The organism is Salinivibrio proteolyticus (assembly GCF_027286365.1).
In the GTDB taxonomy this organism is placed as follows: Bacteria; Pseudomonadota; Gammaproteobacteria; order Enterobacterales; family Vibrionaceae; genus Salinivibrio; species Salinivibrio proteolyticus.
This window is the reverse complement of the sequence record NZ_CP114585.1, coordinates 57672-115342: the sequence shown is the minus strand read 5'-3', so window position 1 is coordinate 115342 and position 57671 is coordinate 57672. Positions and strand designations below refer to the sequence as shown.

At 49.8% G+C, this 57671-nt stretch carries 51 protein-coding genes, 2 pseudogenes and 1 riboswitch (2 of these 54 cut by a window edge); of the genes and pseudogenes, 35 read left to right on the top strand and 18 right to left on the bottom strand.

The genetic code is table 11. The features are described from left to right. Window positions 1-1819, bottom strand: partial view of a bifunctional proline dehydrogenase/L-glutamate gamma-semialdehyde dehydrogenase PutA gene (putA, locus tag N7E60_RS14525; protein ID WP_269598874.1) — the 5' portion only. 1295 nt of this gene lie to the left of the window's left edge; 1819 of the gene's 3114 nt are visible here — the first part of the coding sequence; it begins with the start codon at window positions 1817-1819; its stop codon lies beyond the left edge, outside the window. Between the two features lie 232 nt (window positions 1820-2051). Beyond that, window positions 2052-2825, bottom strand: coding sequence for a helix-turn-helix transcriptional regulator (locus tag N7E60_RS14520; RefSeq protein WP_069586778.1), 774 nt, complete (start codon window positions 2823-2825; stop codon window positions 2052-2054). A gap of 540 nt (window positions 2826-3365) precedes the next feature. On the opposite strand from N7E60_RS14520, the gene N7E60_RS14515 reads away from it, so the two are divergent. Further along, window positions 3366-5210, top strand: a complete 1845-nt coding sequence (locus tag N7E60_RS14515) for an SUMF1/EgtB/PvdO family nonheme iron enzyme (RefSeq protein ID WP_269598873.1) — start codon at window positions 3366-3368, stop codon at window positions 5208-5210. Between the two features lie 576 nt (window positions 5211-5786). Then, a complete protein-coding gene (locus tag N7E60_RS14510; RefSeq protein WP_269599014.1) occupies window positions 5787-6494 on the top strand; it encodes a helix-turn-helix transcriptional regulator in 708 nt (235 codons plus the stop codon). A gap of 71 nt (window positions 6495-6565) precedes the next feature. On the opposite strand, the gene pdxH is transcribed toward N7E60_RS14510, so the two are convergent. After that, on the bottom strand, window positions 6566-7204 hold the full coding sequence (pdxH, locus tag N7E60_RS14505) for a pyridoxamine 5'-phosphate oxidase (RefSeq protein ID WP_269598872.1): 639 nt from the start codon (window positions 7202-7204) through the stop codon (window positions 6566-6568). A 115-nt stretch (window positions 7205-7319) separates the two neighbouring features. Here pdxH and N7E60_RS14500 point away from each other — a divergent pair, with 115 nt between their 5' ends. The 8 genes from N7E60_RS14500 (at window position 7320) to N7E60_RS14465 (ending at window position 18658) form a co-directional block, all read left to right on the top strand. Continuing rightward, entirely contained in the window at window positions 7320-9125 is a 1806-nt protein-coding gene (locus N7E60_RS14500) for a sensor histidine kinase (protein ID WP_269598871.1), read from the top strand. Next, window positions 9125-10456 (top strand): sigma-54-dependent transcriptional regulator, encoded by a 1332-nt coding sequence (locus N7E60_RS14495; RefSeq protein WP_269598870.1) that lies wholly within the window; start codon window positions 9125-9127, stop codon window positions 10454-10456. Before N7E60_RS14500 ends, N7E60_RS14495 begins: the two co-directional genes overlap by 1 nt. Before the next feature lie 121 nt (window positions 10457-10577). Beyond that, a complete protein-coding gene (locus N7E60_RS14490) occupies window positions 10578-11978 on the top strand; it encodes an HlyD family type I secretion periplasmic adaptor subunit (RefSeq protein ID WP_269598869.1) in 1401 nt (466 codons plus the stop codon). 16 nt (window positions 11979-11994) lie between these two features. Then, window positions 11995-13317, top strand: coding sequence for a TolC family outer membrane protein (locus tag N7E60_RS14485; RefSeq protein ID WP_408642357.1), 1323 nt, complete (start codon window positions 11995-11997; stop codon window positions 13315-13317). Beyond that, a complete protein-coding gene (locus N7E60_RS14480) occupies window positions 13314-13922 on the top strand; it encodes an OmpA family protein (RefSeq protein ID WP_077454846.1) in 609 nt (202 codons plus the stop codon). Before N7E60_RS14485 ends, N7E60_RS14480 begins: the two co-directional genes overlap by 4 nt. A 19-nt stretch (window positions 13923-13941) precedes the next feature. Further along, window positions 13942-14607 carry a transglutaminase-like cysteine peptidase gene (locus N7E60_RS14475; protein ID WP_069586770.1) on the top strand — a complete coding sequence of 222 codons (666 nt, stop codon included), beginning with the start codon at window positions 13942-13944 and terminating at the stop codon, window positions 14605-14607. A gap of 6 nt (window positions 14608-14613) precedes the next feature. Continuing rightward, complete coding sequence (locus N7E60_RS14470; RefSeq protein WP_269598868.1) at window positions 14614-16548, top strand: bifunctional diguanylate cyclase/phosphodiesterase; 1935 nt, start codon at window positions 14614-14616, stop codon at window positions 16546-16548. Then, the gene (locus N7E60_RS14465) at window positions 16541-18658 is read left to right on the top strand and encodes a type I secretion system permease/ATPase (RefSeq protein ID WP_269598867.1); all 2118 of its coding nucleotides are present in this window, start codon (window positions 16541-16543) and stop codon (window positions 18656-18658) included. Before N7E60_RS14470 ends, N7E60_RS14465 begins: the two co-directional genes overlap by 8 nt. 24 nt (window positions 18659-18682) lie before the next feature. On the opposite strand, the gene N7E60_RS14460 is transcribed toward N7E60_RS14465, so the two are convergent. From N7E60_RS14460 to N7E60_RS14445, 4 genes are all read right to left on the bottom strand, one after another. After that, window positions 18683-20344, bottom strand: a complete 1662-nt coding sequence (locus N7E60_RS14460; RefSeq protein WP_096631941.1) for a DUF342 domain-containing protein — start codon at window positions 20342-20344, stop codon at window positions 18683-18685. 423 nt (window positions 20345-20767) lie between these two features. Continuing rightward, window positions 20768-22792, bottom strand: a complete 2025-nt coding sequence (locus N7E60_RS14455) for a GNAT family N-acetyltransferase (protein ID WP_269598866.1) — start codon at window positions 22790-22792, stop codon at window positions 20768-20770. A gap of 98 nt (window positions 22793-22890) precedes the next feature. Then, a complete protein-coding gene (locus tag N7E60_RS14450) occupies window positions 22891-23865 on the bottom strand; it encodes a ParB/RepB/Spo0J family partition protein (RefSeq protein WP_269598865.1) in 975 nt (324 codons plus the stop codon). Window positions 23866-23874: 9 nt separating this feature from the next. Next, window positions 23875-25083 (bottom strand): ParA family protein, encoded by a 1209-nt coding sequence (locus N7E60_RS14445; protein ID WP_269598864.1) that lies wholly within the window; start codon window positions 25081-25083, stop codon window positions 23875-23877. A 1341-nt stretch (window positions 25084-26424) separates the two neighbouring features. Here N7E60_RS14445 and N7E60_RS14440 point away from each other — a divergent pair. From N7E60_RS14440 to N7E60_RS14430, 3 genes are all read left to right on the top strand, one after another. Continuing rightward, on the top strand, window positions 26425-28401 hold the full coding sequence (locus N7E60_RS14440) for a replication initiator protein RctB domain-containing protein (RefSeq protein ID WP_077454853.1): 1977 nt from the start codon (window positions 26425-26427) through the stop codon (window positions 28399-28401). Between the two features lie 286 nt (window positions 28402-28687). Beyond that, a complete protein-coding gene (locus tag N7E60_RS14435) occupies window positions 28688-29557 on the top strand; it encodes a DMT family transporter (RefSeq protein ID WP_269598863.1) in 870 nt (289 codons plus the stop codon). Between the two features lie 185 nt (window positions 29558-29742). Beyond that, window positions 29743-30387 (top strand): GNAT family N-acetyltransferase, encoded by a 645-nt coding sequence (locus N7E60_RS14430; RefSeq protein WP_269598862.1) that lies wholly within the window; start codon window positions 29743-29745, stop codon window positions 30385-30387. Here the strand turns inward: N7E60_RS14430 and N7E60_RS14425 are convergent. Next, window positions 30355-32652 carry a bifunctional diguanylate cyclase/phosphodiesterase gene (locus N7E60_RS14425; RefSeq protein ID WP_269598861.1) on the bottom strand — a complete coding sequence of 766 codons (2298 nt, stop codon included), beginning with the start codon at window positions 32650-32652 and terminating at the stop codon, window positions 30355-30357. The genes N7E60_RS14430 and N7E60_RS14425 overlap by 33 nt on opposite strands. A gap of 420 nt (window positions 32653-33072) precedes the next feature. Between N7E60_RS14425 and N7E60_RS14420 the strand changes: the two genes are divergently transcribed. From N7E60_RS14420 to N7E60_RS14405, 4 genes are all read left to right on the top strand, one after another. Beyond that, a complete protein-coding gene (locus N7E60_RS14420) occupies window positions 33073-33861 on the top strand; it encodes an HAD family hydrolase (protein WP_167315348.1) in 789 nt (262 codons plus the stop codon). A 17-nt stretch (window positions 33862-33878) separates the two neighbouring features. Continuing rightward, the gene (locus N7E60_RS14415; RefSeq protein WP_069586758.1) at window positions 33879-34145 is read left to right on the top strand and encodes a DUF3081 domain-containing protein; all 267 of its coding nucleotides are present in this window, start codon (window positions 33879-33881) and stop codon (window positions 34143-34145) included. A 62-nt stretch (window positions 34146-34207) separates the two neighbouring features. After that, window positions 34208-36103: a PAS domain-containing sensor histidine kinase gene (locus N7E60_RS14410; RefSeq protein WP_269598860.1), complete on the top strand. Its 1896-nt coding sequence runs from the start codon at window positions 34208-34210 to the stop codon at window positions 36101-36103. Further along, complete coding sequence (locus tag N7E60_RS14405) at window positions 36100-37860, top strand: putative bifunctional diguanylate cyclase/phosphodiesterase (protein ID WP_269598859.1); 1761 nt, start codon at window positions 36100-36102, stop codon at window positions 37858-37860. Before N7E60_RS14410 ends, N7E60_RS14405 begins: the two co-directional genes overlap by 4 nt. Before the next feature lie 35 nt (window positions 37861-37895). Here the strand turns inward: N7E60_RS14405 and N7E60_RS14400 are convergent, their stop codons facing one another. Beyond that, on the bottom strand, window positions 37896-38126 hold the full coding sequence (locus N7E60_RS14400; protein ID WP_269598858.1) for a hypothetical protein: 231 nt from the start codon (window positions 38124-38126) through the stop codon (window positions 37896-37898). A gap of 8 nt (window positions 38127-38134) precedes the next feature. Continuing rightward, window positions 38135-38235, top strand: a riboswitch (TPP riboswitch). Window positions 38236-38296: 61 nt separating this feature from the next. Here N7E60_RS14400 and thiD point away from each other — a divergent pair. After that, entirely contained in the window at window positions 38297-39154 is an 858-nt protein-coding gene (gene thiD, locus N7E60_RS14395; RefSeq protein WP_269598857.1) for a bifunctional hydroxymethylpyrimidine kinase/phosphomethylpyrimidine kinase, read from the top strand. 131 nt (window positions 39155-39285) lie between these two features. Here thiD and N7E60_RS14390 read toward each other — a convergent pair whose 3' ends face one another. After that, window positions 39286-40311: a potassium channel family protein gene (locus N7E60_RS14390; RefSeq protein ID WP_269598856.1), complete on the bottom strand. Its 1026-nt coding sequence runs from the start codon at window positions 40309-40311 to the stop codon at window positions 39286-39288. Between the two features lie 167 nt (window positions 40312-40478). Here N7E60_RS14390 and N7E60_RS17430 point away from each other — a divergent pair. From N7E60_RS17430 to N7E60_RS14380, 3 genes and pseudogenes are all read left to right on the top strand, one after another. After that, a pseudogene (locus tag N7E60_RS17430) lies at window positions 40479-41141 on the top strand (methyl-accepting chemotaxis protein); the annotation flags it as partial. An 18-nt stretch (window positions 41142-41159) separates the two neighbouring features. Continuing rightward, window positions 41160-41579: a CZB domain-containing protein gene (locus tag N7E60_RS17425; RefSeq protein ID WP_371414258.1), complete on the top strand. Its 420-nt coding sequence runs from the start codon at window positions 41160-41162 to the stop codon at window positions 41577-41579. An 81-nt stretch (window positions 41580-41660) separates the two neighbouring features. Then, the gene (locus tag N7E60_RS14380; RefSeq protein ID WP_269598854.1) at window positions 41661-42560 is read left to right on the top strand and encodes a homocysteine S-methyltransferase family protein; all 900 of its coding nucleotides are present in this window, start codon (window positions 41661-41663) and stop codon (window positions 42558-42560) included. Window positions 42561-42869: 309 nt separating this feature from the next. On the opposite strand, the gene N7E60_RS14375 is transcribed toward N7E60_RS14380, so the two are convergent. From N7E60_RS14375 to N7E60_RS14355, 5 genes and pseudogenes are all read right to left on the bottom strand, one after another. Beyond that, window positions 42870-43157, bottom strand: coding sequence for a hypothetical protein (locus tag N7E60_RS14375; protein WP_269598853.1), 288 nt, complete (start codon window positions 43155-43157; stop codon window positions 42870-42872). 95 nt (window positions 43158-43252) lie between these two features. Beyond that, the gene (locus tag N7E60_RS14370; protein WP_157893180.1) at window positions 43253-43642 is read right to left on the bottom strand and encodes a Mor transcription activator family protein; all 390 of its coding nucleotides are present in this window, start codon (window positions 43640-43642) and stop codon (window positions 43253-43255) included. Window positions 43643-43915: 273 nt separating this feature from the next. Continuing rightward, window positions 43916-44080, bottom strand: a pseudogene (locus tag N7E60_RS14365) (recombinase family protein); the annotation flags it as partial. Window positions 44081-44217: 137 nt separating this feature from the next. After that, window positions 44218-45318, bottom strand: a complete 1101-nt coding sequence (locus N7E60_RS14360; protein WP_269598852.1) for a hypothetical protein — start codon at window positions 45316-45318, stop codon at window positions 44218-44220. A gap of 157 nt (window positions 45319-45475) precedes the next feature. Further along, entirely contained in the window at window positions 45476-45883 is a 408-nt protein-coding gene (locus tag N7E60_RS14355) for a helix-turn-helix domain-containing protein (RefSeq protein WP_269598851.1), read from the bottom strand. A 137-nt stretch (window positions 45884-46020) separates the two neighbouring features. Here N7E60_RS14355 and N7E60_RS14350 point away from each other — a divergent pair, with 137 nt between their 5' ends. After that, the gene (locus N7E60_RS14350; protein WP_269598850.1) at window positions 46021-46398 is read left to right on the top strand and encodes a hypothetical protein; all 378 of its coding nucleotides are present in this window, start codon (window positions 46021-46023) and stop codon (window positions 46396-46398) included. Window positions 46399-46417: 19 nt separating this feature from the next. Here N7E60_RS14350 and N7E60_RS14345 read toward each other — a convergent pair whose 3' ends face one another. Together N7E60_RS14345 and N7E60_RS14340 are read right to left on the bottom strand one after the other, a co-directional pair. Beyond that, entirely contained in the window at window positions 46418-46774 is a 357-nt protein-coding gene (locus N7E60_RS14345) for a DUF805 domain-containing protein (RefSeq protein ID WP_269598849.1), read from the bottom strand. Between the two features lie 28 nt (window positions 46775-46802). Further along, window positions 46803-48245 carry an MltF family protein gene (locus tag N7E60_RS14340; protein WP_269598848.1) on the bottom strand — a complete coding sequence of 481 codons (1443 nt, stop codon included), beginning with the start codon at window positions 48243-48245 and terminating at the stop codon, window positions 46803-46805. A 148-nt stretch (window positions 48246-48393) separates the two neighbouring features. On the opposite strand from N7E60_RS14340, the gene N7E60_RS14335 reads away from it, so the two are divergent. The 6 genes from N7E60_RS14335 to N7E60_RS14310 all read left to right on the top strand — a co-directional run bounded on the left by N7E60_RS14335 (window position 48394) and on the right by N7E60_RS14310 (window position 50149). Beyond that, complete coding sequence (locus tag N7E60_RS14335) at window positions 48394-48699, top strand: hypothetical protein (RefSeq protein ID WP_269598847.1); 306 nt, start codon at window positions 48394-48396, stop codon at window positions 48697-48699. Window positions 48700-48798: 99 nt separating this feature from the next. Then, entirely contained in the window at window positions 48799-49056 is a 258-nt protein-coding gene (locus tag N7E60_RS14330) for a hypothetical protein (protein ID WP_077640915.1), read from the top strand. A 79-nt stretch (window positions 49057-49135) separates the two neighbouring features. After that, window positions 49136-49333: a hypothetical protein gene (locus N7E60_RS14325; protein WP_077640914.1), complete on the top strand. Its 198-nt coding sequence runs from the start codon at window positions 49136-49138 to the stop codon at window positions 49331-49333. A gap of 6 nt (window positions 49334-49339) precedes the next feature. Beyond that, window positions 49340-49591, top strand: a complete 252-nt coding sequence (locus tag N7E60_RS14320) for a hypothetical protein (RefSeq protein WP_269598846.1) — start codon at window positions 49340-49342, stop codon at window positions 49589-49591. A gap of 8 nt (window positions 49592-49599) precedes the next feature. Then, entirely contained in the window at window positions 49600-49830 is a 231-nt protein-coding gene (locus N7E60_RS14315) for a hypothetical protein (RefSeq protein ID WP_077640912.1), read from the top strand. Further along, window positions 49823-50149: a hypothetical protein gene (locus tag N7E60_RS14310; protein ID WP_269598845.1), complete on the top strand. Its 327-nt coding sequence runs from the start codon at window positions 49823-49825 to the stop codon at window positions 50147-50149. Before N7E60_RS14315 ends, N7E60_RS14310 begins: the two co-directional genes overlap by 8 nt. A 59-nt stretch (window positions 50150-50208) precedes the next feature. Here N7E60_RS14310 and N7E60_RS14305 read toward each other — a convergent pair whose 3' ends face one another. After that, window positions 50209-50991 carry an alpha/beta fold hydrolase gene (locus N7E60_RS14305; RefSeq protein ID WP_269598844.1) on the bottom strand — a complete coding sequence of 261 codons (783 nt, stop codon included), beginning with the start codon at window positions 50989-50991 and terminating at the stop codon, window positions 50209-50211. 234 nt (window positions 50992-51225) lie between these two features. Between N7E60_RS14305 and N7E60_RS14300 the strand changes: the two genes are divergently transcribed. The 7 genes from N7E60_RS14300 to N7E60_RS14270 form a co-directional block, all read left to right on the top strand. Beyond that, window positions 51226-52575, top strand: a complete 1350-nt coding sequence (locus tag N7E60_RS14300; RefSeq protein WP_269598843.1) for a metal-dependent hydrolase family protein — start codon at window positions 51226-51228, stop codon at window positions 52573-52575. A gap of 287 nt (window positions 52576-52862) precedes the next feature. After that, the gene (locus N7E60_RS14295; RefSeq protein ID WP_408642365.1) at window positions 52863-53645 is read left to right on the top strand and encodes a DUF3450 domain-containing protein; all 783 of its coding nucleotides are present in this window, start codon (window positions 52863-52865) and stop codon (window positions 53643-53645) included. After that, on the top strand, window positions 53642-54991 hold the full coding sequence (locus tag N7E60_RS14290; RefSeq protein ID WP_069586744.1) for a MotA/TolQ/ExbB proton channel family protein: 1350 nt from the start codon (window positions 53642-53644) through the stop codon (window positions 54989-54991). Before N7E60_RS14295 ends, N7E60_RS14290 begins: the two co-directional genes overlap by 4 nt. Continuing rightward, window positions 54991-55536, top strand: coding sequence for a MotA/TolQ/ExbB proton channel family protein (locus N7E60_RS14285; RefSeq protein WP_269599037.1), 546 nt, complete (start codon window positions 54991-54993; stop codon window positions 55534-55536). The genes N7E60_RS14290 and N7E60_RS14285 overlap by 1 nt, the downstream gene beginning before the upstream one ends. Further along, the gene (locus N7E60_RS14280) at window positions 55536-55940 is read left to right on the top strand and encodes an ExbD/TolR family protein (protein ID WP_069586742.1); all 405 of its coding nucleotides are present in this window, start codon (window positions 55536-55538) and stop codon (window positions 55938-55940) included. The genes N7E60_RS14285 and N7E60_RS14280 overlap by 1 nt, the downstream gene beginning before the upstream one ends. After that, entirely contained in the window at window positions 55940-56566 is a 627-nt protein-coding gene (locus tag N7E60_RS14275) for an energy transducer TonB (protein ID WP_077481514.1), read from the top strand. The genes N7E60_RS14280 and N7E60_RS14275 overlap by 1 nt, the downstream gene beginning before the upstream one ends. Next, window positions 56566-57671: the 5' portion of a tetratricopeptide repeat protein gene (locus tag N7E60_RS14270; protein ID WP_269598841.1), read on the top strand. Its footprint extends 67 nt past the window's final position; the window shows 1106 of its 1173 coding nt (coding positions 1-1106); the start codon lies at window positions 56566-56568; its stop codon lies off the right edge, out of view. Before N7E60_RS14275 ends, N7E60_RS14270 begins: the two co-directional genes overlap by 1 nt.

The window sequence follows — 57671 nt, the reverse complement described above, 5'->3', positions numbered from 1 at the left end:
CCGCATTATCCAGCGCTTGGTTAACCTGTTCAGCCGTAGCCCAATCCACACGCCCTACCACTTCGTTGCGATCATAAGGAGCATGCACAGCGTGGCTATCACCTGATGGTCGTTCGCCATTCACAATCGGACCGGCTTGCCATTGGTAATCTCCCATAAAGGGCGAAACGCTATCGATGAATGGTTGCCATTCAGACGCAATATCCGTCGCAACGCCTTGGGAGTTTTGACGGGTCGGTCCGAAAATCTCACTCGGCAGCGGAATGCGATCATTGTGCAATGTCGCATGCCCTCGCAAGATATCGACAGGGCTGGCAATCAGATCCTCGATAGGGCAACGGGCATCAACGAGACGGTGAACGAAAGAGCTGTTGGCACCGTTTTCTAGCAGACGGCGGACAAGATAGGGCAGCAAGTCTTTGTGGCTTCCCACTGGTGCATAAATGCGCACATCACTATTAAATAAGCCTTTGGCATGGTTATACAAGGCATCACCCATGCCATGCAGGCGTTGGAATTCAAAATCCTGATGGGTCGCCATCGCCGCGATCGCTGCGATAGTATGCGCATTATGACTGGCAAACTGGGGATAGATGAGGCCACGCACGTGATCGCTCAGCAAGAAACGCGCACACGCCAAATAGGACACATCGGTGGCTTCTTTACGGGTAAATACCGGATAGCCATGATGGCCGGTTTGCTGACAAAGTTTGATTTCACTGTCCCAATACGCACCTTTCACCAGTCGCATTGGGATCAAATCACCTTGTTCTTTAGCAAGCGCCGCTAGCCAAGTGATAACAGGTAACGCACGCTTAGAATAAGCTTGCACGACGAGACCAAACTTGCCCCACCCTTTAACGGCATCGTCACGATAAAGTTTTTCAAACAAAGCCAGAGACAGCTCGAGACGATCGGCTTCTTCTGCATCGATGGTGATGGCGACATCTTTTTCTCGTGCACGTTTAAGCAAGACCAATACCGTCTCAAACATTTCTGTCATCACACGATCTTGATTCGCAACTTCATAGCGTGGATGCAGCGCAGAAAGCTTAATAGAGACAGACGGCGACGGTCCTGAGTAGCTTGATTTTGCTGCGCCAACCGCATCAATGGCCTGTAAATAATCATTGAGATACTTGCGCGCATCGTCGGCCGTTAGGGCCGCTTCTCCCAACATATCAAAGGAATAGGTAAAGCCTTGGCTACGCGGCGTCTCACCGTTTTTTAACGCCTCGTCGATATCACGGCCCAACACAAATTGGTGACCCATGATTTTCATCGCTTGATGCATCGCTTGACGAATCACAGGCTCAGAGAGCTTATTCACTAAACGATTGATCACAGACGCAGGTTTTCCTTCGGTGCTCTCATCCAAAGTGACCACTTTGCCCGTTAACATCAGCCCCCACGTTGAGGCATTCACGAATAGCGAGTCAGAATGACGCAAGTGTGCTTTCCAATCGGCAACGCTAAGTTTGTCACGGATGAGTGCATCAGCGGTATGCGCGTCAGGAATGCGCATCAGTGCTTCTGCTAGACACATCAGCAAAATGCCCTCGCGTGTGTCCAAGCTGTATTCCAGCAACAACGCATCAATCATTTGCACGGCTTTCTTATCCGCACGGACTTGCTCAATGAGCTTGGTCGCCTGGCGGCGTGTTTGTTCACGCTCTGTCTCTGACGGCTCAGCAAGAGGGATCAATTGGGTTAGCCATTCACTTTCATCAACACAGTAAAGTGGCGATATTTCAGACCAAATCTGCGCTAGCGGACGCTCGATAAACGATGGCTGCATAGCATCGATGGCTTTAAACATAGTGGTATCCTCACTCACGTCCTTCCCAACTCGGGCAGGAAAATGTTACGTCATTGTTACTTGGCGATCGATTCTATGCGGGGTCTATCGTCAGGGTCTTACAAAAAGCTCCGGCATTATTGCAAAATCCTCCGGTAATTAACAAATAAAGCTGTCGATCGCCATGCCTCCATAACAAATAGGACGCATGGCGACGATAAAAATAGGCACGAGATCGCGTTGTGAACAAACGCTAAGGAGTCAACTTAAACTTTGCGGGCGAGACACCAAAATAGCGTGAAAACGCGTTGGTAAATCCGCTCTGACTAGAGAAACCGCAACTATCGGCGATTTGTGCCATCGTCAAATCACTTTCTTTAATCAGTTGCTTTGCCAACGCGAACCGCTTTTCCAACACATATTGGTGGGGAGTCATCCCGACCTGTTCTTTAAACAGTTGATGGAATTGGCTTTCTGCAAGAAAAACACTACCAGCCAGCTGGGCGACGGTAATCTTGCGACTCATATGTTGGTGAATATAGCGGTCGATGATATCCATGTTGAGCCGATGACCGTCTCGTCGTGGTGAAATGTGGTCACGAAAATGGCGGTGCAACACACACATCAGGGTGTCGGCACACGCTCGACTGAGCAATAAATCGGTTGGATTGGCTATCATTTCTGCCGTTAACGCTTTAATTAAGGTCTGAGCCTGAGTGTCGAGCTGAAAATACGCATCACGCTCAAAAAGGCGAGCGATATTGTCATGCATCGACGCATGCCCAACCCATTCTTGATACGGTAAGTTAATTACCAGTATTTCATTGCGTCCCACACCGGTAAAGGCGTGCTCTTCGGATTCGGTTACCAAGCACCCCTGTCCCGGGCCAACGAGGCTTCCTCGCCCACCGACATCAAATTCCGTTTGTCCTTGCAGCCCTATCACCACTTGTTTGTAATCATGGCTGTGGTGCAATTGCTGGCTGGGTAACGCTATCACTTCAGACACTTTCGGCGTCTTTGCCATTGACCGTCACTATCACCGTTAACCTATATCGCATTATTTTGTCACGATTATCAGTAGCACGCGATCATCATCTTTCGGAACTATGATCAAGAACCTCTATTTTTACGGCCGATGTCATTTGGACTAAAAAAATGCGGAAGATCCCTCATTTTTGATTAATAGATCAGCGTAGAAGAACAAAAAAGACAACAAAACAATGACAGTGTCAGCTGCTAAGCTACTGTCTATAAAGCGGTTAAAGGCGATGCGATGAAAAACCTCTTTGCTTGATCATCGTTTCGAGGCGATCAATGGCGATCTTGGCCTTGATCATGGTTCCGTCACACGCGTCGTCACACAATCTTATTTGAAGCGCGGCGGCGCTTAAGGTAATCTCGCGTGGATATTAAAAACAATGAACACAGTTGCACCGATCACGTCGCAGAATGCTGACTGCCGTCAAATAATTAACACGGTTTGCGTGGCAACACTGGTTTCCGTGATAGTCTACTTTTTGGACATAGGTATTATTATTGCGACACATGCGTAAGCAAGGGAACTATGACAACGAAATACATAAAGGCGCTATGTTTAGCGCTCCCTCCCCTACTGCTAACCGAGTTGGCGTTCGCTGAAAACGCGTCTTCCGCGGATAACATCGATCCGGTCAGTGAGTTGGTTGAGAAACTTCGCGCAAAAGAAGATGTGCTGGAGTCTCAAAACGATGAGCTGGCCCTGCAGCAGGCGAAGCTTGATGACCTTTTAGTTAAACGCGCCACGTTAGATGACGAGCTAAGTCAACTGCAACGCGAGCGCAGTGAGGCTAAAGCCCAGCTGGACGCCAAGTTTCAAGACTTGATTGCTGACCCAAGTACCGACATTGGTCCTTATCAGCAGGCGTACCAACAAGCCTGGCAAAAGGTTAATAACCATCAACAGGAACAAGCTGCGAACGAATCAGCGATTATCGAGCAGAAAAAGTTGCTCGCGCAGCAAGAACGCCAGCAGGCTTTATTAGCCACTACGTTGGAAAACCTGCACGAGGCCATGCGTGAAGCCCGCGCTGAACGCTTGCGTAAAGAGTTGACACAAAAAGACACCATTGAGGTTGTCCATAGTGTCACCTGTGCGCCCAATATGACGCTTGCCGCTTGTGCGAATCAAGGTAAGACCTTGACAATGCAACAAGCCATTCGCGAATTCCGTGGCCAAGTCACCGACTTTGTCACCGAATCGGCGGCAGTGAAGCAAAACATCGACAAAGTGGCTTTCAACATTCACGTCACTAACAGTGAAGTGGTTGATGCAGGCTTTACCGGTGGCACCGACTACACCACCCGCATTAAAGCGGAGCTTGTCAGTCGCCCGGGTAAAACAGCAGCCTGTCGCTTGTTAGATCTGGAAGATCGCTACTGTGTTGAAACCACACAAGCGCAGCAACAAGCCAAGCATAAGCAACAAGCAAAACGCTGGGTCAATGTCACTGTTCGCTCTAACCGTTATGACGACAGCGTTAAAATTAACGACGTGTCTTATGGCAGCACACCTGTTGAACTGATGCTTCCTGTTGGCACCCATGAACTGACGGTGAGCAAACCTGGATTTATGCCTTATAGCCGCGAGGTTTATCTTGGCAAAGATCAGGTCGTATGGGCCAAGCTCGAAGAGCAACCCAATCGTCCACCTAGCCCGGGAAAAAAGTTTACTGACCCTGTATCTAATAACCTTGAAGCCCCGCAAATGGTGGTTATTGGCGCAGGTGAATACAAAGTCGGTCCAGACGCGCGAGAAAACGTTGCGGTACGCCACTCGTTCGCGATTGGCTCGACGCCTGTCACCGTGGCGCAGTTTGATGCTTTTGTGAATGCGACCGGTTATGTCACCGCTGCAGAACAAGGTAATGGTTGTAATATGCTGGTTAGTGGTGAGATCAGCCAAAGCTTGGAGTCAGATTGGCGTCAGCCTGGTTTTGACCAAGCCGCAGATTCACCCGTTGTTTGTGTGAACAAGAAAGATGCCAATGCTTATACCAAATGGCTCAGCCAACAAACCGGCCATAACTACGCACTGCCGAACGATGTGCAGTGGGAAGTGGCGGCCCGTGGCGGCACAAACAGCGATTTCTGGTGGGGCAACGAAATTGGTGTCGGCAACGCCAACACAGGCTGGAGCGGTACCGTGTGGTCAAACACACGAACCTCACCGGTAAAAAGCTTTCCGCCTAACCCCTTTGGTGTCTATGACACGGCCGGTAATGTCTGGGAATGGGTAAGCAGTGAAGAGCCAATCGCCCGTGGTGGTGCTTGGAACTTTTCACCGCAACGTGCTCGCGCATCAGAACGCTTGGACGTCGGCGAAAACATGAGTGCTAATTATCTTGGTTTCCGCGTGATCAGAAAAATCTAGTCTGACAAGCGATAGTATCTAAGTCCTTTAAAGCCGCTTTCTCAAGCGGCTTTTTTCTGCTTACTTCATCGGCAAGCACCATCAGCACAGTGTTATCTACCGGCGTACCACGACTGTCTATCACCCTAGCGAATCAACAACAGAATAATACACTGGTTAAGAACGTGTTTATCAGTTACTTACACTTTGCAGCATAGATTGATCTTAGCCACAATCTTTAAGTAAAGTCACTTTATTTTGTGTCAATAGGGCAAATCCCCCCTACCCAACGTCTAGGCTTCTGGATATAGTCACAAACGTAAACAGTATTTGTCCCGATAAATGCTTTTACGTAAATCCTAACACTGTTAGGTGCAGTCAACGATAACTAGGGCGGTCAAAAACCCTCATGACTCGTTCGGTTATTTAGACAACCTCTTCTACACGTCGTACAGGATACAGCCCGAAAGGGCGACTCTTGTCTTTGCCGGCTTTATGCCGGCATTTTTTTGTGCTCAAATAAGCCTGCCTGTTTTTTTATGTTCAAACGGACAATGGCGTCCAATAATAATAACATTCGATCGTGTAGGCCTTATGATGCAACCAGTTTCCATGCTGCCTCCCTCTCTCTCAATGCTTGAACAACTGCCTGGGTGCTGGGGATGCAAAGATAAAAACTCCGTATTTGTTTACGCAAATAGTGAATACTGCCGACTCGTGGGACTCAAGCACCCTCAAGAGTGTATTGGTAAAACGGATCACGACATGCCCTGCCCAACCATCGCCTGTGCCGATCAATTCCAGGCGCAAGACAAACAAGTGATGGAAACAGGCAAACGTCTACGGGTATTAGATATTCATCCTTACGCAAACGGCCGATGGTACGCCCATCTTTTTACCAAAACGCCTTGGTACGATGAGGCGGGGAATATCTGTGGCGTCGTTTTTTGTGGCCAAGAGTTGAGTGACACGGCGATCTTGGAAGTCGGACACTGGATATGCCGCGCAGTGACACATCCAGAGGATCATCCGCTCGACGCACCATCACATCGTCCCGACATCCATTTAACCGCGCGAGAGTCTGAAGTGCTATTTCTGCATCTGTATGGCAAAAAGCCGCAATTAATTGCGCAAACTTTAGGGGTATCGGTAAAGACGATTGAAAACCACTTTGCACACCTGCGGGAAAAGTTTGGTGTAGAGTCCAAGGCAGCTTTAATTGAACGTGCATTAGCGTTGGGGTTCGGCTCTGCGATCCCAGAGCGGTTGCTCACTAAGCAATTGTCTGTGGTATTGCGAGATTAACGTACTGACAATAGAGAAAGTGCTACACAAAGCAGCACTTTTCATTGCTTACATTGGCTAAGAGATAGGGCTTAGGGCGCAAGGCGTTCAACACCCCATTGATCGTCATCGTTGCGCTGGTATAAAAAGCGGTCGTGCAGCCGATGCTCTCCGCCTTGCCAGAATTCAATGCTTTTTGGTTTCACACGATAGCCACCCCAGAATGTGGGCACTGGCACTTCACCTTTTGCGAATTGCTGTTTGAGCTCCATAAATTTACCTTCAAGGGCAGAGCGCGCCGTCAGACGCTCGCTTTGCTTACTCGCCCATGCAGCGATCTGGCTTTCCTTGGGACGGGAGGTAAAGTATTTAAACACCTCTTTTTTAGTCAATGGCTCAGCGTCGCCGGTTATATGTACTTGGCGCTCAATAAAGTGCCAAGGGAAATGTAGGCTAATTTGGCTATTGTTCTTTAAATGCAAGGCTTTACGACTGCCTAGATTGGTGTAAAACACGAACCCATCGTCACTGTAGTCTTTCAACAGCACAATACGTTGGAAAGGCTGACCGTTTTCATCCACAGTCGCGATCGTCATCGCGGTAGGGTCAGGAACTTTTGTTTCTATGGCCTGTTTGAGCCAATGTTCAAATAATTGTAGTGGGCTATCAGGCAAATCATTGCGGCGTAGACCGCCTCGCGTATATTCTCTTCGAATGTCAGACAGATCCATTGCATTCTCCAATTCATTCATTTTTCGTTATTTTGCGCAGGTTGCGCCAGATAGACAAGGATATTCTCGGGTACGGTATTAAACCGACTCCGATCAATGGCCAAGGAGCAAGACGGTGAAAAAGTCGCAATTTGTGTTGTCGGCGACCCTACTCGGCACGGTCTTATCCGTGATCGTTGGCATTGTCACCTTCAACGAAACCCAGTTTCAGTTAATTGCGCAAATGCGCGAGGATGTTCGACAACTCGAAGATAAGCTGTCTGCCGAGCTGGCTCGATACAGTGAGCTACCCGCCGTCCTCGCCACCGATCCACGCTTAGTCGCCTTATTAGCTGATTCGGCGCCCAAACAGCAAGTTGTAGAGATCAATCGTTTATTAGTTCGGTGGGCCTCGCGTCTTGAAGCCGACACCGTCTACCTGTTGAACAGACAAGGGACCACGATGGCGGCCAGTAATTGGCAGAGCCAAGCCTCTTTTGTGGGTCAAAACTATGCGTACAGACCCTATTACCAACAAGCGATAAAAGGGGGAAAAGGCGCTTATTATGCCTTGGGCAGTCGTTCAGGAAAGCGCGGTTACTATTTTTCCTATCCCGTCCGTGACTCAAATCAACAGGGTTTACTGGGAGTGCTCGTCATCAAGGTTGACCTGTCGATTATCGAACAAGTATGGAAATATCAAACCTTTGACTACCTATTGACCGACCCGCAAGGGGTTATTTTTTACAGCTCTAACCCAGACTGGGTGTACCAAACACTCACTACCTTGCCCACGCCTCAAAAGCAAAGCATTCAACGCTCGAGGCGTTATGGCGACACCCCGCTTATCCCGCTGAGCCAGTTTCAGCATCCTCGTCAGTTAGGAGATAACGCGGTGATTTCCCTCGGGCTAGACGCCTCTGCACGTCAGCCAATGCTGATGACCACACACACCATCAGCCAAGCAGATTGGCAGCTCTATGGGCTCACGCCGATCAGCACCCTTTACCCTTATGTTTTTCAGGCGGTCATACTATTCATCACGTTTTATTTCTTGGTCACTGTGATTGTCTTAGCATGGTGGCAGCGTCTTGCTGCTCAGCGCCAGCTTGCACGATTAAACCAGAATCTTGAACGCAAAGTCGCACGCCGTACACAATCTTTGCAAGCGTCCAACCTGCAATTGCGTGATACCCTTCATCAATACGAGCGCACGCAACAAGTGCTCAAACAAACACAATCAGAATTGGTACAAGCCGCCAAAATGGCGACCCTTGGAGAGATGTCTGCAGGGATCAACCATGAAATCAATCAACCACTTGCGGCCATGCGCACCTACACAGAAAACAGCCAGCGCTTACTGGCCAAAGCACGCTATCAAGACGTGGAAGCTAATTTGGCGAAAACGCTCGGATTGATTCAAATGATCAGCGACATTGTGGCGCGTTTTAAGATCTTCGCAAAAAAATCACAAACCCGAACAGGTACCCTCGATGTCGTGCCATTGCTTCATGCCGCAGTCTCGTTGACCAAAAGCCGCTGGCTTCGTCAAGGCATCACGGTACAGCTTCCCTCACACTCAAGCCCTCTTTATGTTATCGCTGATGCCATTTTGCTTGAGCAAGTATTAGTCAACTTGCTCACCAACGCGATTGATGCTGTATCGAGTACTCCCGACCCTTGCATTCGGTTTGAGACTCAACACGATGCAAGCCGCCTTGAACTGCGTGTGATAGACAATGGTAAAGGCATGGATAGTGAAACACTGGCACAGGTTTTTACGCCCTTTTTTACCACTAAAGAAACGGGACTCGGACTTGGGCTGACGATTTCTAAGCGCATCCTCGAGAGCCTACATGGTCAACTTATCGCTAACACCAACCCAACAGGCGGAACCATCATGATCATTCGTCTGCCCGTTCCGACTAAGGAGAGTGAATAATGGAGCCGACAGTGATTGTGGTCGATGATGAGCCTGCGGTCCGCGATGCGATGACGCAGACACTGCGCCTTGATGACTGGCAGGTCAACGCGTTTGCGACCGCACAAGAGGCATTAGCGGCCCTGACCACCGACTTCTCAGGCGTTATCATCGCCGATATTAATATGCCCGTCATGGACGGCATGCAGCTATTGCAAGCGATATTAGCGCTCGATGGTGAGATGCAAGTGATCATGCTTACCGGCCACGGTGATATTTCTACCGCGGTCGAAGCCATGCGGCTGGGAGCGTACGATTTTATCGAAAAACCTTTTTCAACCGATCATCTGTTGGACGTGTTAAAACGCGCGTATGACAAGCGTGCTTTGGTGCTCGAAAACCGCGAACTTCGCAAGGAGCTTGCAGCACAAAGTGGTCCCGGGCCGCGCATTTTAGGCAACCATCCGCAAGTGAAATCCGCCCGTCGTCAGCTGGGCTACTATCAGCAAACAGACGATGACGTGTTACTAGTCGGGGAAAAAGGCACCGGGAAAGAGCTGGCCGCTCGCTTTATTCACGACCATGGCAAATGGCAGAACACGCCCTTGATTACCCTCAAATGCCGCTTACTGCCTACCCATTTGCTGGAGCAAACGTTATTTGGCGGCGAGTTGCCTCACTGGGCTAACAAAGCTGGAAAATTGCATGCTGCAGACGGTGGCTGTTTGTTAATTGACGGCATCGAGGCGCTACCGATCCCTCTTCAGCAACGGTTATATCGCTATATTCAGTTACGTGATAATCCTGAGCATCCCCAAACCAGTCAGGTTCGCCTTATTGTCACATCACGGTTTGACTTGGCCAAGCGGGTACAACGTGAGCAATTCGATCCCGCATTATGTCAACATTTCCTGACTGGCCACGTTTTGATGCCGCCATTGCGTGACCGCTGTGATGACATTATCCCGCTATTTCAGAACTTTACTCGAACCATTGCGTCACGCTATGGCATCGAAGCCCCAACATTGTCTTCACCACAACAACAACGGTTATGCGCACACAGCTGGCCGGGCAATGTGCGAGAGCTTCGCGCTTACGCCGAGCGATTGGTCCTACTTGGCGAAGATAGGCTAGACAACGCAGCGCCTTCCGCGACCACAGAGTCTAAATTGCCCACACTGACGGACCGTGTCAGTCAATTCGAGTTTGAGATCCTTAGCGATGCATTGCGACGACATGGTGGTCGACTAAAAGACGTACAACAAGAATTGGGCCTCGCGAGAAAGACCCTTTACGACAAAATGCGCAAACACCAGTTAGATAAAGAAAACTTCAAACGTAACCAACATTAGCGGTTCCTTCGTATCATCGTCGCGCAGTGATACATAACTTCGCATAAAAACCAACAAATAAAGTAAAAAATCAGCAGCATAGACTAGACTTTTAAGAGCGGTTTCTAACATGGGGAGAGACATGGCTTGGCGCGATAAGTCTCATGCAGTATTGCCCAGAGACGAGCATCTCGATTACATCGATGATAAAACAGCGGCTTTGCTCTTAAACGCGCCAAAAAGTGCGCGTATCTTGTTGTGGACAATCGCTTTGTTTCTGATCGCAGCCGCCATCTGGGCTTCCCAAGCGCAACTCGATAAAGTGACGGTCGGGCAAGGAAAAGTGATCCCCTCCTCGCAACTGCAAGTGGTGCAAAACCTTGAAGGCGGGCTGGTTAAAGAGCTGTTGGTCAAGGAAGGCGATACGGTCGTCCGTGGCCAACGTTTAATCCTTATCGACGACACCCTGTTCCGGTCGGATTTTCGAGAGCGTGAGCAGGAACTCAATGGCTTGCGCGCCGATGAAATTCGCATTCGCGCATTGCTCGAGTCAGTACAAATTAATGACACCGCTGCACTGGAAGAGTGGCGCGACAGCATCATTCTCAATCGTCAACCTCTCCAAGTCCCCAGCGACTTGGCCGCAGCGCGTCCGGGGCTCGTGAACCAAGCACAAGCCAGTTATCAAGAGCAGCTATCGAACATTCAAAACCAGCTGTACGTGACGGCACAAAAAATTCGCCAAAAGGAGCAAGAACTGATCGAGCTCGAGTCACGTATCGACAGCCTCAAGCAAAGCTTGGCGTTCGCACAAGAAGAGCTCAACATTACTCGCCCTCTCGCCGAAGAAGGGGTGGTGCCTCAAATTGACTTAATTAAACTGCAGCGCCAACTCAACGAGACCCAACGTGAGCTATCCTCCGCGCAGTTATCGTTGCCTTCCGTGGTGTCATCAATGCGAGAAGCGGTATTCCAGCGTTTAGATGTCTCGTTAACGTTCAGAACAGAACAACAAGAAACCCTTAACCAAGTCGAACAGCAAATTGCTTCGATGACAGAGGGAAAAGTGAGCCTACAAGACAGGGTCGCGCGCACCGTGGTGACCTCCCCGGTTGATGGCACCGTGAAGAAGTTACATGTCAACACCGTCGGTGGCGTAATTCAGCCGGGGATGGACATTATTGAAATTGTTCCTTCGGAAGACAACCTGCTCATTGAGGCCAAAATCGCGCCACAAGACATTGCCTTTTTGCGCCCCGGGTTGGAAGCGGTGGTGAAGTTTAGCGCCTACGATTTTACCGTGTATGGTGGCCTGAACGGTCAGTTAGAAACCATCAGTGCAGACACCATTCAAGACGAGGAAGGCAACAGTTTTTATTTGGTTAAGGTACGCACCGAGAAAAACAATATCGGTGACGCAGAAACACTGCCGATTATTCCCGGGATGACCGCGTCTGTTGACATCATTACCGGGAAGCGAAGCGTCCTTGATTATCTGATTAATCCTATTGTTAGGGCACAAAACACGGCATTACGGGAATAGGGATGACTGAAATATGATGCCAGTTTGGACACGTATGAGTGCGGCTGTAATAGCGGTACTCAGTTTGCTCCCCGCCGCCCACAGCCAGTCGTTAGAACAGGCAGTGGTGCTCACTCTCGCCACCGATCCTGAATTGCGTGGCGGGTTTCACGAGCTGATGAGCTTGCATGAGCAAATGAAAAACAGTGAAGGCGACTACCTTCCCGACATCGATTTAGATGCAGGCATTGGCTATGAACGTATCGAAAACGACTCCACCCGTGCACAAGGTGATATCGACTTTGATCGCAAAGACGCAACACTAAGCCTGCGCCAGTTATTATGGGATGGGCAAACCTCACACAATGTGAGGCGCACACGTTATGAAGCCAACAGTCAGCGCTTTCAACTGCTCTCCGATGCGGAAGACAAGGCCCTGCAAGTCGCCGAGGTCTATCTGGATGTGCTTAAGGCAGAGCAAGTGTTAGATCTCTCTGAGGCCAATATGGCTGTGCATGAACAAATCCTCTCTGATATTCGTCGCCGCGCGGAGTCTGGAATTGGGTCAACGGCTGACTTATCTCAAGTCGAGGCACGTGTCGCGCGTGCCAACGCAAATTTACTCTCGGCACAAACCAACCTCGAAGACGCCTTTACTGCGTTTTTCCGTGTCGTGGGTGAGCCTGCTAACGAGCCAATTGAACCCGTTGTCGATGACCTTGCCTTACCGCCCTCCATTGATACAGCGTTAGAGCAAGCCGTCAGCCGCAGCCCATTGTTAAAACTGGCACGCTACGACATTGAGGCGGCGCGCGCTCAATACGAGCAGTTTAAAGGCAATCATCTACCTAATGTTAGTTTGGAAGTCAGTCAAACTTGGGCTGATCAAGTGAGTGGCGTGAACGATACCAGTGATGAATTTAGCGCGATGGTGCGCTTTCGGTATAACCTTTTTAATGGAGGGAGCGATCAGGCCACCATTCGCAGAGGCGCATACGAGCTGAATCGCGCACGAGACATCTTTGACAATGCCTATCGGCAATTGGAAGAAAGTACGCGTTTAGCATGGAGTGCCTACCAGCTGACCACCCAACAAAAAGTGTTTCTCCAACAACAAGTGGATGCAGCGTCAGACACAGTGCTGGCCTATGAAAAACAGTTTCGTATCGGCCGACGCACTTTATTGGACTTGCTCAACACAGAAAACGAGTTGTTCGAAGCACGTCGCGCTTACCTTGACGCGAACTTTGATCATCTCTTAGCGCAATACCGGCTATTGAATAACACCGGCAATCTATTAAATGCGTTGCGGGTGACGATACCTGCCGAATGGCAAGTTAACGCGGAGGACCACAAATGATGCGAGTCCTATTTTACGCTGTGTGTATCAGCCTCCTCAGTGGCTGCGGTTATGCCATTATGGCACCGCCGGTGGCCCTGCAAGAACACGACGTTGCCGATGCGGATAAGGATGGCGTGATCAATGCGCGTGATCGCTGTGAACAAACGCCAATCGGTGCCATAGTCGATAATCAAGGGTGTCCCAGTTATGTGGAGCCAGACTCCACCGTTCAAGCGTCAGAGACGCCAGCCACATCGTTGCGGGTGCTATTTGCCAATGATACCGCAAAAGTCAGCCCCGACTATGTCACTGATATAACAGCTATGGCAGACTTCCTTACCCAGTACCCCGGCGTGTCAGTACGTTTAACCGGTCATGCCAGTGCCATTGGCTCGCCCGAGTATAATTTACGCTTATCGCGAGAGCGGGCACGTGCGGTTAGGGCCGAGCTCGTCAGCGCCGGCATTGTTCCAAGCCGCATTGAGATTGATGCGCTGGGGGAAGCGAATGCCACGCACACCGATCCGAACGCGCCACAAGACCGGCGCGTGAGTGCAGAGCTGTTGAACTTTAAAGGAGATGTAGAGAAAGCGTGGACAATCTTCACTCGCCGGCCCCAGTAGTACAGCGAGCCGTATGTCTATGAAGCGATGGGGCGTCGCCATATTGGCCATTTTGCTGTCGATGAGTGTCGGCGGCTTGACCACCACTGAATCGCGTTGGATCCAGCAGGTTTCCGCGTTTTACGGTGAGCGTGCGGGCAAACGCGTATTGGCCTGGCGCAATATGGTCGCGAATACACAGAGTCTGTCGGAGCAAGAAAAGCTGCGCCAGGTAAATGATTTTTTTAACCAATTGTATTTTGTTGATGATATCGAGCTATGGGGAAAAAAAGACTATTGGGCGACGCCCCTTGAGTTTCTCGGCACCAGCGCAGGCGATTGTGAGGATTTTAGTATCGCCAAGTATTTCTCACTGCGAGAACTCGGTGTCGATGATAAGAAGCTACGGTTGGTGTATGTCAAAGCGATTCGGTTGGATCAGTTCCATATGGTTGTCGCTTACTATCCCACACCGTCATCGGAACCTGTGCTGCTCGATAACCTCGACCCAGAAATAAAGCGCGCTTCATTGCGGCGAGATTTGCTACCTATCTACAGCTTTAATGGTAGCCGATTGTGGCTGATGAAAGAGCGAGGCCAAGGGGAGCTGGCCGGTAACTCCTCACGACTCGGACTATGGAATGACTTACGTAACCGCGTCGACACGTTAAAAATGCAAAAACCCGTTAAACTTTTTGATAGGTAACGACCTATGACGTTATTCAACCAAATATTCACCTGGATGCTGGTCATTTTCTTCTTCTTGGTGTTGTCGGTGTTCGGTATCGAGCTCAACACCACGCGCAACTTTTTGCTCAACCAGCAAACCGCAGATGTGAACAATACCGTGAACTCGATGGGCTTGGCCCTCGCCCCTTACTTGGAATCAGACGATAAGGTGGCGGCCGAGTCTGTGATCAATGCGTTTTTTGACGGTGGCTTTTACCGTGAAGTCAACCTCACCCTGCTGTCCGATAACAGTGAAATCGTGCGCGAATATCCAGTTAAAATCCAAGGTGTTCCGCAATGGTTTATCAACCTCGATATTTTCCCAGTGATCACGGAAAAGCAAACCATTACCAGTGGCTGGATGCAATTGGCAGAAGTAGAGGTCGTGGCCCATCCCGGCTATGCCTACAAACAATTGTGGAAGTCGTTTGTACAATTGGGGTCGAGTATGGCGGTCATTTTTCTGATCGCATCGGTCGTGATCGGCTGGCAATTGCGCCGCTCTCTCAAGCCCTTAGCCCGTATCACCGCAAAAGCAGGCGAGATTGCTAAAAACCGATTTGGCGACCCTATTCCGCTTCCCCCGACCATTGAATTAAAAACCGTGGTCAGGGCCATCAATGTCATGACCGAACAGCTGAAAAGCTATTTTGAGCAACAAGCCAAAGAAGCCGACCGATTACGCAAAACCGCTTATCGCGATCCCGTTTCTGGGCTCGGCAACCGCAGCTTTTACGTCGGCCAACTTAAATCTTGGCTCACCGAATCGGGCGTTGGCGGGATGGCACTGATTAAGGTTGATCTGATCAGTGAAGCGTACAAAAAACAAGGGTTCGAAGCGGGTGATAACTTGGTGGAACGTTTTGCCAATAATCTCACCCACACCATTATTACCGATGACAGCATGACAGCGGCCCGTTTGAGCAAGGACGAGTTTGTGATCTTAGCTCCCAATACCGACGCTGATGATCTGCGACTACTCGGTGAAAGTGTGCTGGCAATGGTAGTCGATATGCAAGCCGATCCCATGGGGCTTACGCCGCCGAAAGTGGCTGTCGGTTTAGCCGTGAATGGTGGAGGGAATCGTGATGCCAGTATCTTGCTCTCGCAAGCCGATAATGCGCTTTCTCAAGCGCGGAATACTCCCGATCATCCAGTGGTGCTGATTGACCAGTCGATGGGCGATGCGGCGATGGGTAAACAGCAATGGAAAGCACTCCTTCATGAAGCGGTGGCGAAAGAGCTCTTTGTATTTAAGTTTCAGTCTGTCAGTGACAGCACCTCAAAACTGCTCCACCAAGAGGTCTTCTCGGCGATTGAAAAAGACGGTGAGTATTATGGCGCCGGCCACTTCTTAGGGGCAGTAGAGCAACTTCAGTTGGGTGAGACCTTAGATAAATATGTGATCACCCACATTATGAAAACCCTCGCTCAAGATAAGAGTGCCGGCCCACTCGCGGTGAACTTAACCCTAAGCAGTATCACGAATGCATCCTTTATCCGTTGGTTAGGCAGCGCCATGTACCAAAACAGAGGACTTGCCGGTCGTCTGTTGTTTGAAATCCCGGAAGTGGCGTTTGTCCGCCATGCCGACCACACCAGTCTGCTCGCGGATCAAATTCGCCAAGCAGGTTTCCAATTTGGGGTGGATAACTACGGGCGCAACTTCCAGTCACTTGATTACTTGCAACGCTTCAAACCTGATTACGTGAAAATCGATTTTGCCTATACCAATAATATCGATGACGATGCTCAGGGACATGTGTTGGCGTCGGTGTGTCGTACGGCCCACAACCTCAATATCACCACCATCGCAACACGGGTCGAAACCGAAGCTCAGCTTGCTCGCCTCTCGGAGTTATTCGTGAACGGCTTCCAAGGCTATATCTTTGAGAAATCTAAGGACAGCAATGGTTAAAGATCCGCTGCTACAATCTCTCATCTATGTGTCGCGTTATTTCGGTAACGCGAACTCTCCGGACGCACTGGTGTCAGGCCTACCCATTTCCGATGGTTATCTATCGCCCTTTCTCCTTCCGCGCGCCGCCGAGCGCGCTGGTATTGTTGCCAAAGAAGAAACCATGGCCATCAAAGAGGTCTCGCCGTTACTTTGCCCTGCCATTTTGTTGATGAAAGATAACGATGCGTGCGTCTTGCTAGGATTAGATTTAGCAGCTGGCCAAGCAGAAATTGTCCTGCCTCACGCGGATATGACGCCCCAGTGGGTCATGCTGGATGACCTTAATGACGCCTATGTCGGACGGCTTTTCTTACTTAAAAAGCAATTTCGATATGATGAGCGCTCTCCCAAAGCGCAAGTCAAAGATGAAGGCCATTGGTTTTGGGGCACACTTTGGCAATCTCGCCACATCTATCGCGATGTCTTGATTGCCTCATTATTTATCAATGTGTTTGCCATTAGTGTGCCGCTATTCTCGCGGTTGGTTTACGACAAGATAGTCCCAAACCTTGCGTTTGATTCCCTCTGGGTGCTGGCCAGTGGCATTTTCGTCATTTTCGTTTTTGACCTCTTGCTCAAACTCCTGCGCAGTTACTTTATCGATATTTCAGGTAAGAAAACTGACTTGCTGATCTCTTCACGTATCTACGCCAAAGTGATTGGAATCAAGATGGAAGCACGGCCGCCGTCCGTAGGCGCGTTTGCAAGGCATATGCAAGAATTTGAGTCTATCCGCGAATTCTTTACCTCTGCCTCCATTTCAACGCTCATTGACCTCCCCTTTGCGTTGATTTTTCTCTTCGTCATTTGGCTGGTCGCAGGTCCTCTGGTGATTGTGCCCCTGATTGCCGTCTCCTTGCTTATTATCCATGCCATGCTAATTCAAAAACCGCTACGGCGCACAATTGAAGAAGGCACGCGTTTATCGTCCCAAAAGAATGCCAACCTGATTGAAAGCCTCGTCGGTCTGGAAGCGATTAAGATTTTTGGTGCCGAAAGCCAGTTTCAATACCGCTGGGAAGAAGCCGTGGCGCATATGGCGAATTGGAGCATCAAAACTCGACGCTTGACCGATTCCGTCCACAACTCCGCGAGCTTTGTCCAACAGTTTGTCGTGGTCAGTATGATAGTGTTTGGTGTCTATCAAATCGCGGAAGGCGCCTTGACCATGGGCGGACTGATAGCGGCCAGCATGCTCAGCTCTCGCGCAGTTGGGCCCTTGGTTCAGCTTTCTTTACTCTCAACGCGCTATCACCAAGCCAAATCCGCGTTAGATATTATCGAACAGCTCATGGACTTGCCCACGGAGCAAGTGGAGGGCAAACGCTACATTCATCGTCCGATGATGCGCGGTAAAGTCGAGCTAGATAACGTTGACTTCCATTACCCCAATGCCACCTCTCAAGCACTGCGTCGTGTCTCGTTTACCATTTATCCCGGAGAGAAAGTCGCAATCATCGGCCGAGTAGGCTCAGGGAAAACGACCATTGCACGCTTGTTGGTAGGGCTTTATCAACCCACATCAGGATCCGTGGCTTTTGACGATACCGACATTTCCCAGCTCCATTACATTGATGTGCGTCGTAATGTCGGTTTTGTTCCTCAAGAACCAACCCTCTTTTTTGGTTCGATTCGTGACAATATTACCCTTGGTCAGCCGTTGGCGGATGATATCGATATTATGGATGCAGCGACCCGTGCCGGTGTCCTCGCGTTCACCCAATACGATTCAGCCGGTTTAGAGCGTCAAGTGGGTGAAGGTGGCGTTTTGTTGTCAGGGGGTCAGCGACAAGCTGTCGCGCTCGCTCGCGCTTTATTAGGACGTCCGCCCGTGATCATTTTAGATGAACCCACCAGTCAGATGGATAACCGTACTGAACAGTTCATTAAGACTCAGCTCAAAGACCTTCGCCGAGAGGAGACGCTAATTCTGAATACCCATAAAACCGGTATGCTCGATGTGGTCGATCGTGTCATTGTGATGGAACAAGGCAGTGTGGTTGCGGATGGGCCGAAAAAAGCGGTGTTACAAGCATTAAAAGAAGGGAAAATAAGGAAAGTCAGTTAATCAGTTTACAGTGTAAACTCGCGATTAAGCTTTCGCTTGATAGGGTTTAAGCTGAATTTTTGCATTCTCATACATCAAAATGGACGGACCGTGCTCAGAGTCGACCGAATGCTTTTCTTCCCCGATGGTGCAATGCACTCGGCTCAAAAGAGACTTGGTCGCGACAATCGTCGATTCCCGGTAGCCCGCGGCAATTTGTGCATCCGTTACTTCAATCTCGTGTTCAATGTTGTCTATCTCTTCAAAAAGATGATCGCGCGTGGTGGTAATACGCTCTACCATCGCTGCATCACGCTTTTGAGCCGGTAAGGCTTCAAGCTTCGCTTCTGCGGCTTTGATGCGGTTGAGTTGCGCTTTTTTCTCTTCCCATTGTTTATTGAGATCGACCACTTCACGTTTCAACAACGCCAAGCGTGAGAAGCAATGAATATATGTGTGTGCCCCTGCACTCGCACCGATGATCACCGCCTCCACTTTTTCACCTACTTCGTGTTTACCCCCCGCCAGTGTCCCTTTCCGTTTCGTGGCATCGGCAATCATCAGTGATTTACCCACATGGGTTTGACAGTGCATCGCATGCAACGTGAGCTCGAGGTTGTTGTTAGCACACAAGGTGGCATACTGCGCAAACTTAGCAACGATGTTGCCTTCCGCCACCAAGGTACAATTGATCTCGGAGTCAGAGGCTACTTGGCGGCCGATAATACCATTTTGTATGATAATGTCTCCGCCTGCCGTGATGGTGCATGACTCAACGACACCGCCGACAGTAACTGTGCCGGTCGCGGTCACTTTCATCCCGACTTCGACGTCGCCTTTAATCACCACACTCCCTTCAAAATTAACGTGCCCTGTCCCCACATCGACCGCGTCCAAACTCAAGGCATCATCTACCGCGACACCGTCATCCAATAAACGCGGAATACCCGCCATGGTTGCCACCAAGATATTAGGGTCTTTATTACTGAATTCACTGCCATCATGTGCATTCAGCGCCATGGGTTTACCTGGTGTGGTCGGTAATACCGACCCAGTCACAGTGAAGCCTTCGTAACCGGCAGTTTCAGGCACCAGCTTAGCGAGTGGCTGGCCATTTTTCACCATCACCATCTCACCGAGATCACGCATATCGACTCGCCCGTCATCACGCTCTCTCGGTCGGCGAACGCGGTCGGCGGGATCTTCGATCAAATAAACGATATGGGCGTCTTCACCCGGCACTGGCTGGCGACCAAACGCAACCGGGACATCCAAATATTCGCCCGGTTTTAAGCGCCCAGAAGCAGAGAGGAGTTTTTGTAAGGTTGGCTTTTTGATGCCACGCACAATGTTGGCTTCACGCAAGGTCGAGAGAATATCATTGGCTTTAAGGCCACTGCCACCACAGGCACCATTCACGACTAAGTAGGCTGTCATCTTGTCGTCAGCAATACGTGCTTCGACTGTTGCATCACGGCTTTCGGCAATGATGATTTCTTCGGACTCATCATGTTCGGCACTGTCATTCAGCTTGGCGAGCGCAGATTGAATCGTATCATCAAAGCAAAAGAAACTACCGACCTTGTTGGCAACCAACCAGTCTTTAATCTGATGTTTATCAACCGGCTCATCGCCTTGATGATGTCCGCCGATTGATAGATATACTCGTTGTCCATCCTGCGATATACGTAGGATTTCGTCTAGCATCTTGGTCCCTGCCTATTCGGTCCTTTTGAAAACCATATCGTCAACGCGAAACAGTCCTCGTCATGAGTTTAAACCTTTATCGAGGCGAAATCTTTTGGGTAGTTTCTTATAAATTAGCTGACATTAAACGCAACCGCGCGCAATTGTCTCATTAATAATAAATTATAGGGGTTTTGGCACACATGGAAGTGAGGTCACGTCTAAAAGCGTGAGGTAGTAAGCGTTTATCATAAAAAAGTGTGAGGATGCGGTGAGAAGCGTACATCTTATTGCATAGCACGCATTCCGGTTAGAATGCGTGCTATCTAACACGATTATATCTTCGTCACCGTTAAAGCTGAGCGTAGGCATTGCGTTTTGGCAATAATTTACAGTGTAAATAGGGGCAGCGATAGGACGTCAAATTTACACTGTAAATAGAGGCTAATTATCCAATCGAAAAGCCACGTAATCACGCAGGGCTTTCTCTGCCGCCTTCTTACCTGACAGATTAAACCGAGCACAGACAGTTTGCCAACAAAGGCCTTGTAGGACTTTACTGGTTAATAGCGCCTCGCGCCAATCCCACTCGACAGGCGACGTTGACTGAAATGTCCACCGAGTCCAGGCTTGCAAACTCCCAATCGCCGCTTCAGTGCCAACACCGCCGGCCGCATACCCCTGCACTTGACGAGTCTCCGCGTTGGTTAGCGGACAAGCGGGCATGAATGCGACCAGTGTCGCCGCAATATCCGGCTCCAAATTCTGGTGTGCGCTCATCAATAAAAGGGGCAAGCTTTGCTGAAAAAGCGTCACGGCTTCTTTCATCCATGTCATCGTCTCTACCGGCCTAATTAACTGCAATGAGTAACATCCGCTAGCCTGGTCGCGCTTCATGCCAAGTTTAACCGGATCAAAACCCTGCTTCTGCCAAAAGTGAATAAGGTCTTTTGTCGCCCCAAAACTGGTGCCTATACAGGCTATATTTTCTTTCGCGGCTTGCTGTTGAAGATGCGTCAGTAGTCCACTTGCTACACCGTGCCGACGCCATTCAGGAGCGACCGCAATGCGCTGAATACGCCATAGCTTGTTCTCTAACACCGTTGCGTATCCAAGGTGAGTCGCCAATGATTGTGCCAGTAAGTGCCCGCGAATACGGCGAGTGCCTGCAATCACTGCCTCACTTAACGGAGTTGAAAAGCCTCCCTCTTCCGCCACCACCACAACGCCAATCGTGAGTTCACCTTGCCTGGCAACGACGATATGCAAACTATCATCATCAAGCAACAAGGCTAAATCATTGGGCGATGTTTGATAATGGGCCGTCATCAATAAAGAAAATAGCGTGACCAACTCTTGTTCATGATGGAATAGATGTTCAGCGCTGAGCGTTTTAAACTGCAAAACGCTATCCGCAGACGGCTCCACCTTTGGTGGTATCACATCGTGAGCTACATTGAGTAGGAAAAGCTGATTCAGACAGGTCTCTACCGGATCGCCTTCGGCCCAACGCATGGGTTCGGTTAGGGTGAGAGAGCGCCACTGTGGCTGTTCTTCTTCGAGGAGCGCGCGTAATCTAAGCGTAAAGGCGCGACCCGTTCCTTCATAACCATGCTCGGTACTAGCAATGGCGACACGGCTATACTGACGAAGGATCTGACTAAGCATCGGTAGTGGAATGGCTGCCGCCTCATCAACGAGAAGAAGATCGGCGTCGGGGCATTCTCGCAGCAACGCATCTGGCGCGACAAAGCGAATACGACTACCTTCAACACCAACATCAAGCCCATTCACATCCGTTGTGCCCAGCTGCTGTTTGGCATGGGCAAACAAGGTAGTGACATTGGCGGGAGTTGGCGACGTCACCACAATTTGTCGCGGCGCTTGTAAGGCTAACTGCGCTGCCGCTATTCCCATCGCCGCGGATTTGCCACGCCCACGATCCGCGGTCAGCAATAAGGGTCGACGGCGATGCCCAGTCACTACCTTTATTAATCCGTTAATTGCATCCTGTTGTGAAACGAGATGAGATACGTCGGATAAAGGCGGAAGGGTGGGCGCTCGCCAACCTTGATGTGAAATCCAAGCCACACTGTCCGTATTTTGCAAAAGCCGAAGCATTCTTCTGACCGATAACGGTAAGGTCGCCACATCGGCCGCCACCTGCAAGATGAGCAGAGAGCCGGCTCGACAGCAACCACTGATCGCACAGAAGGCTTCGCTATTGAATGCTCCATCAACGTCCACTAACAGATGGCCACACTCTTGCCCCAACCATTGTTTGGTTTGCCGCCAGCTGATGACATCCGGTGCATCTTGGCTTGCTACGCGACGCACTGGCGCTTCTCCTAACGCTACGAGGATGTCAGTCACCGACCGCTCAGAGACCACCAGTTGACGATGAGAGCGGGCTTGGGCTGTTTCAATGAGTTGAGAGAGAAACAGGGACAACAGAGACGTGGCAGACATGAAGCGCCTAATCGAGTAGCAAACAATAGGCTGATCATAACTGAAAGCAAAAAAAACGGCACGCAATGCGTGCCGATATTCAATCACGAGGTCGAGGCTTACACGTTATCGAGCTGCTCTTTAATCAATGCGAGTATACGTTCGGCTTGCTGATCATCAATCTTTTTAAGGTTGATGCTTAAACTACTGCCTTTGCGTCGATACGCCGCACGGCCTTCCACTAAGGTCGTTGATTGCTCTTTTTGCTTCGCTGTTGGCGTAACTAACTCATCCTTAAATTGCTCGATACGCAAGGTCACTTCTCGGGTAATACGCGTCACGCCCTGTGCATCCACTTGTTGCCACAACGGAGTATTTCCCAGTTTATCCAATAGTGCCTGCTGCTGACTGTCGTCTAAGCCAAAGAACAAGCGATGTAACTTCACTATGGTCGGACGGCCAAGTTCGGCGACACTCGGATACGCTTGCAGTAGTGGCAAGGGTAGGGCAGCAGCTTTCAACGCACCACTGACCAGTGCTTCACTGCACTGGCAGACGGTTGCCAACGCCTTTTGATCAGCCACTTCGCCACTATCCAACATGGCTTGCATCTCTTTGCCTCGCTCATACAACGACAAAGGTTTATGCGCATTAGCGACATCGGAGAGAAATTTTGCATGACGCGTACTGATATCTTTCGCGACATAAACGAGGAAGTCTTGCTCTGCAATCAAGCACGACATGCGACGGCGGCTACCGTCCAATACCTCAATGCGTCCATCATCTAACCAACGTCCCACCGCGGGGTATTGCTGACCGCGGTCTTTGAGCGTGGTGAGAATATCTGATAACGCGAGCTCATTAAGAAACGACTGCTCTCGGGCGTTTTTATCAAATACCGTGGTTTTCTCGGCGATATCTGCCGCCGGTACTTTAATTAGCTCAAATTCAACAGTGTGTTCGCCGGCTACGGCCAGCTCAATCACCGCCGCTTTTTCGCTGGCCGCTTTTTGCGCTTCTTGCATGGTGGTGGCGCGACGCTTGTCGGCTTTGGCAAACAAGCGTGCATTCAAATCGGAAGTTTTAATCGCCATTCTTCTTTATCACTCCTGATTGAGCAATGCCCAGTGACTATGTAGCACACGCTCAAGCTCAAGCCCAACACGGTGCACCGCTTCTTGCGCAGTTGATAGCGTCTTCTTACCTCCCTCAAAGTCTTGCGAGGTCAAATCAAAGACGGTGCTATACGTATCTGCACAGGTCTCAAACGCGCGGCTTCGAGGAATCGTCGCCATCATCACTTGGTCACCCAAAAGGTAGTTCATTTCAGTCAACACTGAAATTTGCTTTTTATTATCATCTTCAAACATAGTGGGCATCAAGCGCACAAACTCGAGACCATGCCAATCTTCAGGGAACATTTCATACACTTGAGGTAAGTGCTGGAAAAAGTTCACCGTTGATGCCCAATCCAAACGCTTGGCGGCACACGGAATCACCAACGCATTTGACGCATACATAGCATTCCAAACGAGGGGATCGATGTGCGGACCCGTATCAATCATGATCACGTCGAACTCATCACTGATAGGATCAATAACCTTCTCTTTGAGTAATTCGACGACATCGAGCGACTGACTGCTTGCCAATGATTGCCATGCTTCTGCGTTGAACATGGCATCCTCAGGAAAGGCAGCCATGGTTTTTAAGTTTGGATATTGCGTCGGCAGCAAGACATTACGCATCATAAAGTCTTTATCTGCCGCTTGGGGGGTATTATCCAGCATGACGTCGACCGCCGAATAAATCCCTTCCTGTTCCGTCAGGCTGATTTGTGGATTGAGGAATAGACGCAACGACCCTTGAGGATCAAGGTCAATTAAACAAATGCGATAGCGCTTCTCCAAGTTTAATGCCATACAGGCCGCGAGGTGCACCGCACTCATTGATTTACCCGTTCCGCCTTTCTGGTTCTGGATGTTAATCACCCAAGGCTTATGGGCTTTTCCCTTACGCTCATGAAAAGAGGGGACATTGGCCGCGTCCATGATTTTATGAGCTTCATCTAAGGTAATCGAGTAGTGGTTTGCATTGTTCTTGGTGAACTGATGCCCTTGCTGCTCCATACGAGAAATTGCTTCATCTAGCTTACGACGGGTTAAGCCAGATCGGGTTTCCATCAACGCTTTTGACATTGGTGGAAACAACTGATCATGTCGCTCTTCCATCACAATTTCGACGCGATCAGACTGAACTTGTTTCGTCTGCGCAGCGATATTGCGAAGGTTTTCAATCGTCTTTTCCCTATCCATCTTCTTTTCGCCATCATGAGGAATAATTGGCGATTGTACAGCACTAATAAGTAAATACAATAAAAAGCTGAACAGATAGCAATCAAATAAAGATCCTGCTCACAATTGTTATTCCAGCGAATATAAGGGCAGTTTTGCCGCCATAATCTTGCGATTGATTGTAGGACAAACGCCAAACATTTAAAATGTCACAGTGTCACTTATTTACAATGTAAACGGAAACACTTCACGGAAGCCTATTTCATGATGGACAAATTACGGATAGTGTCATTTCAATCTTAATTGTCTGTCTGACGATACTCCACGAGTTACCTTTCTACCAAGCTTGATGCCATCAATAGCCTTTAACATGGCTTTTGATCATTTTTCCCGAAAACATGATCAAGGCAGATGCGATGTAAATCGCAGTAACCTTGATCATGCTTACGCTATCGGTATCCCTGTTGAGGAACGATGATCAAGTAATATATCCGTTGAATTTATCAGCAAATGGACGCTCACTGACACCGGTGAATACGGAAAAATGATCAAGTGAACCGCAACAAGCGGACTCTTCCCCATTCTGGCCGGAACGATGATACCAGTTGGCTAAAATACGGTGAATGTCCGATGTAGCAAGGGATCGCAAAGGATCGTATCACCATTCCGCTGCTACAGTAGGCTCACAGTTATCGCTACGCATACGATCCAACAGCACGATCGCTATCATGATCATTGTTCCGTAAGTCGGACACATATCTCGGCTTCGCTAATCTACTGTGAATGTCATTTCAATTTTAAGCCCAAGCGCTCCCTTTCCCTCCTCGCCTGGTGACAATCACACCAATATTGACCGGAAAAGCTGAAAATGACGCTAGCTTGATCATAGTTCCATACCATAAACAGCCGATATCCAGCAGATTTTGGCTAGGATAACCACACAAGGTAATACTTGCCTGTGGATAAAGTGTGTGTGAGCCATGATCATCGTTTCAATTGATTGATGATCATCGCTTCGAGCCATTGATGATCATTGATACAGGCATTACATGATCATCGTTGGAGGCATATGTTGATCATGCCTCCGACCTTGCGTTGATCATGCTTTCGTAGGCGTAAAAAAATAAAACCCTAATAAACAAACACTTAAAGGAAATTCGCTTCATGGATCAATAGATCAGATCATCAAATTAGATCAGTTAAATCATAAAGATCAGTTAAAAGCGCCAATAAAAAAGATCTTTCTTTTATGATTTTTTTTTATTAGGATTTATCTGGAAGTATGGTCAATTTACGGTCTTTGCTTATTTGACTATTCTCGCTCTCTAATGAGCAAGCTATCGGGAAAGGAACGAACTGCACATGAGCAGCACCAAACCAGAAAAAATACTGATTAAAGCCCCACGATCGCACAAAGATGGGCATCTTTTTGAAGTGCATGCTCAACTTGTGGACTGGCTTGCTCAATATGAACATTTTAAAGGGGTAACCAAAAGTATTCTTGAATTACTGAACCTGATTTCAGTCCGTGGTTTCTCCTCTCAAGATGGCTATGTGTCAACCACAGAATTAGTCGATGCCACTGAAGGCCAACTCACCCGTGCCGCGATTCAGCAACGACTGCGAGCAGCTGTCAGCCTAGGATTATTCATCCAACAACCGGTGCGGTTCGAGGAAGGCTTAGCAGGCAAAACCATGCTTCATCGCTTCGTCAATCCTAGCCGTTTAATCTCTACCCTCGGTAGTGCGGGATTAATGACAGAGAAAAGCCGTGATGTGGTCAAACAAAAACGCTCGAAAGCATTGGCACAAAATCAAGTGAATCGCCAACTGCTCAGTGAGCATGGGCTAGGCACGCCTCCTACCATGCCGGATGAGAAAGATCAGATCTTGGTATCGCCGACCAGTTGGGCTGGGATCATTGACCAAGCATTGGCACCGCCGCGAACGAAAAAAAGCTACCAAAAGTCGATGGTGGCGATCAGTGGCACCAAGGCGATCATTGAGACACGCTCAGCGAAGTCTATCATGACGGTGGACGATCTGATGACCTTGTTCGCGCTATTTACACTGACAGTGCAATACCATGATCATCATCTGCCCAGTTATGAACTGCAGACCCAAACCATTGGCAATAAGACGCCAATTTATATTACGGACATCCTGCAGCTGCGCGGTAAGAAAGACAGTGGCCCAGCGCGAGATGCTATCCGTGAAAGTATCGATCGGATTGAATTCACCGACTTTCAGTTGCACGAGCTGACGGGACGTTGGTTGAGCGAAAACATGCCGGAAGGGTTTAAAAGTGACCGATTCCGGTTCTTGGCTCGCACCATCACAGCGTCAGAAGAAGCCCCAAAAGAAGGGGAGGATGGTGAAGTAAAAATCAAACCGAACCTGTATATTTTGGTGTGGGAACCGTCGTTCTTCGAAGAGTTGATGACAAGAGACTATTTCTTCTTGTTCCCCCCCGAGATCTTGCGTCAGCATACCTTGGTCTTCCAGCTGTATTCGCTCTTCAGAAGCCGTCTGTCGCGTCGTTTAGAAGATTCTTTGTTGTTGAGCGAACTAAACCAGAAAATGGCGAGAAACATCGAATGGCGCCGTTTTTCGAGCGATCTCATTCGAGAGCTTAAAAAACTGGCTGATGGAAAGGTGACGGATGATGTGTTTGCAGTCAATCTGTGGGGGTATCACCTGACCCTCACTCGCGAGGATGATAAAAAATATCCTGACTATCGGATGGATATTAAGTGCAATGTGGATGAAGTGATCCGCTACTCACGGGCCAAGATGTATAACGAAGGTAAACGATCGCTAGCACCAACCATGCCGAACCCACTGCGCAATGAGATTTTACCCAAACAAGACCTTGATCAGCTTTCCGGGATCATTGACGGGGAGTTTGAACCCATTCAGCGCAAAGAAAAGTCCAGCGGTCGATTAGGGCGGCGTGTGAAGTTACGCAAGCACTTGGTTGAGGTGAACGCGGATGAGCTCACGATCGTGTTGTCGAAATATACCTCGGAAGAAGCCCTACAACGCAGTATCACGGCGTTATCAGCAATGACGGGGCATCCAGCGTCTGTGATCACGGAAGAATGCCAAGGCTATTTAGAGAAGCTGGATTGGCTGATGGTGGGTGAGAATGTGGTGCCGTACGAGACGCTAAGCCGTACCATCGAGTTTTATAACCAACAGCAGCAAGAGCGTCATCTTTCCATCGAGCGACTGATCTCTGGCTTAGCCGTGCGTCGTAAAGTCTGTCAGCGCGTGTATGAAGGCCATTTAGATGGGCAAGTATTAAGCGTGCTTGATGAGATCGCCTCAGGGCGTTGACCTTACCATTTATTATGTCAATAAGGATTGGCAGTAAGTTAACCAAGCGCTGACAATTGCTAAAGTAGGGACGATATACTCAATCTCGATAGATACCTTTGTCCTATTTGATGTCCTCGTCGACATCCTTTGGCACTTATCTCGCCAGCGGGCTCTTTGCCCGCTTTTTCTTTGCCTGAATACCCCCTCTCGCCGTCAACGTCCAGCAAATTAGGCGTTTCATTGGTGAGTTTACAGTGTAAACTGCCTGCTTTTGCTTAATTGATTTTTGCTGTTTGGGAGATCTATGCCTGTTTTCTTGCCCTTTGCGGCAGTGTCCATTTGGGCGATGAATACCATCGTCAACAAGATGGCGGTGGTTGTGATTGCTACTGGAGCCATGGCTTTCTATCGATGGTTCTTTGCGATTTTAGTGCTTACTCCCTTTTGTCTGCCGACTTTATGGCGACAGCGGCGTGCGGTGTTTAAATTAGCCCCTCGTCTTGCGGTGTTGGCGTCTCTGGGTATGGTGATCAACCAATCGGTCGCCTATTTTGCTGCACAAACGACAACCGCCACTAATATGGCGTTAATTATGTCGTTGGTCCCAATACTCAGTTTGCTATTTAGCGTGTGGTTTCTGCACCAACCGCTAACACGTATCGCCATCGCTGGCGCGATATTGTCCTTTTCTGGACTTGGGTATATGCTCACTCAAGGTCAGCCTATGACGCAGCTTGAAAGCGGTGTCACTGCCGGTGATGGACTCATGTTGATTTGCGCATCTGCTTATGCCTTGTATTGTGTATTACTCAAACGCTGGCCGATGTCGGTGTCTAATTGGGTTTCTGTGTATGTACAAGCATTGTTTGCGGTATTGATGCTCTTACCTGTGCTTTATGCCGCGCCCAGTGCTGATATTGTGCCCGACGCGTATCCCTTGGTGGGCTTTGCGGCCGTCGGCGCGTCGGTATTAGCGCCTGCATTGTGGCTTAATGCGATCGCGCTCAATGGCGCTAGCCGTACCGCGATGTACATGAATTTATTACCCGTACTCACCGCAGGCATTGCCATGATATGGCTTGATGAAGTATTAACGCACTATCACCTCATCGGTGGTAGTTTAGTGCTTCTCGGCGTTGGATTATCGCAACGATCTACCCATCCAACACGCTGACAACCGTCTACACTTGATAAATGAGCGTAGTATCAACCTAGGGTGTTGATAGGAGGTGAGCGATGTGGTGGTTAATTGAGTTAGATTGGATGCCGTTATGGGTGACGCCTGCGCAAGGTCGCGTGAAGTCATCGGCCTCATCACCGATTATTTGGTAGTGAACCCAAGGAGAAATCGTTACGAACATGGAAGTGAAGGAAATGGAGATGCCGCGGGTAACGATTCGACCTGCATTTCGTCGTGAAGCTGCCTATTTCTGGCGTCAGATTTACCACTCTCGCGCGTGGAAGCAGTTTGACGCGCCTTATATTCCCCTCGAACCTGTCTCATTTTGGTCCTTTCGGTTTGGCCTGTTCCGACGTTTCATTGTTGGAGACAGTGCCAAAGTCATTTGTGTGGATGAACGTCCTGTGGGCTATGTGACCTTCTACTGGGAAGACAAACGCACACGCTGGCTTGAAGTGGGGATCACTATTTTTGACCCCGCCGATTGGGGGAGGGGAATCGGCCGCCGCGCGTTGACCTTGTGGGTGGATGAGTTATTTCGCTGCCAAACACTCAACCGAATTGGATTGACTACTTGGTCAGGGAATCCGGGCATGATGCGCTGCGCGAAGGCGTTAGGCATGAAAGAAGAAGGCCGGTTGCGTTCGGTGCGCTTCTTTCAAGGTGAGTACTATGATGCGTTACGTTTCGGTGTGCTTCGCGAAGAGTGGTATGGGTTACATCACGCCTCTACCCAGCTTGGTATCAACAATGTCTCTATAGACGCCCAACCCGCTCCGCTTGCTGCAGCATCAACCATGCACAAGCATCATACGCTGGTATGATGCTGGCATCACTTGTTTGTCGATGGCGTGACTCTCAAGCGGGCGTGATAACACATAGCCTTGCAAGTAATCGCATTGATGAGTACGCAGCCAAGCAAGTTGTTGCCGTGTTTCGACCCCTTCTGCGACGACACGCAAATCAAGCGCATGGGCCATGGCAATAATCCCACGACACAAAGGGGCTGCTTTGCCGGTCGGCTGATCGATATCCATGATAAAGCTGCGGTCCATCTTCACCACACTGAACGGATATTGGCGCAATAACGATAACGACGAGTAACCCGTACCAAAATCATCCAGATAGAGCTTCACGCCCAATTGATGGAGACGATGGAGGTTTGTCGCGACACATTCGGAGTGCTCCAGTAAGGCGGTTTCTGTCATTTCTAAAGCTAAGCACTGAGGTGCAAATTGATGGCGTGCGAGCAAGTCCGCAATGTCATCCGCAAAGGAGCGTGCTTGGCATTGCTTAGCGGAAACATTAACCGTAATCGTTGGGCACTGGCCGGTAGGCAAGCGCTCACTCCAATTATCTAGTTTACGCGCGACTTGCTCCAATACCCATTCGCCCAATTCGATGATGTAGCCGGTTTCCTCTGCGATAGGAATAAACTCAGCGGGCGAGATGGTCCCGAGGGTTGGGTGGTGCCAGCGCAGTAGCGCTTCGGCATGGCTAAGCGTTTCATTTTGTTCATCGAAAATAGGTTGATAAGCGAGCGTGAACTGATGTTCGGCGAGGGCCTTTTTAAGATCTTGCTCGACAATAAAGCGGTGTTGCACTTTGGCTAGCATGGCGGGTTGAAATATCGCGAGCCGCTCTCGCGTAAGCTTGGCGTGATACATGGCAATATCGGCTTGCTGAATAATATCAAGCAACGAGGCATTGGCGTTATTCACTGTCGCGATGCCGATACTGGCACTGATGTTGAGAACATGCTCGTCAACGGAATAAGGCTGACTCAATGCGCGAAGCAACTGTTTGGCTTTGGTTTGTGCCAATGCCAATGCACAATCTTGCTCGAGCAAGACAATAAACTCGTCGCCACCAAAGCGAAAGATACGCTCATCGGGGATGTAACGGGTTAATCGCGACGCGACACGTCTAAGTAAGGTATCGCCGACCACATGCCCGAGGGAGTCGTTAACGGCCTTAAAACGATCGAGATCGATAAACAACAACGTAAAGCTTGTCGCGCGTTGGGCTTTCAACATCGCCAGCATACGTTCCAGCATACTATCGAGCGCCGCACGATTGGACAGCCCAGTTAAACTATCGTGCCGAGCTTGATGATACAGCTGGCGTGTTTGATTGGTTACCAGTGCCTGTGCCAGCGTGAGTCGGTTCGCATAGGACCAGAAACTCGCCAAAATAGATAGCCCCAACGCAAGCACTAAAATGCCGACTAAAATGGCATAGCGACTTGCAGCACTTCGAGATTGAATATCAAAGAACTGAACCACCAGCCCCTCTTCGCTACCGGGAATGGCAATAAGATCGGTATCTGTGCGTTGATTTTGCCAAGGATGCAGACGCTCGGGTGAATGGGTGGAAAAAAGCTGCTGATGCCCAAATGCTTCCTTGGCTGTCATTGCCAGTGCGGGAGCTGGGGTGTCGCCTTGCCAAAGTGCTGGGAAAAAGGTGTCGAAATACAATGTCGTCGCAAGATAGCCCCGCAACTGACCATCAGGTTTGGTAATTGCGGCAAACCAGCGCACACCGTGCCCTTGCTGATCACTGATGAGCATAGCCTCTGGTTGGCGCTTGAAATAGGCACGCTCCATGGTCACTGTGTTGTCACATTGCGCATCGGCACGCCAACCCAGATAGCCATTTTCTTTTGCTTTAGGCGATACATATAGTGCGGGAAAGGTGTCGTTACGCATCACCCATTGGCACGCTTTGCGGCTTAATGGCGGATAAGGCTGAACCGGATGACGCTGAGCAAAAACATCACTAAGCTCAGCGCGGTTCACGCGAGGCAACCACATCACACTATCAATTCCGGTATTGTCATGGGTATGGGTATCAATGAAGCGGTGAAACGCTGCTTGGGAGGGGCCGGCTTCTTGCTGTAAAAAGAGTTGCGCAGAAAGTTGTCGCTGATAAATATGTGAAAAGGCTTTGCTGAGCACATGACGCTGTTTTTCAACTTGTACTGAGAACAAACCGTGTTGACGCTGTATGTCTAGCGTGTAAACCAGCCAGCTGGATAAACCCGCCAGCGCAATAACTACGCCGAATCGCCAAATAGGCTGTGATCGCAAAAAGCGCATAATCAAAAAGACAATGTGTGACAACCAATGAGGCGATAAGGGTAAGGTGCCTCGATGACAGTTTTGATGGGATTTTGTGTCATTTCCGTGAACACTGGGTGCTGACGGTGATCGGCGTCGTCAAAAATATGACGTATTTTTTATACAGTCATCAGGTCGGTATCACTGGACGCAACAACGCAAAAATGTGATGTGAATCACTCGTTGGTTAGTGGCTTGATTAGGAAACGAACTTTTGAAAAGGGTGGTTGATTATTCATTCTTCTCGCTCAGATTCGATACATTATGCCTGATCTTTCGATAGGGGATCACGACCTTCTCTGCTAACTTCTAGTGAGTCGATGGATGACACACTCTCGACAATACCTCTGTTCCTGCCGAGTAATAACACATTGATTGTGGGGGAGTTCCATGAAAAAGTTGGAGAATGTCTCTGCGGTATGTTTCGATCTAGATGGGACCTTGGCGGACCCATTTGACGACCTTGTTGACGCGATATCGGGCATGTTGAAAGGGCTCGATCTACCACCTGAAGATCCGAATACGATCAAAGACTGGATCGGTGATGGCGCAGATTTGTTGATCCACCGGGTGTTAACACGCCAGATCAATGGCCGCGTGTCAGATGCGGTCTTGAATCAGGCGCGCACGCTTTTCTTGTCCTCTTATCTGGGCAAAAAACCGCCAAAAACACGACTCTATCCGGGCGTTCTCGAGTGCTTGAAAGGACTGGCACGTAGACAGCTGCCCATGATCTGTACCACGCACATGCAAACCGTTCACGCCAATAGTTTGTTAAAAGCACTCGGCGTGAGTCACTTTTTCACGCGGATTGTAGGCGCTGACGCGATTGCTGCCTTACAATCTGGCCCCGATGCCATCTATGAAGCCGCGGCGATTTTACGCGTTGCGCCTACAGAGCTATTGGTTGTTGGGGATGCCGTGAATGACGTTCAGGCCGCACGGTCGGTCGGATCCCCTGTTGTTTGCGTGACTTACGGCTATAATTACGGTACAGAGATAGAGAAAGCGCGTCCCGATCTGACCCTTGATACACTCGCGACGCTGCCCAATATCATAGAAAAGCCGATGCATTCACGCGAACAGGGACCAGCAACTACTGTTCCATCGCATCCGGTCATCGCGTCGCCTTTGCCGTCTCACACCTTGCGCCGGGGAGGTGATGCGCCATTCCGATAAACGGTCAGGAGGGAAGCGTGAAAAACGAACTAGATCCTGCATATCTACTTCGCGCCTACGAGATAGTGACTCAGTTTGGAGAAAAAACCGAACAAGGACACCGCCTAGATGGCATTGAAGCCTTCTCAGATTATGACGGCTACACCATTTATTTAGCCGGAAATGGCGTACAGTTACGGGTGGGGTTTCACAATACATATCACCTGGATTATGAGCACGAAAACCTTAAAACGCAGTTCTTGAATAAGGTCGATGCCTTGGTGAAAAACTATCGACAGTCGTGACCAAACATTCGATAAACGCCCCGTCATGGGGCGTTTTTTTTGGCCGATGATCAGGATTTGTTATGGATAATCAAATCGTTAAGAAAAGCCGTACCGACAAGCAGTGCGCAGTGACAGGCACGGATGCTCACTATCAAGCACTCGTGGCGAGTGCAGCCGCTGCCATTTTGGTGATTGATGAATCAGGTGTGATTATCGATGCCAATCCCTACACCCGCACATTGCTGGGCTATGACCATCGGCAACTGGTGGGCAACAATGTGGAATGCTTGATGCCGCCAGAGCATGAAGGTAAGCATCAGCATTATCTGATGCAATACCTTACCGGTGGCGAAGCAAAAGTGATTGGAACTGGGCGGCGAGTTAAGGCCCGTCATGTCGATGGGCACCTCGTCCCGGTACACCTTGCGGTCAGTGAAGTACAGATAGACAGTCGGCGTGAGTTTATCGGCATCATGTCCGATCTTAGCGCGCTCACGCAGGCGCAAGCGAGCGTAAAACACGAGCGCAACCAGCTAAAAACCATCATCAATGCGATTGCCAATCCAGTGTTTGTCCGCGAGTTAGGCGGGCGATATACCATGGCCAATCATGCGTGTGTGCAGGCCGTTGGGGTCGATAGTGTGGAGGCGTTAGCTGATGCCTTTGCCCAGTTATTGCCCAAAGGAGGACGAGAGACACTCAACGCGCTGGATCATCAACTGACCATGAATGGCGAGCCGGTGCATACCGATGTCACTCTGAACGATGGCCGCACCTTTAAACTGGCGAAAACCCTCATCCATTACCTCGAAGGTGAGCCATATGCCATTGTTACCGTCGCGTACGATGCCACCCCACTTCTTAATGCCATGAAAGACGCGGAGCGAGCGAACCAAGCGAAAAGTGACTTTCTTTCTGCAATGAGTCATGAATTACGCACACCGCTTAACTGTGTGCTTGGCTATGCACAATTATTAATGAATGCGACCTCGCCAGCGTTAGAGGCCACTCAGCAACAATACGTGGCACAAATACACCAAAGTGGCCGTCATTTACTCGCCCTGATTAATGATGTGCTGGATCTTGCCAAAATCGAGGCGGGAAAAATTTCCCTCAACCCGAGCTGGGCACCTTTGCGTCCGATGATTTGCGAGGCTATCGATTCGCTGTTGCCTCTTGCCCGTCGCCAGACGGTGAGTTTGCGCCATACTCTACCGGACACACTCAACGGTGATATTTACGTCGATGCGACCCGTTTTAAGCAAGTGCTGATCAACCTCATTAGCAATGCAATTAAATATAACCATGCGGGTGGACGTGTCACGGTATCGACCCGTCAGCAAGCCGAAACGATAACGATCGCGGTGACGGACACAGGCATTGGCATTGAACAGGATAAGCTGAGCGCGTTATTTGAGCCTTTTAATCGCTTAGCGGCCGAGCAAACCCATATTGAAGGGGCAGGTGTGGGGCTTGCGGTCACACAGCAATTGATCGCGCAAATGCAAGGTGAGATCACCGTGAGCAGCGAAGTCGGAAAAGGGAGCTGTTTTGCCGTCACCTTTCCCTATCGTGGCCAGTCGTTGACCGAGATAGCGTCTTCATCCACACCATTCACCCTTACCCAGCCGCATCGAGTGCTTTTTATTGAACCAGACGTTGCACAGCAACGCTTAATGGCCGATTGGTTCGAAGATTGGCCGTTACTGACCTTGACCTGTGTCCATGATTTATCGTTAGCAGCCGCGATGGCGCATACCACACCGCCCTCGCTATTCATGGTCAGTCATGCGGTGCTTGATGACACGGCAGATCAGGTTCAGTCGCGACTCGGTGAACGGCCCATGATCGTGGTTAACGTGCCGGACACCGAATCTATGCAATCGCACAGCGATAGCATTGTGACGTTGGCGTCACCGGTATCGGGTGCGGCGTTGGGCCGAGCGATGCAAACACTTTTGGAGGACAGGGCATGACACGAGAAAAATCCCAAGCGCAGATCCTGATCATTGATGATCGACCGGAAAATGTCGACTTGTTGACTGCCATGTTGCTGCAATCTGGCTATCAACACATCACAGGCCTTAACGATCCACGCCTTGTGGCCGATTACCTCTCACCGATCCCCGATTTAGTGTTGCTTGATATGCGTATGCCTCAACGCTCGGGGCTAGATGTTCTCGATTTGCTGAACAATACGCTCGGCGAGCACTGTCCCCCCGTGATGGTGCTTACTGCCGATAGTGACAACAATCTGCGCAATCAAGCCTTATGCCGTGGGGCCATTGATTATCTCACCAAGCCGTTTGATCACCATGAAGTGCTCCAGCGCATCCATAATATTCTCCATTTTCAATTCAAAACCCTGAAAGAGCGAGATCAAGCGGCGCGTTTGCAGATGTTAGTGAATAAGCAAACCGCGGCATTACGTACCCTGTCTTTAACCGATCCCCTAACCAATCTACCCAATCGACGTGCGCTGGTGGATGCGGCTGAACGTCAACTCGCAAAGGGGATGGTGACCGTGTTTATGATCGCGTTGGATGGGATGGAGGCGGTCACACAGCATCAAGGCCACTTAATGACAGAAGCGCTGTATAAGCACCTAGCGGGGCTCTTAGCCAGTAGCTCGGTCGCAAGAGGGCAGCGTATTGGTGTGTGGGACAACACACGTTTGGTGATGTTAGTGGAAGGAGATATCACCGCCATTGACGCACTTGCTAAGCGGATTTGTCGATTATTGAGTGGTCATCACACCCTTGATGGCCGTTTGATGTCGATGCACTGCCATGTGGGAATAGCCCAAGCGGAAGGTGAGCATCATGATGTGGAGCAACTCTTTCGCCAAGCGATTCTAGCTATCCCGACCGATGACACTGAAGTGGGTCATTATCGCCAAGAGTTGGATGCGCAATCGCAACGTGAGCATATGATCCGCAATGGACTTAGCCCGGCCCTTGAACAAGGAGGGTTGTCTTTGGTTTTTCAGCCCAAATGGGATCTCAATACCGGCAGTATGGTAGGTGCTGAGGCGTTATTGCGTTGGCGTCATCCGCAACTGGGAGCGATCAGCCCGGCCGAGTTTATTCCTATTGCCGAGCGAAGTGCTGATATGATCCAACTCGGCGATGCAGTTTTTTCTATGGCGTTGCGCGCGCTGGTCCGTTGGCGAGAGCAATACACCTTGCCTGAGGCGTTTCACTTAGCCATCAATGTCTCTTCCCAGCAACTTCGCCACGGTTTTGCCGATAGCATTCTTGCCCGCTGCCAAGCGCTGGAAGTACCCACGCAAATCATTCAGCTTGAGGTTACTGAATCGGCGTTAATTCGACATATGTCGGTGGCGCTCAAAGAGTTACAACAGCTCCGTGATGCGGGGATGCACATTGCGCTTGATGATTTTGGCACAGGCTACAGTTCATTGAGCTATTTGAAACAGCTTCCTGTGGATTGGGTGAAGCTTGATCGTAGCTTTATTCAAGATCTTGCATCCAACGCCGGTGACAAACATCTTGTTGGTAGCGTGATCGACCTAGCGCATGGGTTTGGCCACGGTGTGGTGGCTGAAGGCGTGGAAGAAGTTGGCCAGCAACAGATTTTGCAGCGTATTGGCTGCGATCAAGCGCAAGGCTTCTTGTATGCCAAACCGCTGGGAACCGAACAGTTTGAACAGCTTCTGCAAACCGGATGTGAGTGCCCAGCGACGGCTATCAGTGCGCCCGTGTCTGGATAGCCGTGGTCATCATCGGATTAGAGATGAGTCATGCGTTAGAGATGGCTGATAATGGTATCGAGGCGCTGATTAAACTCGGTGTCGGTCACCAAGCCTGACGTGGGGTCAAAATGCTGGTGAAAACGCGGTAGCGATAAGGTCCCTTTAACCTCAGCAGCAAAATAGGGAGCAGAGTGCTGGGTTGAGGTCAATACTGGGTGGAAATCAACGAGAAATGCGTGACGGCACGGTATGCGTAAGGCTTGCGCTTTATCCGTAGGATGCATATCCTAAACACAGTTAGTCGGGGAGCAAGTAATTGCTGAGACTGCGAAAGCAGGACCCGTAGAACCTGATCCAGTTAGCACTGGCGGAGGGAACTGACACGATCAGCGCACAAAGTGACGCATACTGCCTCATTTTGTCTCCTTCCGCCCCTGATGATTAAGGGGCCAATATGAACCTATCTCCACCTGTTATTCTTACCATTGCCGGCTCAGACAGCGGTGGTGGTGCGGGCATTCAAGCCGACATTAAAGCGATTTCAGCGACCGGCGGCTATGCTTGCTCGGTGATCACCGCGCTGACCGCGCAAAATACTTGCGGTGTCGAGGCCGTCTCGGCGGTTGAACCCGATTTTGTGCGCGCCCAATTAGATGCGGTGTTATACGACATGCCGGTGCGTGCGGTGAAAATCGGCATGCTGGCCAATCAAGCGATTATTCGTGAAGTCGCTGCCGTGCTGGCACGGTCGCCACACTTGCCGGTGATTTTAGATCCCGTAATGGTCGCGACCAGCGGCGATCCTTTGCTCGACGAGCAGGCCATGACGGCGTTGATTGACGATCTTATCCCACGCGCAACCGTGCTCACTCCCAACTTGCCAGAGGCCGCCTGTTTAACTGGCCAGCCTGTTCCTACCTCTATCGAGCAAATGCATGAGCTGGTGCCGGCACTTCGCCATCTAGGCTGTCCTTACGTGATGCTCAAAGGGGGCCATCTACACCAGACGCCCGAGAGTGTCGATATGTGGATTAGCCGAGACACCTGTCAAACTTTGCGCGCACGCCGCGTTGAAACCACCAACACTCATGGCACCGGTTGTTCACTGTCTGCTGCGATCGCCTCGTTTTATGCTCAAGGGATGACGCCTATCGAGGCCGGGCGAGCGGCTAAGCAGTATTTGACGGAGGCCTTAGCGCATAGTCATCAGCTAACGATCGGAAGAGGGGCTGGACCGGTGCATCACTTTTACGCTTACCCTGATAATTTGTGTCTGTTGCCAGCAGAGCATGCTGTCGCGGAATTGCCCTGAGACGAGCGCGCGCTGTGAGGGGGAGACCAGAAAGGACTAACACGAAAGGATAAGAGGGAAACGATCCGCTGCAACCTAAGTGGGGCAGCGGTATCGAAAAGACAACAGCATAGATGAGTTGAATGCGCCCGTTAGGCGGCAGACCAATGTGGTAAACGCTCGGCGGCGATATAAAAGACGCGATCGCCCGGTGCCACTTCGGTGTGTAGGCGAGGGTTCAGGGTGATCCCATCGCCTTTGTCGAGACCAATTAAGGTTGCATTGTGCTCATGCTTTAGTTGATTAAACAAGGTGCCGACATCCGTTGCACTTGCATCGGTGGGGTAGCGGGCACAGTATTGGGTCATCCCTTGAGCCGTGCTCAATAGCTCGTGATGTAATTGACTTGAACCGGGATCAACGGCCGCTTTTGCCAGCATTTCCACCGACACAGACGGCACACATTCAGCGTGCGGATAGTGCTGCTTCAATATTTGTCTGAGTGCATCATCTTGAAAATACGCGAGTAAATGAGCGGAAGGGTTTTTGTGGGCGCAGAACAGAGCCGCAGAAAGCGTAATATCGTCTTCTGGGTTATCGATAATGATGCTAGAGGCGCTGTCGATGCCGGCGCGCGCTATGCCCTCTGCATCGGTAAAGCTGGTCACGCGCACAAACTCTACCTCGCCAGGCAGCGGATTTTCCATTTCAGGACGCACACAAAGCACGATCGGGCGCTCGCCATGAATACCGCTTTGCAACAAACGGATTAACTGAATGGTACGCTGGCCGTTCCACCCCAAAACTAAAATATGATTTTTCACAGTAAGACTCCGTTTTCCTTGTAATCCACGTCGCCAATAATCCACTAAGGCACTGGTCACATGCCCAATCACCACCGCAAACAGACCGAGCCCACCGGGAATGATCCAAAAGGCGGTAATCCACTGTCCTGCCTCGGTCGCGGGCGAGTAATCGCCATAGCCCACGGTAGAGGCGGTGACCACTAAATAATAGATGTAGCGACTGAGTGACTGAGTCATCTCAGTTTCACCCGCCGATTGTAAAAGCAGCCAGCCAATAACGCCGTAGGCGAGTACGACCAATCCGAGAATACGCCCGTTTAAATGGGCGAAGTGGCTGATAATCCAACGTTTAAAAAGCAACCAAAAGGTCATAGTGTCTCGCTCATTCACTATAGAAACGCCAGTATGAAGGGATTTTTTATGGGTTTACAGTGTAAATCAATTCATTGGCGTTGAGAGGATCACAGTTTAATCGATTACAAGCGCATACATATGCATAAGGCGTACAATGCAGGTATTACCGACTAGGAGGAATTCGCGTGTTTACATCTCGTCGTCAACTCGAAAAAGAGCAACAAAAACGTACTGAATTGCAACTGAAACTGGAGCAAGTCAATGCCCAGATAGACGCGCTACACAGCGAAAAAGCGGCGTTAGAATCGGAGCTGGCCGTGGTACAGAAAAAACGGCAAACCGGTAAAGCGATCGACGCTAACCTGTGCCATTTTGGTGATTCAATTACCGCGACCCAATCTTCGCTGGCGACCCTAGCAGAAACCATTAATGGTGAAAAAGAGCGTGTGACGGAGGTGAGCCATCAGGCGGCGTCATGTGCCGAACAAGTCAATGATCTCGCTCGCCATGTGCAGTCATTATCCGCGCAATGTCAGCAATCGTCGGAAGCAATTCGTGCTCTCGATCAGCACGCACAAGAGGTGAGTGGCATTGTCAATTTGATTCGTGATGTGGCTGACCAAACCAATCTGTTGGCCCTGAATGCGGCGATTGAAGCGGCACGCGCCGGTGAGCAGGGCCGAGGGTTTGCGGTGGTCGCTGATGAAGTACGCAACCTTGCCGAGCGCACGTCCACTGCCACCCAAGATATTACCCAGCTGGTGGAAAAAATTCGTGCGGGCAGCAGCCATGCGTGCACGCTCACCGATACCCTTGCCACTGAAGCCATTCAATACAGCGAACAAGGCCAACAGGTGGCTGATGCGATGGCGACGCAAAGTGAGCAAGCGCAGCATAGTCGAACCACCATTAAAGCCTCGGCATTGCGTGCCTTTTGTGAACTGGCGAAACTCGACCATATCAGTTTTAAGTTTGCGATTTATCGTGTGGTGCTCGGTGAAGATAGCATGAGTGCCAACGACGTGACTGATCATACCCAGTGCCGCTTAGGACAGTGGTACGACCGCGGCGAAGGACGACAGTACTTCGCCCAGTTACAAAACTTTAAAGCCATCGCCGCCCCTCATGAGCAAGTGCACACCCACGCGAAAGCGGCGGTGGCCGCGTTTCATGCACAGCAACCCGAGCAGATGGTCGCGGCGCTAACAGGGATGGAAAATGCCAGTATGACGGTGATTGATAAGCTTGAACATCTGGCGATTGAAGGCAGCGAAGAAGTTGCGTAACGCGATGGGTGTGAAATAGCGACACAAATGGTAATCTCATCCTAAATCAAGGATAAAAAGCCGAAGGAGGCTGAAGTTACCATGACGTCGATTGCATTACTCGATGGTGGCCTAGGGCAAGAAATTTATCAGCGAGCGCCACAAGTGAGCTCACGGCTTTGGTCGGTGGCGGTAATGTTAGAGCATCCGGATATTGTTAAAGGCGTACATAAAGACTTTATCCGGGCAGGCGCCAAAACGCATACTCTCAATACCTATCCGGCCACCCCAACACGCTTGGCGAAGGCGGGGTTGCTCGATAGCATTGACACCATCTATCGGCAGGCGTTTTTTGCATTGCAACAAGCCATCGACGAAACCGGCGAGGACGTTGATATTGCCGGTTGCTTACCCCCTCTAGTCGGCAGCTATCTCGGTCAGCCCCAGCGTAGCTTTGAAGACATGAAAGCGGAGTTTGCCCATATGGCGCGCCTGCAGCCTGACGTAGACGTCTTTCTTATCGAAACCATGAGCAACACACTCGAAGCGCGCGCAGCCTGTGCCGCCGCTCGCGAGCAAGGTAAACCTTATGGGGTTGCATTTCGTCTCGAGGCTGATGGCAACTTACGCTCTGGCGAGTCGCTCAACGAGGCAATGCGTGCCGTGGCTGACTACGCCCCCACAGCAGTGATGCTCAATTGTTGTGATCCAGCCGTATTGACCACTGCAATGCCACACATGGCACGGAGCTATCACACCGTGGGTGGCTATGCGAATGCCTTTAAATCTGTGGATGATATGGCCAAAGGCAGCAAAGCCGATGCGCTAGAGGCCCGTGAAGATCTTTCACCGCTAGTGCACACTGAGCGAGTACAACAATGGATCGCCGACGGTGCCCTTGTGGTCGGTGGCTGCTGCGAAATCACCCCCGCCCATATCCAACACCTCGCGCAAACCCTTGAACAGTCTCACGCGATCATCAAGTTTTCGCAGCTGGGTTAGGGGACAGTTTAACTCGTTCCTAGGCGGAAGCGTGGGAATGCATACGGTGTTTGAACCATAAGGGATGCTAATGCCAAATTTGTGAGATAACATTTTATGCGATAGGTTGGGGATATCTGCTTTGGTAGAAAAAATAAGACAATAAATAGCCAGTGACAAGAATAAGCGACTCCCTGAGGAGTCGCATTTATACCCTGAAAATAAATGACTTTAGAATGCTCTATAATATTTATACAGCGTCTTAATTCATTTTTTCGCGTAAAATATTCAACAGTGAATAAAGTCTGCTTGAGATATTTAAGCTAAATATTAAGGATTGCCATTTTTATCCCAAATATAGCGACTATTACCGCTCCCAGCACCATCGCTTTTTCTTCCTAACGCGAGGATATGTTGGTCGTTACCGTCATTAGTATAAACCCAAGCAATGCCAGTGTTATTGGTAATGTGAGCATGTTTGGCATGTTGATCTAAGTTTCGAGGGCCAGGAGTACCATAATTCGGAGCCCGGTCTTTAACTTCGGTCAATTTATTTAATATGTTGATGTCAGCTTCACAAGCCTCTTTCAACTTTTGAGTTGCGTATGTCATCGTCATAGTATTCTCCTTTCATGACAGTGTTATAAAGGCCATTCCATTATCAATGTTTTGGGTGATGGCCATAGCTATCATCTCTGAATGCTTGTGCCGTATTAACAGGGAAACTCTTTCCTGACATTTGCCACTTGACGAACACTTAATCCAAAACGGCGTGCAACTTTAGCGCGAGAGTCGCCGTTTAAAAGTGCTTTCACAATTTCCTTGTTACGTTCTTGGATATCGATTTGGCGTGAGGTCGGGAGCGCGAGATAAGTACCGCCATACATCTGGCTTAAAACTTCTACGCTCTCGCGGGGAAGTATTTCTATCAGTTTGCTGCGGTCAGGAAATTTGGGAATGTAAACGTCCTGCCCACCCAATTTAGAAACCAGTAAATAGGTGTCTGAAAAGCCGATCATATCGATCAGCTCTCGTGTTTTTTCTGATAGAAGAGATATATTGATACTGTTATGATTTATAGTCGTTTTTGAGACATACTGCATACTTATTTCCCTGTCAAGTAAAGCATGCATTGAGGTTACTTAGATAACCATAAAAACGGCATAGAGAACTTTTGCTCTGTGGAGTGAACGCACTTGAGGTAACAGAACATGATTAGAATGTGGGATGTGTTGCTTATGGAGGGCTTTTCATTTTTAGGAAGGTAATACGTTCAGCACTGATCGCGGAGGAGGTTTCCCGAATTGAGTGGTAGTAATGGTGCTTTTAGTCTTTGTGATTTTTTACCCACAACCCGAAACACTTGCGATCGGCTGTAGTCGGTTGAGCTCGGGACGTTCCAGCTGGGTACCGCTGATGTTTTCGGTATAAAAAGCGGCGATGCGTTGGCCATGGTCGTTGGCAAACTGGGTCAGGCTGTCTTTGGCGCGCGCGGCGTTTTGCTCGTCGGTGGAGGCGCGTAGGTAAGCGCGGATAAACATGAAGGCCCCTTGTGCGTGAAACGTCTCATTTAGGTGATCGCATAAAGGAGTGTCGCATTTAAGTGGTCACATAGCAAGAATGGGCGACTCCCGAGGGAGTCGCGTTTGGGTATAGCTTAGAGACACTATTAGGTTGTTCAACTGATTGGGTTCTCACCGTATTTTTTATTAAAATTCAAGAGTGTTGACGCGGCTCTATCTAAATAGTCTTGCAAGCTGTATCCAGCATTAATATTTTCGTTCAACAAGTGGCAAATTAACGCATGGATTGCTTTGTCTTTAAATTTTTCATCTTCCACTTTAAAAAAAACAGAAACGAAAGTTGCAAGAGCGGTAGCTATATCTTTATTTCTACTAGTGTATGGTAGATCTTCAATAGGAGTTGTTAAAAAGCTATCATTATTAATGTCTTCATTGCTTTTTTTTATCTCTTTTATTGAATCATTATAGAGGTTGAAAATTAATTCTTTTTGATATGCTGCTAAGAATTCGCATGTCACTATTATATCTTCATTTTCAGGAAGATCATTATCATTTGCTTGTATATTATATTTATCGTGCAGGTTGATTATGTTTTTAGTTACATTTGTTTCTTCAAGAAAAACTCTGTTGAACATCCTGTCTATCATGAAAATTGCTTTAATGGTATTAAATTCAAATTTAGTCACTGTATTTCCTATGTCATAAGAAATTTTTCCAAACTTGTAATGGTCATCTAGCTTTAGTAGATCGTCTCTTATAAATACGCTGTGTATATAACATTTAATTATGTCAATCTCTTTTTTTTCGTTGGTTGATTTTTCCAGTAAACGTATCGTATCTCTATCTGTTGTAAGTGTAAATCTATCCGGATTATCGGTATTTATGCTATCCTTTCTGAACTCTGCATATGGTAATATTCCTCTGTAAATAGTGATCTTAGGACGTGATTGTTCTCTTTTTAAAACTACGGTCACATCATCTCTCGTTAATATTTTATTTAGTGTTTCATATTCCTGGGTGGGGTAGAGCTTGCTGTTTGATTTGGAGAAATAACTACTTGGTATTTTTAATTTGTGATGTACACCGTTTTCTTTGTTGTAAATAAATAGCCCTTTTTTATCACCACTCACGCAGAGAAGGAGTTTAAAATTGCAGCTTGGGTCTTTTTCGTCTATGTTGAAGACATTGGTTAATTCGTGTTTTGTTAGTGATTTGAAATTTTCTTTACTCGCATTAAACGCTATTCCATTACTCATGTTAATTCTCTCTTGATAGTTTGAATTTAATTTTTAAATTAGCCATAGTTTTTAGTTTATGGTTGTTCTATATATTTACTTTTTAGAGTTTAAATTATTTATCCATTTACTAATGATATATATGGTTTTTCTATCATCTATCAACAAACGGTGACTTTTAATAGGGCGATGCTTCATCGGTGGGGAATTCCTTTCTCACATTCGCCACTTGCCGAACGCTTAACCCAAACTGGCGGGCGACTTTGGCGCGTGAGTCGCCGTTTAACAGGGCTTTGACGATGGCTTTGTTGCGTTCTTGGAGATCGATTTGGCGTGAAGTGGGAAGGGCGAGATAGGTGCCACCGTACATCTGACTCAGTATTTCAACGCTTTTGTGTGGCAGTATTTCTATTAGCTTGCTGCGGTCGGGGTATTTGGGTATGTAGACGTCCTGTCCGCCCAATGTCGAGACCAATAAGTAGGTGTCTGGAAAACCTATCAAGTCGATTAGTTCTCGGGTTTTTTCAGACAGAAGCGAAAAATTGATATTGTTATGATTTATTGTTGTTTTTGAGACGTAATGCATACTGATTTCCCTGTCAAGTAAGGTGTGCAGTGAGATTACGCAGGTCGGGTTTTAAAACGGCATAGAGAACTTTTGCTCTGTGGCTTTGCGCATCAAAAACAGCAGGATAGAGGCTCTTAATCAAAGGAGCGTTTACTGTGGCGATCATCTCCCCCCTTCAGGATGAAGAGGCTCAGACCTTGGCGCAGCACATCATGGCGCGGATACGTTTTCAGCATCAGATTGTCTTTGGTGCGCAGGCGATGGAATGTCCGCCGGTGCAGCACAAATATCATTTTCAAATTGATGAGTTGGCCGCTTGGCTTAATCAGCCGACGACAAAGGTGCGTGCGGGCATTGCTGAATTGTGTGCGCGGCTCAGTCATGTGCAGGTGCATCACTATGTCGATAACTCCCCCCATTTTGACTTTGCGGTGTTGTTCTGCCGGGTTGGGTACAGTGAGCGAGGAGTATCGGTGGCGTTAAATACGGAGCTGGCCGATAGAGTGTGGTGGGTAACTGCGCCTACTACATAGTGCAGCAGGCGCAAGGTGTTTAGAGTGGATGGCCGTTATCAGGGGAAGAGAAGAGCAGTTCGAACCACACCCAAAGGGTGCCTAAGCCCGGGATCATGGCGAGCAAGGTGCGCGCTGGATAACCGAGTTCACGCAGCCGCTTGATGCTCAGTGCAACGGTGGCCCAAGTGACAAACAGTTGGATAAAAAAGCCCAGTACTGAAAACACCACTTCTGGCGGTGTCCAAATGCCATCCATCAATTGAATGCTGTCGTGTTGGACGGCAATCCCCATCAAAGACTGAATAACAAACCATGGCAGCACAAAGCAGAGCCAAAACTGGCGCTGGCTGACGGTGCCGCTAAGGCCAAAGTAAAAGCTAAGTGATTGTTTCATTGCGATGTCCTTCTACAAAAAAGAGTGTTTAGGGTGCCGAGTGAGCGGGTGTAGAGGCATCGGGAAATAACTCCCCGTCGTCGGTTAAGTCGGCGTAATGCTTGCGCTGGCGAAAAATGCGCTGCACATAGTGCTTAGGCTCGCTGCCTCGGCAGTAGCCGTAGCGAATGTCTGGACGTTGGTAGACGGCTTGGTGCTCGAGCTCGGTGATGTAATCTTCCACGCCGCGTTGAGTCGGCGAGCTAAACCAGTTATCCGGATCGGCGCCGTCAGCACGTGCCAAGGCGCGTGCGTCTAAGACATGCCCTAAACCTGCGTTGTAAGAGGCCAGCGAGAACGCGAGTGCGTCTTGCTCGGGGAGGTGGTGCCAGCGTTTATACATACGGTGGTTGTAGCGGGCGCCGCCACGAATGTTCATTGCTGGATCAAAGGGTTGGGTAACGCCCATTTCTTTGGCGGTCGGCGGCATCAGTTGCATCAGCCCCATGGCACCAGCCGGTGAGACCGCATCGGCGCGAAACCGCGATTCTACATAGCTTTGTGCTGCTAACCACTGCCAATCAAACGGGGCATTATCATAGCGCTGAAACATCGGGTCCCAGGGGCTAAGGGTGCTGGATGAGGATAAAAATGTGCGGGTTTGGGTGGTGTCGGGCGCAGTTTGCTGTTGGTGATAGGTGTCGTGAATGCGTTGTGCCGCATCACTTTGTAGCCACCGATTTAAGGCATCGAGCAATGAGCCGTCGCCGTATTGTCTCACCACAAAGCCAACGTTACGCGGCGCGCCAAAGACCAAACTGACATCGACATTACTGTCACGTACGTTGGCGTTGCGGGCAATGTGTTCATCGGCCACGGTAAAGTCGATCTCTTTTTCAGCCACATCGGCAACCAGTGCCAAGGTAGCGGTGTGCTCATCGACATAGTGCAGCCCAATGGTGTTGGCATCGGCGGTTGGGCCAATGTTCACCCCTGCCCGTTTGGCGGCACGTATTAGCTCGCCAACATATGCACTGCTTTTACGCAGCGACACCGTGTGGCCTACCAAGTCAGCAATACGGCCGATGGGGTTGTCGCTGCGCTGCACTAACACTTCACGGGTTTCAAACAAGGGGGCTGAGAAGCGTACCTGCTGCTCGCGCTGCGCGGTTTGGGTGAGATCGGCGGCACCTATATCGGCGTGCCCCTGATTCACACGGTCGATAATTGCCGCGACCGTTGGCTGTTTGTCTATTGTCAGTGTCACGCCCAGATGCTCGGCAAAGCTGCTTAGCAGCGCACATTCTCGCCCCACCACCTTATCTTGCGCGTAATAGCAGCCCACGCCGTCCAAGCGCGTCGCGATCACTAATTCGCCACGGGTTTGAATTAGCGCGAGATCGCTAGGTGGATCGCTTGGTTTACAGGCCAGCAGCACAAAACAGGTCAGCGCTACCAGCAGTGAAGTACGAGTAAAAGTTAGATAGTGCATGGTCTCTCCGGCGTAATGAATAAGCCGTGAGCGTAGCGGCGAGCGCTTTTTTGTCTGAAGCGTGAAAGTTTTCACTATTACAGCGTGATATGGGCGCAGTTAGAGTAAGCAGACCCAATCAAGGGTAACTAAGCAAAGGAGACTATCTATGCCTGAATCAGGAGATCAAGCGCCAGAAAGCGGTGCACAAAACACGCAAGCATCGGCAACCGGTATTGAGCCAGTGCCTTATCGTGACCGTGTTGATCCTAAGGTCGGCGATCAGACCACCAGTTCGTCTGCACAAAGTGTGAATTTGGATGGTCTGCGCGACTTGTCGGCGCTTTCAAAACTGCAAGTGCGTGAATTTACCCACACTGGGGCCACGCAAATGCAGGCGACTGCCAATGCCATGACACAAATGGCTGCGGCTGGCGCGAAAGCGGTGAACTACGTGATGGCGGGAAAGAAATAACCCGCTCAAAGGAAGCACTGCCTTATGTTGTTTGGGTGTGTCGCTTCATAAAGTAACCCTCTGCCATGTGGCAGATATTAACTGAAAAAGGAAAGCATTATGCCTGAAGAAAATGGTATTACCCCATCACCTTATCGTGACCGCGTTGATCCGAAAGTGGCCGATCAAACCACAAGCACCTCGGCACAAAGCCTGAATCTGGATGGCTTGCGTGACTTGTCGGCGCTTTCAAAGCTGCAGGTGCGTGAGTTTACCCACACCGGTGCCACGCAAATGCAAGCGACCTCCAACGCCATGACACAAATGGCTGCGGCAGGCGCGAAAGCGGTCAACTACATCATGGACGGCGGCAATTAAGCCTTGCTGATCTGTGTACGTGTCGAGGCAGCCGATGTGCTGCCTCGATGCCTTATCCACCACTGATAGGGAGACCGCCGTGGCCGACAAACCCGATGTGATCAGCCTGCGTGAGCAAACCGAACATAAAGGTCGCTTGGTCGATGTGATGTCGAGTGCGTATTTGCAGCGCTCTATCAACAACTCGGTTGAAACCACCTTGCAAGACCAAGTGAATGCCCGCAACCAACGCATGCTGCTGATGACCAAGCAGCTCAATAAAATCGCTGATTCATAAGTCACTATGAACGAGGAGGAAGACGTGGCGAGCGATGGTAAGCGTCTGTCGTCTTCCATCTTGGTGCAAAACACCGTTGACCACTTACGGGATACGGCACTACAAACCACGACTGTCGCGGGCAAGGCCTTTCAAAAGTGGTTGAGTAATCCATTTAATCTTATGTTTTTGCTGATCATCGTGGTCGCCCATATCCAGCTTTTTATCGCCATTATTCAAGGGCTGCTAATGGTGCTACTTTCTAAACTCATGCGCTAGGAGGAATCATGCCAACACCGACACTCGATTTTGGTCTACCGGATGACTTTGACCAATACCTCGACAAACTGATTGAGTCCAATGGTACCGATGCGGCCATGGGCGAAGAGCTTCGCGATGCGATTATAAAAAGCTGCCGCGAAGTGAATGATAACCTAGCTGAGTCGTTCTCAGATTTATCGAAAACCGGCTTTGAGCCAGAGGACGAGGCTAATAGCGAGGACGATGGCGATGAGTAAAACTAACACTTCTGATGAAATTGTGCGCAACGCCGTTGAGCTGCAAGGCCTGCAAATGCTGCAAGTTGCCTCCGACTCACTGCGAGATGACCGGCTTAGCAACATCATGCTGAAAAACCAAGTGATGATGAAATGGCTGCAAGAGCCAGACAATAAAGACTACCCGCAACTTCTGGCGCAAATTGGGGCGAAAAGTTTTAAAGAGGAAGTGAAGCAGGCGTATACCTACGCGCTCGATCTGGTCCGGCAAAAAGACTGCCTGTCGGAGACGGATGCTGACACTGCAGAGAAGAGTGGGGATGAGTCTGGCTCGTCATAAAAAGCATAACTGACGTAAGTTACGTAACTTATGTCAGTTATCTATCTCACCCTTCAATATTATAAAAATCCACGAATGCGATTGACCCACGGATAAGGACTTTCGAGTTGCACTGCATGACCGCTCGGTATTTCATCGTACTCACTGTTAGATATTACGGCTTGTACTTCTTGGGCTCGGTAAGGCGGTACAAGGGTGTCAAACGCCATGGCTAAGACGAGCGTCGGGGCTTGAATTTTCGATAAATACTGGCGGATGTCTAGGTCTTTACCGAGTGCGATTCTTCGATGCGTATCAGGCAACCCCTTTGTGGTGTATATACGCGCTATCAGTTCTGGATCCATATTGGCCAGAAATGTTGGACTCAGTACATGGCTTAGCCCAAACGCAGTTGCTTGTTGTGGTGCGATTTCTTCGAGTGTCTGCCAAGTATTAAATACCAGTTGATGTCGCGGGTCATCACCATGGCACCAAGGCGCACTTAACACTAACCGGTTAATAAAATCAGGATACTGCGCGGCAATGTAAGCCGCGACCGTAGCCCCGAGTGAGTGACCAACGAGATCAATCTTCTTGCTGCCTCTTTCGTTAATAATGGCCACCACCTGATCGGCGAGAGCGGAAATTGTCAGCTCATGCTCGGGTAAGCTGGAGTCCCCACACCCAGCATAATCGGGAACGATGATTTCGCGGTGATCAAATGCGTTGAGAAGAGAGCCGTAACTCGCTAACCCATCACTATTGGTACCATGCAACAGTATAAGAGGGCAGTCGGATTGATTGGGCTGATAAATATGATAGCTACAATGGGAATGGTCGGTCGATACGAAGACTTTATTCATGGCTGTTCCAATTGCATATTCAATGGGTCGTAGAGCGTGCCACAGCAAGATCAACAAAATTGCGATAACTCTCTAAAAATTTGGGCTTTTTGGTGTGGTTGGCTAATTTAATAGACAGTGCGGTCAGAACCTCATCGTCCTGTGGTTTGTTAAATGAGCGAGGAGCAGGCGCTGTGGACAAGGTTTGAGTCGCTTTTTGTTAATGAATACAAGGAGTGTGGGATGGAGAGGTTGATGCGATGGATGACGTTCGTTGTGGGCGCCTTGTTGTTGGTGGTCTCTGTTAAGGCGCAGTTGGCGCCGCATCCACAGAGTGTGTTGTTTGAAAATGTGCGTATTTTCGATGGTCAATCTGCGCAGCTTTCTGCCCCTAAACATGTTTTAGTTGAGGGAAACAAGATCACACGGATTTCGAGTCACCCGATTGACGTGGTGCCGTCATTGAACTCCACTGTGATCCAAGGTGAGGGACGCACGCTGATGCCGGGGCTGATTGATGCACATTGGCATGCGATGCTGGCGACTGTTTCCGTCCCAGAACTGCTTACCGCTGACGTCGGCTATATCAATCTTCGGGCCGCACAAGAAGCTGAGCGCACGCTAATGCGAGGCTTTACCAGCGTGCGTGATCTTAGTGGGCCGGTATTTGGCCTTAAGCAAGCCATTGATGAGGGCATAGTGGCCGGACCGCGCATTTGGCCCTCCGGTGCGATGATTTCGCAAACGGGCGGGCATGGTGATTTTAGGATGCGTTATGAGGTGCCTGCTGCGAACAATGCCGGTTTAAGTCGTGGTGAATCGCTCAATGGTGGTGTGATAGCGGATGGGGTGGCGGAAGTCAGAAAGCGCGTCCGTGAGCAACTGATGTTAGGCGCCTCTCAAATTAAACTCGCAGCAGGGGGCGGGGTGGCCTCAGCGTATGATCCGATTGATGTGGCGCAATACTCGGAAGAAGAATTCCGTGCCGCGGTAGATGCGGCAGATAACTGGGGCACCTATGTGACGGTACATGCCTACACGCCTAAAGCGATACAAACCGCGATACAAGGGGGTGTACAGGTCATTGAGCATGGACAGCTCATGGATGAAGCAACTGCACAATTAATGGCGGAAAAAGGCGTATGGCTGAGCGGCCAAGCTTTCCTTGCTAACGAGTACTCGAATCCGACGCAAGGAGAGGCGAAAGTAAAACAGCAACAGGTCGCCCAAGGCACCGACAACGCCTTTAAGCTTGCCAAGCAATATGGCCTTAAGGTGGCTTGGGGCACCGATATTTTATTCAATCCTGCCATGACAAAAAACCAAGGCGCGATCTTAACCACGATGACAAAGTGGTACACGCCGGCTGAAGTGTTATCGATGGCAACGTCTGGGAATGCAGCCTTGCTTGCGCTGTCTGGCAAGCGGAGTCCATATCAAGGGAAATTAGGAGTGATAGAAGAGGACGCTATCGCTGACATCCTCCTTGTTGAGGGTAATCCGCTGGAAAATCTTGACCTGATTGCCGAGCCTGATGCGCATTTCGTTGTGATCATGAAAAACGGCAAAATCTATAAAAACACCTCGGAAACAACAGGGTATTGATAGCCAATGAGCGCACGCGATTGTTAGAGTGGCAATGGCGTGCGCCATCGTCTTTGGGCTTAACGGGCCAAGTGCAGAGTTAGGTCAACACCCAGTTGGTCGCTATCTGCTTGATGTGTTTTTAGTTTTTATTGTCACTTCTTCTTTACTGATAAGCCGCAATATTCTCCGCTCCCTTTACTGCTAGGCTAGATCTTTGCCGCCAAACTCGGTACATTACACGCAAATAGAAACTATTCTCACTTTTGTTTGTGGCGGAAGCCATATCACCAAGCATGTTTGTAGATATCACCATGATAAAATCGTCTTCATTTCGGCTCGTGCTGGGCGTTGCGTCCTGTTTGGCGTTCACGCCAGCGGTGAGTGCGGATCAGCTCGAAAAGGCGCAAGCCATCGAGGGTAAAACCACCCAAGAAGCGGCACAGTCGCAATCACGCATTAATCGCCGCGCCGATGTCAGTTTGGCTATGCGTCAAGAAATTGAGCAAATTCAAACTCAGATCAGTAATTTAGAAATCTACCGCGATCACCTACAAAACTTGGTGAGCAACCAACAGGTAGAAGCACAAAGTCTTCGCGATCAAATCATCGAGATCAAAGAGACGCGCCAAGGCATTGTGCCTTTGATGTACCGCATGCTCGACGGATTGGAACAGTGGATTGCTAAAGACATGCCACTGAAAGCGGAGCAGCGACAAGCACGCCTAGAAAAACTTCAAGCGATGATGGGTCGCGCCGATGTGGCGGATTCGGAGAAGTTTCGTCGTATTCTCGAGGCCTATCAAATTGAGCGTGACTATGGCACTAAGCTAGATGCTTACCAAGACACCATTGCGCTGGATGGTCGGGCACATCAAGTGGATGTGCTGCATCTTGGTCGCGTGTCGCTGGTGGCCCGTAGCCTTGATGGCAAGCAGCATTGGGTATGGAGCACACGAGATATGCAGTGGGTATCCTTGGATGCGAGTGCGGGCGAAGCCGTGGATAAAGCCTTCGCGGTTGCACAAAAACAAGTAGCGCCGTCGTTGTTATCTCTGCCTTTAAGTGCCAACCAAGGGGTGAAATCATGAGCTGGAAAACCCTGATTGCTGCAGCCTGTTTTATGGCTGTCGCGCCTTTGACCCATGCTGACGATCTTGTGGGTCAAACCCAACAAGCGCAGCAGCAAGCCCGTGAACACAACCAAGCGCGTGAAGCGGAGTTCGCGATGACGGAGCGAGAGCTGCGCGCCAAACTGAATCAGTTGAAAGCGACCCGTAATGCGCTTGAGGCGGAAACCGAAAAACTCAGTGACACCTTTAGTGACAACGAGCAACAACTGGCGTCGTTGGAAGATAAACTTCGCTTAGAATCGGGCAGTTTGGGAGAGCTATTTGGCGTGGTGCGTCAAGCGAGCAAAACCATTCAAACCGACAGCGCTTCCAGCTATGTAGGCATCACGCAGCCGACCTTTAATCAAACCGTTTCAGAGATCGTTGCCGCCGATACATTGCCGTCACTCAAACAGCTAAATACCTTGTGGCAAGGGATGCTCACCCAAATGCAAACCAGCGGCGAACTGCAAGCGTTAACGCTGCCGGTTGTGGATGCGCAAGGCGTGTCGTCTGAGCAGTCGGTGGTGCGCATCGGTAACCTTGGGCTGATTAGCCCGCAGGGCTATTTGAACTGGCAGTCGGACAGAAAGGTGGCGATCCCGTATCGTGCGCAACCTGATAATACCCTGACTACATCCAAGCTCGAGCAAGCGATCACCTCGGTGGGTGAGCCTGTGCTGGTTGATCCGTCGCGCGGTTTTCTCCTCAGTCAATTGGAGAAAGCGCCAAGCCTGGCGGATCGCTTTAGCCAAGGCGGTTTTGTGGCCAAAGTGATTGCGGCGTTGTTGGCGGTTGGTCTGTTAATTGCGCTCTATCGTGGCGCGGTCCTTTTGTCTATTCATGCCAAAATGCATCGTCAGCTCAAACATCCAGAGTCACCAGAGGATAACCCACTTGGCCGTGTACTCAAGGTGTATCATGATGCGCCACAACGCGATGTTGAATCGCTGGAGTTACGTTTGCTGGAAGCGGTTGTCGATGAGCAGCAAGGCTGTGAAAAAGGCCTCTCTATGTTGAAACTACTGGCAGCACTGGCGCCAATGCTGGGTCTGTTAGGAACAGTGACGGGGATGATCGAAACTTTCCAAGTGATTACCCAGTTTGGTAATGGCGACCCGAAAGTGATGGCAGGCGGTATTTCGATGGCTCTCGTGACCACGGTACTCGGCTTGATCGCGGCGATCCCACTGCTTCTTGCGCATAATATTTTGAGCGGGCAGGCCGATCACATTCGCGGCATGTTGGAAAAACAAAGTATTAGCCTTGTTGCAGAACAAGCCGAGCAACCAGCGAATACGGCGGCCACTGGACAAGCAGCATGATGGATGTAGAGCTACTTTCCCAATTCAATCACCAAGATATTTGGTTTATCTTGCGCCATTTTATGGCGCAAGGTGGGCCTGTGCTATGGTGGCTGGGTCTGGTAGTGCTGTTTTGCTGGGTGTTGGTGATCGAACGTTTGTTGTACTTATACTCACGGTTTCCGGCACAACGGCAAGTGTGGGTATCGGCCTGGCAAGCACGCACGGATCATCATTCGTGGTATGCACGCGCTATTCGCCAAGGGTGGCTATTTGAAGCGCAGCATGAACTGGGGCGCTACCTCAGTTTAATTAAAGCGCTGGTGGCCATTTGCCCGATGTTGGGCTTGTTGGGCACAGTCACTGGAATGATCTCGGTTTTTGATGTGATGGCCAGCCAGGGGACCAGTGAGCCACGCTTGATGGCATCGGGGATCTCGATGGCTACGCTGCCGACCATGGCTGGTATGGTGGCGGCCCTTGCCGGCATGTTTGCCCATGCCCGTCTAGTTAAAGCCTGTCAGCGCCGAGAAGTTGCGCTTGAACAGGCGCTTCGGAGTCAGTAATGCGATTGATTCGACCTCATAAGCAGCGCGAAGAAGCGCAAATCGATTTAACCTCCATGTTGGACATTGTGTTCATCATGTTGATCTTTTTTATCGTCACTAGCTCGTTTGTGCGCGAATCCGGGGTGGAAGTGAACCGTCCCGAGGCGAGCCATGCAACCAGCCAAAAAGATGCCGGTATCTTTGTCGCAGTGACCGCATCGAACGAAATCTATATTGATAAGCGTTTGGTGGATGTAGAGCGTGTCGAAGCGACGTTAGAGCATGTGCTGTTGGATAAGCCGGATGCGTCCCTTGTGATTCAAGCCGATGAACTGGCGTACAATGGTACCGTCGTAAAAGTGATGGACGCCGCCAAGGGAGCAGGGATCGCGAGTATTGCCTTGGCTACGGAGTCGCCATAATGAAGCGATGGCTGATTTCAATGCCGGTCGCGCTGGTATTCACGTTAGGCTTATTTATGCTGATGGCTCTGATGGTGGGTCACAGTACCCAGCGCCCGCAAGAAAAGTCGACCTCGATGAGCATCGATATTTTTATGCAGGAGCCAGACACCGATGTGCAGCGTCGTCAGCGCACGGTGCCAGAGCGGCCGAAACCACCGGAAATGCCAGATACGCCGACGCCGGTGACACAAACACAATCGACAGCTTCCGCTCAGCCGGATATGCCAACGCTGAATTTGCAGACCAACATTCAAGGCGTCATGGTGCAAGCTCCCTCACTGGGTGATTTAAGCGTCATGCAGGGGCCGAATAATCAGCAGGCTATGCCGCTGTTTCGGGTGGAACCCAATTATCCACCACGGGCCATGCGTCGTGGTTTAGAAGGGTATGTAGTGGTGCGTTTTACCATTAGTCCTTCCGGTCGACCGCAAGATTTGAGTGTGGTTGAAGCAAATCCGCCCCGTGTGTTTGAACGTGAAGCACTGCGAGCGCTGCGTAAATGGAAGTACGAGCCCAAAGTGGTGAATGGAGAAGCCGTGGCGCAGCCGGGTCAGCAGATCAAATTGGAGTTTAACTTACGCTAATGTTGAAACGACTTATCTTTACCTTGGCATTGATGTTTGCGCTGCCCGCCGCGGCGCAGTTGTCACCCTCGGTTGCCTTATCGATTGAAAAGGCACAAGCGTTAGAGCAAGCGTCTAAGTTGGGCGAAGCCATTGCGCTACTCAACAAGCTGAATGTGAAACGTGATTTTGACAAAGCTTTTGTTGACCGTGCGCTGGGGGTTTTCTACTGGCAATATGGCAACAATGATAAAGCGATTGTCCATATTAAGCGCGCGGTAGATAGCGAGCAATTGCAAGATGCGCAAGCGTGGCAAACCAAGCGGATGTTAGCCGATTTACTGCTGATTGATGGCCAATACGCGGCGGCATTGCAATATTATTATCCGCTCGCCCGTTCGGTACCTAAAGAGAAATCCGAGCAGGCAGAAGATGTGTGGCTGCGTATCATGCAAGCGCATTATCAACGCGAGCAATGGCAGAAAGTGTTGGCTGCGTATCCGGACTATGAGCGCGCCATGAATAACACGGCCACCGTGTCGGCATTGTCACTCAAGCTTGGGGCACAATTGCAATTGGAGCAATGGCGCGGGGCGACCCCCACTTTAAAAGCCTTGATTACCCTTGAGCCAGATAATAAACAGTGGTGGCGTCAATTGGCGGCCAACTATGTGCGCTTAGAACAGCCGAAAAACGCGATTAGCACCTATTTACTTGCCAAGCGCAAAGGGATAGCCCTAGAGCCGAGTGAGCAACGGACAGTGGCACAGCTTTACGCCAATGTCGGTGTTCCTGAACGCGCAGCCAAGTGGCTGAAGGGGTTGCCTGAGAGCGAGCAAGATGCGCAAACACTTGCTCAGCAAGCCAGCCTTTGGCAACAAGCGCGTGAATGGCCTCAGGCCATTTCAGCTTGGCAACTGGCAGCTAAGAAAGAGAGCCAATATCACTGGCAGCTGGCTTTGATGCAAATTCAGCAGGGTGATTATCAGCAAGCACTCACTTCGCTAGACAGGGCGGAAAAAGGGGCCTCTAAGAAGGATATTGCGCTAGCGAAAGTACAAGCGTATTACAAGTTGAATCAGTTTGACCATGCCCTTGAACAAGCTAAAGTCGCGCAACGTATTTC

Bases quoted from the DNA above. Each gene is read 5' to 3' on its own strand.
- N7E60_RS14450 (WP_269598865.1), bottom strand. From the start codon at position 23,865: ATGGCGATTAAAACTTCCGATTTGAATGCACGCTTGTTTGCCAAAGCC.
- N7E60_RS14420 (WP_167315348.1), top strand. From the start codon at position 33,073: ATGAAAAAGTTGGAGAATGTCTCTGCGGTATGTTTCGATCTAGATGGG.
- N7E60_RS14485 (WP_408642357.1), top strand. From the start codon at position 11,995: ATGCCAGTTTGGACACGTATGAGTGCGGCTGTAATAGCGGTACTCAGT.
- N7E60_RS14345 (WP_269598849.1), bottom strand. From the start codon at position 46,774: ATGAAACAATCACTTAGCTTTTACTTTGGCCTTAGCGGCACCGTCAGC.
- N7E60_RS14460 (WP_096631941.1), bottom strand. From the start codon at position 20,344: ATGCTAGACGAAATCCTACGTATATCGCAGGATGGACAACGAGTATAT.
- N7E60_RS14280 (WP_069586742.1), top strand. From the start codon at position 55,536: ATGCGATTGATTCGACCTCATAAGCAGCGCGAAGAAGCGCAAATCGAT.
- N7E60_RS14285 (WP_269599037.1), top strand. From the start codon at position 54,991: ATGGATGTAGAGCTACTTTCCCAATTCAATCACCAAGATATTTGGTTT.
- N7E60_RS14430 (WP_269598862.1), top strand. From the start codon at position 29,743: ATGGAAGTGAAGGAAATGGAGATGCCGCGGGTAACGATTCGACCTGCA.
- N7E60_RS14455 (WP_269598866.1), bottom strand. From the start codon at position 22,792: ATGTCTGCCACGTCTCTGTTGTCCCTGTTTCTCTCTCAACTCATTGAA.
- pdxH (WP_269598872.1), bottom strand. From the start codon at position 7,204: ATGGATCTGTCTGACATTCGAAGAGAATATACGCGAGGCGGTCTACGC.
- N7E60_RS14490 (WP_269598869.1), top strand. From the start codon at position 10,578: ATGGCTTGGCGCGATAAGTCTCATGCAGTATTGCCCAGAGACGAGCAT.
- N7E60_RS14440 (WP_077454853.1), top strand. From the start codon at position 26,425: ATGAGCAGCACCAAACCAGAAAAAATACTGATTAAAGCCCCACGATCG.
- N7E60_RS14405 (WP_269598859.1), top strand. From the start codon at position 36,100: ATGACACGAGAAAAATCCCAAGCGCAGATCCTGATCATTGATGATCGA.
- N7E60_RS14370 (WP_157893180.1), bottom strand. From the start codon at position 43,642: ATGCAGTATGTCTCAAAAACGACTATAAATCATAACAGTATCAATATA.
- N7E60_RS14520 (WP_069586778.1), bottom strand. From the start codon at position 2,825: ATGGCAAAGACGCCGAAAGTGTCTGAAGTGATAGCGTTACCCAGCCAG.
- N7E60_RS14310 (WP_269598845.1), top strand. From the start codon at position 49,823: ATGAGTAAAACTAACACTTCTGATGAAATTGTGCGCAACGCCGTTGAG.
- N7E60_RS14480 (WP_077454846.1), top strand. From the start codon at position 13,314: ATGATGCGAGTCCTATTTTACGCTGTGTGTATCAGCCTCCTCAGTGGC.
- N7E60_RS14445 (WP_269598864.1), bottom strand. From the start codon at position 25,083: ATGGATAGGGAAAAGACGATTGAAAACCTTCGCAATATCGCTGCGCAG.
- N7E60_RS14360 (WP_269598852.1), bottom strand. From the start codon at position 45,318: ATGAGTAATGGAATAGCGTTTAATGCGAGTAAAGAAAATTTCAAATCA.
- N7E60_RS14390 (WP_269598856.1), bottom strand. From the start codon at position 40,311: ATGACCTTTTGGTTGCTTTTTAAACGTTGGATTATCAGCCACTTCGCC.
- N7E60_RS14475 (WP_069586770.1), top strand. From the start codon at position 13,942: ATGAAGCGATGGGGCGTCGCCATATTGGCCATTTTGCTGTCGATGAGT.
- N7E60_RS14375 (WP_269598853.1), bottom strand. From the start codon at position 43,157: ATGACGATGACATACGCAACTCAAAAGTTGAAAGAGGCTTGTGAAGCT.
- N7E60_RS14470 (WP_269598868.1), top strand. From the start codon at position 14,614: ATGACGTTATTCAACCAAATATTCACCTGGATGCTGGTCATTTTCTTC.
- N7E60_RS14400 (WP_269598858.1), bottom strand. From the start codon at position 38,126: ATGCATCCTACGGATAAAGCGCAAGCCTTACGCATACCGTGCCGTCAC.
- N7E60_RS14510 (WP_269599014.1), top strand. From the start codon at position 5,787: ATGCAACCAGTTTCCATGCTGCCTCCCTCTCTCTCAATGCTTGAACAA.
- N7E60_RS14335 (WP_269598847.1), top strand. From the start codon at position 48,394: ATGCCTGAATCAGGAGATCAAGCGCCAGAAAGCGGTGCACAAAACACG.
- N7E60_RS14515 (WP_269598873.1), top strand. From the start codon at position 3,366: ATGACAACGAAATACATAAAGGCGCTATGTTTAGCGCTCCCTCCCCTA.
- N7E60_RS14275 (WP_077481514.1), top strand. From the start codon at position 55,940: ATGAAGCGATGGCTGATTTCAATGCCGGTCGCGCTGGTATTCACGTTA.
- N7E60_RS14315 (WP_077640912.1), top strand. From the start codon at position 49,600: ATGCCAACACCGACACTCGATTTTGGTCTACCGGATGACTTTGACCAA.
- N7E60_RS14290 (WP_069586744.1), top strand. From the start codon at position 53,642: ATGAGCTGGAAAACCCTGATTGCTGCAGCCTGTTTTATGGCTGTCGCG.
- thiD (WP_269598857.1), top strand. From the start codon at position 38,297: ATGAACCTATCTCCACCTGTTATTCTTACCATTGCCGGCTCAGACAGC.
- N7E60_RS14410 (WP_269598860.1), top strand. From the start codon at position 34,208: ATGGATAATCAAATCGTTAAGAAAAGCCGTACCGACAAGCAGTGCGCA.
- N7E60_RS17425 (WP_371414258.1), top strand. From the start codon at position 41,160: ATGGCGACGCAAAGTGAGCAAGCGCAGCATAGTCGAACCACCATTAAA.
- N7E60_RS14320 (WP_269598846.1), top strand. From the start codon at position 49,340: ATGAACGAGGAGGAAGACGTGGCGAGCGATGGTAAGCGTCTGTCGTCT.
- N7E60_RS14495 (WP_269598870.1), top strand. From the start codon at position 9,125: ATGGAGCCGACAGTGATTGTGGTCGATGATGAGCCTGCGGTCCGCGAT.
- N7E60_RS14380 (WP_269598854.1), top strand. From the start codon at position 41,661: ATGACGTCGATTGCATTACTCGATGGTGGCCTAGGGCAAGAAATTTAT.
- N7E60_RS14435 (WP_269598863.1), top strand. From the start codon at position 28,688: ATGCCTGTTTTCTTGCCCTTTGCGGCAGTGTCCATTTGGGCGATGAAT.
- N7E60_RS14330 (WP_077640915.1), top strand. From the start codon at position 48,799: ATGCCTGAAGAAAATGGTATTACCCCATCACCTTATCGTGACCGCGTT.
- N7E60_RS14340 (WP_269598848.1), bottom strand. From the start codon at position 48,245: ATGCACTATCTAACTTTTACTCGTACTTCACTGCTGGTAGCGCTGACC.
- N7E60_RS14465 (WP_269598867.1), top strand. From the start codon at position 16,541: ATGGTTAAAGATCCGCTGCTACAATCTCTCATCTATGTGTCGCGTTAT.
- N7E60_RS14305 (WP_269598844.1), bottom strand. From the start codon at position 50,991: ATGAATAAAGTCTTCGTATCGACCGACCATTCCCATTGTAGCTATCAT.
- N7E60_RS14300 (WP_269598843.1), top strand. From the start codon at position 51,226: ATGCGATGGATGACGTTCGTTGTGGGCGCCTTGTTGTTGGTGGTCTCT.
- N7E60_RS14355 (WP_269598851.1), bottom strand. From the start codon at position 45,883: ATGCATTACGTCTCAAAAACAACAATAAATCATAACAATATCAATTTT.